This is a genomic window from Leifsonia sp. 22587, from assembly GCF_052044215.1.
Lineage (GTDB): Bacteria > Actinomycetota > Actinomycetes > Actinomycetales > Microbacteriaceae > Leifsonia > Leifsonia shinshuensis_C.
The window spans coordinates 85442-139442 of record NZ_JBQENB010000002.1; the positions used below are offsets into that span (position 1 = coordinate 85442).

59 protein-coding genes and 1 tRNA gene (2 of these 60 cut by a window edge) are annotated in these 54001 nt (G+C 70.4%); 13 read left to right on the top strand and 47 right to left on the bottom strand.

Annotated features, from left to right (window positions below; translation table 11 throughout):
- The 9 genes from ACTJI1_RS08380 to ACTJI1_RS08420 all read right to left on the bottom strand — a co-directional run.
- Positions 1-67, bottom strand: partial view of a hypothetical protein gene (locus tag ACTJI1_RS08380; protein WP_440742269.1) — the 5' end (the start) only. The gene continues 260 nt to the left of window position 1, outside the view; the window shows 67 of its 327 coding nt (coding positions 1-67); it begins with the start codon at positions 65-67; the stop codon falls past the left edge of the window.
- 8 nt (positions 68-75) lie between these two features.
- A complete protein-coding gene (locus tag ACTJI1_RS08385) occupies positions 76-510 on the bottom strand; it encodes a hypothetical protein (RefSeq protein ID WP_440742270.1) in 435 nt (144 codons plus the stop codon).
- Positions 503-1297, bottom strand: a complete 795-nt coding sequence (locus ACTJI1_RS08390; protein WP_440742271.1) for a hypothetical protein — start codon at positions 1295-1297, stop codon at positions 503-505. Before ACTJI1_RS08390 ends, ACTJI1_RS08385 begins: the two co-directional genes overlap by 8 nt.
- The gene (locus tag ACTJI1_RS08395; RefSeq protein ID WP_440742272.1) at positions 1266-1730 is read right to left on the bottom strand and encodes a helix-turn-helix domain-containing protein; all 465 of its coding nucleotides are present in this window, start codon (positions 1728-1730) and stop codon (positions 1266-1268) included. Before ACTJI1_RS08395 ends, ACTJI1_RS08390 begins: the two co-directional genes overlap by 32 nt.
- 28 nt (positions 1731-1758) lie before the next feature.
- Entirely contained in the window at positions 1759-2121 is a 363-nt protein-coding gene (locus ACTJI1_RS08400; protein ID WP_440742273.1) for a hypothetical protein, read from the bottom strand.
- Between the two features lie 931 nt (positions 2122-3052).
- Positions 3053-4264 carry an AAA family ATPase gene (locus tag ACTJI1_RS08405; protein ID WP_440742274.1) on the bottom strand — a complete coding sequence of 404 codons (1212 nt, stop codon included), beginning with the start codon at positions 4262-4264 and terminating at the stop codon, positions 3053-3055.
- Positions 4261-4575 (bottom strand): hypothetical protein, encoded by a 315-nt coding sequence (locus ACTJI1_RS08410; RefSeq protein ID WP_440742275.1) that lies wholly within the window; start codon positions 4573-4575, stop codon positions 4261-4263. The genes ACTJI1_RS08405 and ACTJI1_RS08410 overlap by 4 nt, the downstream gene beginning before the upstream one ends.
- Positions 4575-4985: a hypothetical protein gene (locus ACTJI1_RS08415; protein ID WP_440742276.1), complete on the bottom strand. Its 411-nt coding sequence runs from the start codon at positions 4983-4985 to the stop codon at positions 4575-4577. The genes ACTJI1_RS08410 and ACTJI1_RS08415 overlap by 1 nt, the downstream gene beginning before the upstream one ends.
- Positions 4986-5326: 341 nt before the next feature.
- Positions 5327-5602, bottom strand: a complete 276-nt coding sequence (locus tag ACTJI1_RS08420; protein WP_440742277.1) for a helix-turn-helix domain-containing protein — start codon at positions 5600-5602, stop codon at positions 5327-5329.
- 122 nt (positions 5603-5724) lie between these two features.
- Between ACTJI1_RS08420 and ACTJI1_RS08425 the strand changes: the two genes are divergently transcribed.
- The 3 genes from ACTJI1_RS08425 to ACTJI1_RS08435 all read left to right on the top strand — a co-directional run bounded on the left by ACTJI1_RS08425 (position 5725) and on the right by ACTJI1_RS08435 (position 8020).
- The gene (locus ACTJI1_RS08425) at positions 5725-6375 is read left to right on the top strand and encodes a hypothetical protein (RefSeq protein WP_440742278.1); all 651 of its coding nucleotides are present in this window, start codon (positions 5725-5727) and stop codon (positions 6373-6375) included.
- Positions 6376-6456: 81 nt separating this feature from the next.
- A complete protein-coding gene (locus tag ACTJI1_RS08430) occupies positions 6457-6663 on the top strand; it encodes a hypothetical protein (RefSeq protein ID WP_440742279.1) in 207 nt (68 codons plus the stop codon).
- An 85-nt stretch (positions 6664-6748) separates the two neighbouring features.
- Positions 6749-8020, top strand: coding sequence for a tyrosine-type recombinase/integrase (locus tag ACTJI1_RS08435; RefSeq protein WP_440742280.1), 1272 nt, complete (start codon positions 6749-6751; stop codon positions 8018-8020).
- A 58-nt stretch (positions 8021-8078) separates the two neighbouring features.
- Here the strand turns inward: ACTJI1_RS08435 and ACTJI1_RS08440 are convergent.
- The 4 genes from ACTJI1_RS08440 to ACTJI1_RS08455 all read right to left on the bottom strand — a co-directional run bounded on the left by ACTJI1_RS08440 (position 8079) and on the right by ACTJI1_RS08455 (position 12953).
- Positions 8079-8155: transfer RNA gene (locus ACTJI1_RS08440), tRNA-Pro, on the bottom strand.
- Positions 8156-8236: 81 nt separating this feature from the next.
- Positions 8237-8668, bottom strand: coding sequence for a hypothetical protein (locus ACTJI1_RS08445; RefSeq protein ID WP_440742281.1), 432 nt, complete (start codon positions 8666-8668; stop codon positions 8237-8239).
- Positions 8669-8943: 275 nt separating this feature from the next.
- Positions 8944-10578, bottom strand: coding sequence for a chitinase (locus ACTJI1_RS08450; RefSeq protein WP_440742282.1), 1635 nt, complete (start codon positions 10576-10578; stop codon positions 8944-8946).
- Positions 10578-12953 carry a glycosyltransferase family 2 protein gene (locus tag ACTJI1_RS08455; RefSeq protein WP_440742283.1) on the bottom strand — a complete coding sequence of 792 codons (2376 nt, stop codon included), beginning with the start codon at positions 12951-12953 and terminating at the stop codon, positions 10578-10580. The genes ACTJI1_RS08450 and ACTJI1_RS08455 overlap by 1 nt, the downstream gene beginning before the upstream one ends.
- Positions 12954-13211: 258 nt before the next feature.
- Here ACTJI1_RS08455 and ACTJI1_RS08460 point away from each other — a divergent pair, with 258 nt between their 5' ends.
- Positions 13212-15164 (top strand): hypothetical protein, encoded by a 1953-nt coding sequence (locus ACTJI1_RS08460; protein WP_440742284.1) that lies wholly within the window; start codon positions 13212-13214, stop codon positions 15162-15164.
- Positions 15165-15188: 24 nt separating this feature from the next.
- Here ACTJI1_RS08460 and der read toward each other — a convergent pair whose 3' ends face one another.
- From der to ACTJI1_RS08495, 7 genes are all read right to left on the bottom strand, one after another.
- The gene (der, locus tag ACTJI1_RS08465) at positions 15189-16694 is read right to left on the bottom strand and encodes a ribosome biogenesis GTPase Der (RefSeq protein ID WP_310128024.1); all 1506 of its coding nucleotides are present in this window, start codon (positions 16692-16694) and stop codon (positions 15189-15191) included.
- Complete coding sequence (cmk, locus tag ACTJI1_RS08470; protein WP_440742285.1) at positions 16687-17358, bottom strand: (d)CMP kinase; 672 nt, start codon at positions 17356-17358, stop codon at positions 16687-16689. The genes der and cmk overlap by 8 nt, the downstream gene beginning before the upstream one ends.
- Positions 17355-18443: a prephenate dehydrogenase gene (locus tag ACTJI1_RS08475; protein WP_440742286.1), complete on the bottom strand. Its 1089-nt coding sequence runs from the start codon at positions 18441-18443 to the stop codon at positions 17355-17357. Before ACTJI1_RS08475 ends, cmk begins: the two co-directional genes overlap by 4 nt.
- A gap of 120 nt (positions 18444-18563) precedes the next feature.
- Positions 18564-19316, bottom strand: a complete 753-nt coding sequence (locus ACTJI1_RS08480) for a pseudouridine synthase (RefSeq protein ID WP_440742287.1) — start codon at positions 19314-19316, stop codon at positions 18564-18566.
- The gene (gene scpB, locus ACTJI1_RS08485) at positions 19306-19938 is read right to left on the bottom strand and encodes an SMC-Scp complex subunit ScpB (RefSeq protein WP_440742288.1); all 633 of its coding nucleotides are present in this window, start codon (positions 19936-19938) and stop codon (positions 19306-19308) included. The genes ACTJI1_RS08480 and scpB overlap by 11 nt, the downstream gene beginning before the upstream one ends.
- Positions 19928-20803 (bottom strand): segregation and condensation protein A, encoded by an 876-nt coding sequence (locus ACTJI1_RS08490; RefSeq protein ID WP_440742289.1) that lies wholly within the window; start codon positions 20801-20803, stop codon positions 19928-19930. The genes scpB and ACTJI1_RS08490 overlap by 11 nt, the downstream gene beginning before the upstream one ends.
- Entirely contained in the window at positions 20787-21686 is a 900-nt protein-coding gene (locus tag ACTJI1_RS08495) for a ParA family protein (protein ID WP_440742290.1), read from the bottom strand. The genes ACTJI1_RS08490 and ACTJI1_RS08495 overlap by 17 nt, the downstream gene beginning before the upstream one ends.
- 115 nt (positions 21687-21801) lie before the next feature.
- Here ACTJI1_RS08495 and ACTJI1_RS08500 point away from each other — a divergent pair, with 115 nt between their 5' ends.
- Positions 21802-22326, top strand: coding sequence for a GNAT family N-acetyltransferase (locus tag ACTJI1_RS08500; protein ID WP_440742832.1), 525 nt, complete (start codon positions 21802-21804; stop codon positions 22324-22326).
- 64 nt (positions 22327-22390) lie between these two features.
- On the opposite strand, the gene xerD is transcribed toward ACTJI1_RS08500, so the two are convergent.
- The 8 genes from xerD to tyrS all read right to left on the bottom strand — a co-directional run bounded on the left by xerD (position 22391) and on the right by tyrS (position 30752).
- Positions 22391-23296: a site-specific tyrosine recombinase XerD gene (gene xerD / locus ACTJI1_RS08505; protein WP_440742291.1), complete on the bottom strand. Its 906-nt coding sequence runs from the start codon at positions 23294-23296 to the stop codon at positions 22391-22393.
- A complete protein-coding gene (locus ACTJI1_RS08510; protein ID WP_440742292.1) occupies positions 23293-23931 on the bottom strand; it encodes an NUDIX domain-containing protein in 639 nt (212 codons plus the stop codon). Before ACTJI1_RS08510 ends, xerD begins: the two co-directional genes overlap by 4 nt.
- On the bottom strand, positions 23931-25676 hold the full coding sequence (locus ACTJI1_RS08515) for a CTP synthase (protein WP_396427043.1): 1746 nt from the start codon (positions 25674-25676) through the stop codon (positions 23931-23933). Before ACTJI1_RS08515 ends, ACTJI1_RS08510 begins: the two co-directional genes overlap by 1 nt.
- Before the next feature lie 50 nt (positions 25677-25726).
- Positions 25727-27469 carry a DNA repair protein RecN gene (gene recN / locus ACTJI1_RS08520; protein ID WP_310128014.1) on the bottom strand — a complete coding sequence of 581 codons (1743 nt, stop codon included), beginning with the start codon at positions 27467-27469 and terminating at the stop codon, positions 25727-25729.
- Entirely contained in the window at positions 27462-28379 is a 918-nt protein-coding gene (locus ACTJI1_RS08525) for an NAD kinase (RefSeq protein WP_440742833.1), read from the bottom strand. The genes recN and ACTJI1_RS08525 overlap by 8 nt, the downstream gene beginning before the upstream one ends.
- Positions 28380-28476: 97 nt before the next feature.
- The gene (locus ACTJI1_RS08530; protein WP_440742293.1) at positions 28477-29274 is read right to left on the bottom strand and encodes a TlyA family RNA methyltransferase; all 798 of its coding nucleotides are present in this window, start codon (positions 29272-29274) and stop codon (positions 28477-28479) included.
- A complete protein-coding gene (locus ACTJI1_RS08535; protein WP_310128011.1) occupies positions 29264-29419 on the bottom strand; it encodes a hypothetical protein in 156 nt (51 codons plus the stop codon). The genes ACTJI1_RS08530 and ACTJI1_RS08535 overlap by 11 nt, the downstream gene beginning before the upstream one ends.
- Positions 29420-29441: 22 nt before the next feature.
- Positions 29442-30752 carry a tyrosine--tRNA ligase gene (tyrS, locus tag ACTJI1_RS08540; RefSeq protein ID WP_440742294.1) on the bottom strand — a complete coding sequence of 437 codons (1311 nt, stop codon included), beginning with the start codon at positions 30750-30752 and terminating at the stop codon, positions 29442-29444.
- A 143-nt stretch (positions 30753-30895) separates the two neighbouring features.
- Between tyrS and ACTJI1_RS08545 the strand changes: the two genes are divergently transcribed.
- Positions 30896-31537 carry a DNA-binding protein gene (locus ACTJI1_RS08545; protein WP_440742295.1) on the top strand — a complete coding sequence of 214 codons (642 nt, stop codon included), beginning with the start codon at positions 30896-30898 and terminating at the stop codon, positions 31535-31537.
- Complete coding sequence (locus ACTJI1_RS08550) at positions 31534-32142, top strand: hypothetical protein (protein WP_440742296.1); 609 nt, start codon at positions 31534-31536, stop codon at positions 32140-32142. The genes ACTJI1_RS08545 and ACTJI1_RS08550 overlap by 4 nt, the downstream gene beginning before the upstream one ends.
- A 19-nt stretch (positions 32143-32161) precedes the next feature.
- Here ACTJI1_RS08550 and ACTJI1_RS08555 read toward each other — a convergent pair whose 3' ends face one another.
- The 8 genes from ACTJI1_RS08555 to ACTJI1_RS08590 form a co-directional block, all read right to left on the bottom strand.
- A complete protein-coding gene (locus ACTJI1_RS08555; RefSeq protein WP_440742297.1) occupies positions 32162-32791 on the bottom strand; it encodes a DNA-3-methyladenine glycosylase in 630 nt (209 codons plus the stop codon).
- Position 32792: 1 nt separating this feature from the next.
- The gene (locus ACTJI1_RS08560) at positions 32793-32915 is read right to left on the bottom strand and encodes a hypothetical protein (RefSeq protein ID WP_440742298.1); all 123 of its coding nucleotides are present in this window, start codon (positions 32913-32915) and stop codon (positions 32793-32795) included.
- Positions 32915-34381, bottom strand: a complete 1467-nt coding sequence (argH, locus tag ACTJI1_RS08565) for an argininosuccinate lyase (RefSeq protein WP_440742299.1) — start codon at positions 34379-34381, stop codon at positions 32915-32917. The genes ACTJI1_RS08560 and argH overlap by 1 nt, the downstream gene beginning before the upstream one ends.
- A complete protein-coding gene (argF, locus tag ACTJI1_RS08570; protein WP_440742300.1) occupies positions 34378-35316 on the bottom strand; it encodes an ornithine carbamoyltransferase in 939 nt (312 codons plus the stop codon). The genes argH and argF overlap by 4 nt, the downstream gene beginning before the upstream one ends.
- A gap of 40 nt (positions 35317-35356) precedes the next feature.
- Positions 35357-36502: an acetylornithine transaminase gene (locus tag ACTJI1_RS08575; protein WP_440742834.1), complete on the bottom strand. Its 1146-nt coding sequence runs from the start codon at positions 36500-36502 to the stop codon at positions 35357-35359.
- 83 nt (positions 36503-36585) lie between these two features.
- On the bottom strand, positions 36586-37509 hold the full coding sequence (gene argB / locus ACTJI1_RS08580; RefSeq protein ID WP_310128001.1) for an acetylglutamate kinase: 924 nt from the start codon (positions 37507-37509) through the stop codon (positions 36586-36588).
- Between the two features lie 5 nt (positions 37510-37514).
- Positions 37515-38669: a bifunctional glutamate N-acetyltransferase/amino-acid acetyltransferase ArgJ gene (argJ, locus tag ACTJI1_RS08585; protein WP_440742301.1), complete on the bottom strand. Its 1155-nt coding sequence runs from the start codon at positions 38667-38669 to the stop codon at positions 37515-37517.
- Entirely contained in the window at positions 38666-39775 is a 1110-nt protein-coding gene (locus tag ACTJI1_RS08590) for an N-acetyl-gamma-glutamyl-phosphate reductase (protein WP_440742302.1), read from the bottom strand. Before ACTJI1_RS08590 ends, argJ begins: the two co-directional genes overlap by 4 nt.
- Before the next feature lie 320 nt (positions 39776-40095).
- Between ACTJI1_RS08590 and ACTJI1_RS08595 the strand changes: the two genes are divergently transcribed.
- Positions 40096-40323, top strand: coding sequence for a hypothetical protein (locus ACTJI1_RS08595; protein ID WP_440742303.1), 228 nt, complete (start codon positions 40096-40098; stop codon positions 40321-40323).
- Positions 40320-40640 carry a hypothetical protein gene (locus ACTJI1_RS08600; RefSeq protein ID WP_440742304.1) on the top strand — a complete coding sequence of 107 codons (321 nt, stop codon included), beginning with the start codon at positions 40320-40322 and terminating at the stop codon, positions 40638-40640. The genes ACTJI1_RS08595 and ACTJI1_RS08600 overlap by 4 nt, the downstream gene beginning before the upstream one ends.
- 108 nt (positions 40641-40748) lie before the next feature.
- Here ACTJI1_RS08600 and pheT read toward each other — a convergent pair whose 3' ends face one another.
- The 3 genes from pheT to ACTJI1_RS08615 all read right to left on the bottom strand — a co-directional run bounded on the left by pheT (position 40749) and on the right by ACTJI1_RS08615 (position 45230).
- The gene (gene pheT / locus ACTJI1_RS08605; RefSeq protein ID WP_440742305.1) at positions 40749-43295 is read right to left on the bottom strand and encodes a phenylalanine--tRNA ligase subunit beta; all 2547 of its coding nucleotides are present in this window, start codon (positions 43293-43295) and stop codon (positions 40749-40751) included.
- Positions 43295-44335: a phenylalanine--tRNA ligase subunit alpha gene (gene pheS, locus ACTJI1_RS08610; protein ID WP_440742306.1), complete on the bottom strand. Its 1041-nt coding sequence runs from the start codon at positions 44333-44335 to the stop codon at positions 43295-43297. The genes pheT and pheS overlap by 1 nt, the downstream gene beginning before the upstream one ends.
- Before the next feature lie 94 nt (positions 44336-44429).
- Positions 44430-45230: a TrmH family RNA methyltransferase gene (locus ACTJI1_RS08615; protein ID WP_440742307.1), complete on the bottom strand. Its 801-nt coding sequence runs from the start codon at positions 45228-45230 to the stop codon at positions 44430-44432.
- Positions 45231-45305: 75 nt separating this feature from the next.
- Between ACTJI1_RS08615 and ACTJI1_RS08620 the strand changes: the two genes are divergently transcribed.
- Positions 45306-45641 (top strand): hypothetical protein, encoded by a 336-nt coding sequence (locus ACTJI1_RS08620; protein ID WP_440742308.1) that lies wholly within the window; start codon positions 45306-45308, stop codon positions 45639-45641.
- Between the two features lie 64 nt (positions 45642-45705).
- Here the strand turns inward: ACTJI1_RS08620 and rplT are convergent, their stop codons facing one another.
- Genes rplT through infC form a run of 3 tightly spaced genes read right to left on the bottom strand, consistent with a single transcriptional unit; the run spans position 45706 to position 46986 of the window.
- Positions 45706-46098 (bottom strand): 50S ribosomal protein L20, encoded by a 393-nt coding sequence (rplT, locus tag ACTJI1_RS08625; protein ID WP_309857432.1) that lies wholly within the window; start codon positions 46096-46098, stop codon positions 45706-45708.
- Between the two features lie 37 nt (positions 46099-46135).
- A complete protein-coding gene (rpmI, locus tag ACTJI1_RS08630; RefSeq protein ID WP_310127992.1) occupies positions 46136-46330 on the bottom strand; it encodes a 50S ribosomal protein L35 in 195 nt (64 codons plus the stop codon).
- The gene (gene infC, locus ACTJI1_RS08635; protein WP_440742835.1) at positions 46330-46986 is read right to left on the bottom strand and encodes a translation initiation factor IF-3; all 657 of its coding nucleotides are present in this window, start codon (positions 46984-46986) and stop codon (positions 46330-46332) included. The genes rpmI and infC overlap by 1 nt, the downstream gene beginning before the upstream one ends.
- Positions 46987-47264: 278 nt before the next feature.
- On the opposite strand from infC, the gene ACTJI1_RS08640 reads away from it, so the two are divergent.
- Both ACTJI1_RS08640 and ACTJI1_RS08645 read left to right on the top strand, forming a co-directional pair.
- Positions 47265-47639 (top strand): DUF1844 domain-containing protein, encoded by a 375-nt coding sequence (locus ACTJI1_RS08640; RefSeq protein WP_440742309.1) that lies wholly within the window; start codon positions 47265-47267, stop codon positions 47637-47639.
- A gap of 2 nt (positions 47640-47641) precedes the next feature.
- Positions 47642-49438 carry a gamma-glutamyltransferase family protein gene (locus tag ACTJI1_RS08645; protein WP_440742310.1) on the top strand — a complete coding sequence of 599 codons (1797 nt, stop codon included), beginning with the start codon at positions 47642-47644 and terminating at the stop codon, positions 49436-49438.
- Between the two features lie 10 nt (positions 49439-49448).
- On the opposite strand, the gene ACTJI1_RS08650 is transcribed toward ACTJI1_RS08645, so the two are convergent.
- Together ACTJI1_RS08650 and ACTJI1_RS08655 are read right to left on the bottom strand one after the other, a co-directional pair.
- A complete protein-coding gene (locus ACTJI1_RS08650; RefSeq protein ID WP_440742311.1) occupies positions 49449-50828 on the bottom strand; it encodes a pyridoxal phosphate-dependent decarboxylase family protein in 1380 nt (459 codons plus the stop codon).
- A 43-nt stretch (positions 50829-50871) separates the two neighbouring features.
- On the bottom strand, positions 50872-52302 hold the full coding sequence (locus ACTJI1_RS08655) for an amidase (protein ID WP_440742312.1): 1431 nt from the start codon (positions 52300-52302) through the stop codon (positions 50872-50874).
- A gap of 235 nt (positions 52303-52537) precedes the next feature.
- Here ACTJI1_RS08655 and ACTJI1_RS08660 point away from each other — a divergent pair, with 235 nt between their 5' ends.
- On the top strand, positions 52538-52873 hold the full coding sequence (locus ACTJI1_RS08660) for a DMT family transporter (protein WP_440742313.1): 336 nt from the start codon (positions 52538-52540) through the stop codon (positions 52871-52873).
- 19 nt (positions 52874-52892) lie between these two features.
- Here the strand turns inward: ACTJI1_RS08660 and ACTJI1_RS08665 are convergent, their stop codons facing one another.
- The 3 genes in view from ACTJI1_RS08665 to ACTJI1_RS08675 are tightly spaced (at most 19 nt apart) and all read right to left on the bottom strand, a layout consistent with a single transcriptional unit that may run on beyond the window.
- The gene (locus ACTJI1_RS08665; protein WP_310127981.1) at positions 52893-53123 is read right to left on the bottom strand and encodes a hypothetical protein; all 231 of its coding nucleotides are present in this window, start codon (positions 53121-53123) and stop codon (positions 52893-52895) included.
- The gene (locus tag ACTJI1_RS08670; protein ID WP_440742314.1) at positions 53123-53674 is read right to left on the bottom strand and encodes a DUF2781 domain-containing protein; all 552 of its coding nucleotides are present in this window, start codon (positions 53672-53674) and stop codon (positions 53123-53125) included. Before ACTJI1_RS08670 ends, ACTJI1_RS08665 begins: the two co-directional genes overlap by 1 nt.
- A gap of 19 nt (positions 53675-53693) precedes the next feature.
- On the bottom strand, positions 53694-54001 hold the 3' portion of the coding sequence (locus tag ACTJI1_RS08675) for a hypothetical protein (RefSeq protein WP_440742315.1). It continues 760 nt past the right edge of the window; only the last 308 of its 1068 coding nucleotides appear in the window; the start codon falls outside the window, past its right edge — the gene reads right to left on this strand; it ends in the stop codon at positions 53694-53696.

Consider the following 54001-nt stretch of genomic DNA (forward strand, 5'->3'; position numbering starts at 1 on the left):
TCGCGGCGGGCACTAGGGCGGTCTGCAAATTCGCCGCAATGTCGTCCAAGCGCAGATCGAAGTGCATGCTGATGCTCACGGACGGCGACCGCCAGACACGGCCTCAGTTACCTGCGCCCGGATGCTTTCGAGGCGCGCTGCCTCATTGGTCACATCCCTCCCGAGCGCCTGATCCAGATCCCCCGCCGCCTCCGCGGCATGCACCTCGGCAGGTGAGGCCGTCTCCAACCACTCGAGCTTTTCGAGCTGCGCCAGGGTCATGTCCCGCCGCTTGCTCTCAAAGAGGGTCGAACCGTAAGCGCTCCCCATAGAGGTCATCTGCTGATACGACGAAAACCCGTACAGCTCAGCCAGAAGACGGTTCGGGCTGCCCTCTACGCGAGCATCGTGTGCCTTCTCGTCCTCGCTCTTGCCGCCCATGTAGTGCGCGAGCTCGCCCGCATCCACCGCCGCAGCGATCTGGTCGGGGCTAGCGGCCTTCACCCACGATTCGTCGCGCTGTTCAACCATTCAGCGCTTCCTCGCGGCTGATCGGCTGGATGTGATCGCGACGCTGCACCTCTTGCGTGAACGCGTGCTCCTCGTCGGTCCAAATCAGACCACCGGAAGCGGTGCGGAAAAAGACCGCGTCGTCGGGAATTCCTGGCACCTCGTGGTCAACTTTCGCCACCTGGTCATGCAGGACACCAATATCCGTGATGTTCGCACCGCTGCTGTCGAAGTAGTATTCCGGGGCGTTCCGCTCAGCACCCAATGCGACCAGCAAGCTCGTCAAGAAGCGACCCGAATGCAGGCGGCGGAACTTCCGTTCACCGGCCTGCAAGTCCACGTCACCATAGGCTTCGCCCCAACCCAGGCCGACCTCAGAAGCCGGCGGCACGAGACGAGTAGGACCGAGCGGAGGAACCCCAAGTTCCTTCATCTTCGCGGCCCAGCCGTTCAACTTTTCATTGCGAGTCTGAAACGCTGTGGCAAAAGCGACGATGGCAGATTCGGCCTGATCGAGCAGCTTCGAGAACTCGTCGCCGGACGACAAAGAAAAGGCGTCGATTTCTCGACGCAGCTCCGCAAGCTGACCCTGCCGCACTTCCTCGTCATACTTGACCTTGCTGCGTTCGAGGCGCACAAGAGCCGCCTCCGCGCGCCTGATCGTGGCCTCAAGATCCTCGACGGTCTGCCAGTCGCCACGTTCGTCAAAGTACGCTTCGCGCGCTTCCTCAAGCGCCTTCCGGCCGGCGTCGAGTGCCGCGCTAGCCTCAGCAATGTCATCGTCCGTGACCTTGGCCAATTTTGGCATCGCGGATCTCCTTGTCCCTTGTGTAGTTGTCGAGCGCTTCGCGCGTAATAAGCCATGTGCGGCTATGTTCTGACCGCCCGGCCTTCAATCGGCCCTCACCAATGAGCCGAACTACCGTGCGCTGAGACACTCCAAGCGCATCAGCGCATTGCCGGGCGGTCAGAACCCCGAAAGAGGTAGCCTCGGGCGGTCCCACCACGAATCCGCCCGTTTCCTCTGTCCCAATTTTAATTTCTGTGACCGCGTTATCGATAACAGGTTGGCTGACATCGGACAGCAGTGCATCCATCAGCTCCAAGAGGTCTTGGGCACGCTTCGACTCGTAACGTTCGCGCCGCTTCGTAGCAACATCCTTGAGCAGCACATCCGCCGCCCACTCACGCAGACTCCACGGAATCACCACAGACCCATCCGGGCGCACCAACGCGTTCATCCGACGCTGATCGGCCTCCATACCCGACTCAGGCATCGCGCCCCATCAACTGCTCCGCCTCCCAATCAGGACGCAGACGCCGATACGTCATCACGAATTTATTGATCCGGGAGAACACCGCTGGGAACTCAAGAAACGTGATCTGCAACAGCAGATGAGCGCTGATCCGCTCCATGACAGCCAGCGCCACCAACCGCATATAGGCCGGCGACGTAGCCAGATAGAGCGCGTCCAACGCCTCCCCCGCGAGGTTGTGGTGGTCCGCGAACCCACCCGTGATGAGCAGTGCAGTGAGGTTGTCAACATCCGCCGACGCCTGCACCGGATCGACCAGCGCGAAGTCACCCGCGTCGTCGCCCTCCTGCCACACCAATTCGTAATCGTCAGTCACTTGTCCCACCTCTCGCCGGCCCAGATGCCACCCTTCGGTTTCGCAACACGGGCGTAATTCAAACAAAGCCCAAACAGCGGGCACATCAAACACAGCTCCCGAACATGGGCCGGATCCGTAGTGTCATCCGTGAACTCCACCCGGTCACGACACAACGGCCGCACCCGATCCATGCCGTCCACCAACGCCGCATAAGCGTCCTCGGCCGCGCTCACGCGTCCCCACCCACCAACCGCAACTCAGCCTCCAAACACCGCACCCGAATGCGCCGTCGCGCAGCCTCATCCCGCAAATCCGCCGCATACGCCTCCACAACCTCTGCCGCCGCAGGATCAACCACCCACAACCGCTCCAGCTGCGTCGCAAACGCCGACCGAACCCGATCCCGCCGCGACACGCTGTGGCTCACAGCAAACCCCCAGCAAAACCGGATCCTAGAAAGTTCTCAGTTGGGTACGCGGTTGTGGCCCGGGCCTCGCGTTCTGGAAAGTCCGGGGTGGGGCGGGGGGTGTCGGCAGCTCTCGCCGGCACTCCTCCCACCGCCGTGCGTCCACCTACCGCACGATGCGCCCTTGACACACGCACAACACGCACGCCGTACATCCCAGTGAACACGCGGGCAGTGGTGGCCCTGTGTGCAGCCTGTGTGCAATGCCGGCCACCCTCGCGCGGGGTGTTTGAGAGAACGGCCACCGCAGCGCACACGGGCCGCTCACCACTCCCCCAGCTCTCGCGCGCGGGGTTTCGCCACATCACCCCGATGGTGCGGACAGACCGGTTACGACTCCGTTGGTGGGTCATGTTGTGGTCCTCCTGTCGCATGTGGGGTGGGTGCCGTAGGGCAGGTTGGTGGGGTGCATGGGCATTCCGCACGCTTGGCAGTGGTGGCCTGTGATGGGCCAGTTGTGGCCTTGGTTGTCGGTTAGGCGTTTCATGCGGTGGCTGCCGTTTCGCATCGTCCGCAGGTGCCTTGCCATGTGGGGGTGCCGTGCACGGGGCAAAGAGTGACGCCGTCTTTGGGCTGTAATTCTGTATTTCCAGTAACACTTGTCACTCTGGAGGGGTTAAGAGTTACAGGAGGCACAGCAGTTACAGTTTCGGAGACCGTTACGGGCTGTTTCGCTTTGGGGTGGTAGACGCCGTAGGTGTGGTTGACGATGAGCCCGCGCTGTTCCGCGCGCCGAAGGTAGCTGCGTGTGTGGTCCGGCTTGATCCCGGTCTCAACTGCGACTTCCGCGGGACGGATGCCCTCGGGGTGGGCGTTCACGCAGTCAACGACGGCGCGAATCTCCTCCCCCAGCGCCTTTTCCGGTTCGCGGTTGATGATCTCGGACACACTGATGCTCGACGCGCCGAGGTCGTGAATGCGCGCGACGGATGCCATTTCGTCGCCGGCCGGAACCTCGGTGGTGATGAGCTCGAACGCGAACGAGTCGCCCCGAGCTTGGCTGTAGTTGGACTTGTCAATCGTCGCAACCCGCTGCCCCGATTCGTCGTCGGTGGCGAAGATAATCACAGACCGGGCAATGTCGCGGAAGGCGTGCGAACCACTGAGTAGGTCGCGGGTGTCACCGCCACCCTTCCTGACGTGCATGATGGCGATCACGCAGAGGTCCAGCTCCATCGCTAGGGCCATGAACGGTGTCAGTGCCCGGCGTATCTCAACATCCTTGTCAGTGTTCGAACCGCTGATAGTGGAAATCAGCGGATCTACGATGATGAGCTTCGCCCCGGTTTCTTCCACTGCCTGTCGGATGCGCCCCATGTCTTCGGCGAGATCGGGGACCATCGTGATTGCCAGGCCTGAACTTTCGTCTTTGTACTGAATGTTGAGGCTGTAGACGAGATCCCGATTGGCGTTAGCCGCGATAAGACGAGGGGCCACAGTCGTGCCCAGGTCGTCCTCGTGGCCGATCAGCAGGACGGCCTGCGGGTGCCCGTAGAACTCGCCCTCAAGCTCTCCCCGAGTTAGCTGTGCGGCGATGTGGAGGGAGTAAGTGGACTTCCCCTCTCCCCCACGGCCAGCGAAAATCGTGCACGTCCCCATCGGGGCGCGGTTAGCCCACAGGAAGTGCTGGCGTCTGGGTTCAATCATGCTCAGCGGCGTCAGCAGCGTCGTCCGCTCGGTCTTGTCTGCGGTCACTGAACGCCCTTCCGAGTAATGCCGAACGTGGCTTCGAGCGTTTCGACGCTCTCCCCGCGGGCCGCAAGCGCGTTGCACACGGTTCTCTTTTCAGGCACCGTGAGGGTGTCCGGGTCGAAGTGTCGGGGTTTGAGGCGCACGTTGTAGCGGCGCTCCACGTACTCAAGGTCGAAGGCCTGTGCGACCAGGGCGGCGGCGAGCGCGCGGCGCTGCTCTTTGGGGAGCGCGCACGGGTCGAATTCGCACGAGTTGTGGGGGGCGTTGCCGTGGCGGGCCAGGGTGCGACGGTCGAGCCTGCGGTGGTGGATCATCAGTCGTCCCTTCCCACGACGGCGGACACGTCGGTTGTTGTGCATGCGGCTACGTCGATGTGGCCCAGCTTCTGAGCGGTGAACACCAGCAGGACCGCCTTGCGGGAGAGCGTCATAGCCCCGTCAGCGCAGGAGATTGAGAAGACGAGATCCTCGACGGGCATGCTTGCGTAGCGGCGGTAGATCGGGCCGCGATAGCCGGGCAGCCGCAGCTTGCGGCCCTGATTGGCGAGCACCTGGGCAAAGACTGGATCGGCATAGGTGCCTCGGTCCATGGTGAAGTTGGCGCGAGCGCGAAGCTTGTTGATGAACTCGATGTGATCTTCGGTGATCGTGTCGAGCCGGACATTCGGGTCCAGGTTGTTGGCTTCATAGAAGTCGTCGGAAAGTTCGATGCTGTAAGAGGTCAAGAGACGGGTCCACCATCTGTGTATGAAGTTGTCGCAATGTGGGGGCCTGGGTTCGGCACATAACCGTTTGCGGGGCGGGTGTCACTCAGCGTCGGAAGACGGTTCTCCGAGTGAGACCAAAAGAGGGCGGGTTTTGACCAACTTCCGCCGTCCGGCAGCGAACACGTCAATGTCTCCGCGCTGGATCATTTCGTAGAGGGTCTTGGTGGATACCTGCATGAATCGGGCTGTGTCGGCCACCGTGTTGACAGGCCGTGCGCGGAAGGCTGCGAGGAAAGCCACCTCATCCTCGGGAAGAGGATCGCTCCAGTGGGCGCGGCGGCCAGATGCTGTCACCAATGTCACATCGCACCCCCCTCACTCGCGACCGTGGCTCCATGAACGGGGTGCCGCGTGACTTTCTCAAGCGCGCGAAGCGCCTTCGCGTAGTTCAGGGCGTGTTCGCCACGGGGCGATACCTCGCCCAGCTCCCACCGCCTGACGGTATTTCCGGATACGCCCACAGTGGAGGCCACGTCCGCGACGCTCATCCGTAGGCTTTCGCGGATTTCGCGGGCGCGACCCGACAGGATCGCCTGTCGAACCTCCGCGATCATCGCTAGCTCAGAGTCTCTCATTTGTCAATAGTAACATAACCACACCGTGGCATGACCGATAACGGACACAGGTCCATATCGGTAACACACCATTAGGAGGACAAAGAGTAGACACCGGAGGCACATCGTGGTGTAATGGGGACATGGCGAAGCCCCTTGACATTGGCGAACTCGGAAACCCCGACGGGTACGTGCTGAGCGTTCACCCCGGATGGTCCCTCTACGTCCCTCCGACTGAGGCAGAGAAAGCGCACGCGCTCCGCAAGGTTCCCGTGGGCGCAGTCGCTGTGCCCCACATCTTCGAGACTTACGTGCGCTCCGACGACGGCGAATTCATGGTTGTGCTCATGTTTCTCGCAGACCCTGAAACGAACACGATTCGCCTTGCCGCCGGGCTGTCGCCCCAGGCACACACAGATGACGCGCTGGCACGGATCTTTGACGCACGCCCGCGCGAATGGTGGATCCGGCACGCCTACCTCAACCTCGCCCTTTTTGATGAGGACGAGGCGACTGACGACAACCTGCCGCGTTGGCGTCCCGGGACAGATGCCGCCGAAGAGGTACAGCCAGTGCGTCAACGGCGGCGCATGTCCAACGCGTTCTTGTCCGAGGTCGCTGAGGTATATCGCCAGGCGTTCCTGGCGGGCGACAACCCGACGCGCGCCGTGGCGAGCCACTACGACAAGCCGTATTCGACCGCCGGCCGATGGGTCGGAGAGGCCCGCAGCCGCAACGTTCTAGAACCCGCGTCGTTCTTCGAGCGATCCGACATCCCCTCAACCGGGGATTAACAAAAAAGGCCCCCGTGCCTGGGCGAACAGGACACGAGGGCTATCCACCCTGATGCAACAACTGGAAGGAAGCGCATCAAAATGAACACCTCCAAGGCTACTGCGAAGATCAACGGCGGCATCCGTGCTACCTCCGAACTGCCCGCGGGCGCTCGGTACAAGGTTGCCGTGGCGGACGTGCTGTCGCACCCGGACTGCTCCGTCTCCGACGTGTTCCACGCCGCGGTCAAGTTCCACGTTGACCCAGGCAAACTGCTCACGCGAACACTCGAAGCGCTGCCCGCCTAAGCCGCCCAGCAGGTGGGGCGGGCGCTGATGCCCGCCCCACCTGTTCCCTACCCAGATCGCCTCCTAGAGCCGGAGAACACCCGAAATGCCTACTGCTGACTACTACCTCTACCGTCGTTGCGGATGCGAGATCGACGGACGCCAATACTCGGTGTTGCGCGAGAACGCCACACCCGAGCAGACCGCCGCCGCATGCCCCAGGATGTCCGACCCTAAGCACGGCAAGTGGGGGTACTACATTGCCGCCGGCCGTGACCCGAAAACGAACCGCCGCCGCCAGATCCGCAAAGCGACGTTCACCACACGCAACGACGCCGCTAAAGCGGCACGTGCCATCCGCGGCAAGGTCGACGGCGGCACGCTGGTCACGCCGTCGCAACAGACGTACGCCGAATACCTCGACGCCTGGCTAACGCAGCGGCTCACCACCGGCGAAGGTCTGCGCCCCACAACAGCCACCATCTATCGGACCTACATCGCAAACGACATTCAGCCGTCCGCCCTTGGCCGCATGAAGCTCACCGATATTCGCCGCCACCACGTCAACGCGTTCGTCTCCAATCTGACGGCAGACGGCCGCGGAGCGACCACCGTGCGCCGTATCGCCGCCGTCGTGCAAGGATCGCTCAAGCATGCATGGCAGGACGAACTACTCGACCACAATCCCGGCGCGGGTATACGCCTCCCCAGCACCACGGCTCACGAATTCACCCCGTGGGAACCTGAACAGGTCGGAGCGTTTCTGGACGTGGCCGCCGCGCACCGGTTGGGGGCACTGTTCGAGCTGGCCGTGCAGACCGGGATGCGGCGCGGCGAAATCATCGGCCTGCGCTGGTCTGACGTGAACATGGACAAAAGCACGATCACCATCCGCAACAACCGCACCACCGCCGGCACAACAATTGTCGAGAACGCCCCCAAAACCTCCGCTGGCCGTCGCACCATCACATACGACCCGATGACCGGCGGCGTTCTCCTGACATGGGGAGCACAACAGCGCGCGGAGGCTGACACTCTCGGGAGCGCGTGGGAGGACACGGGTTACGTGTTCACCTATGTGGACGGCCAACCCCTGAAACCGCAGTACGTCACGCGACTGTTCGACAAGCTCCGTGTTCAGGCGGGACTCCCCCGAATGACCTTCCACGGCCTGCGCCACGAACGCGCCTCCCTGCTGCTCGCCAGCGGTGCAGAGCTGGGGCTGGTGTCCAAGATGCTGGGGCACTCGTCGGTGTCCGTCACCGCCGATATCTACGCCCACCTCATCGCCCATGCGGCGCGCGAAGCCTCCGAAAAGGCGAACGAGTCCATCCCCCGAGCGGCTAGTGCACACAGAGTGCACACAGGGCAGCAGTAAACGCGCTTAACGAAAGAAATCCCGGTCAGACAATTTCTCGTCTGACCGGGATTTTCGTTGGTCGGGCTGACAGGATTTGAACCTGCGACCCCTTGACCCCCAGTCAAGTGCGCTACCAAACTGCGCCACAGCCCGTTACCGTCGTTCGCGGCCGGAGCCGCGCGAGGCAACTCGACCATCCTACCGTGTCGCGGGGAGGGCTCGCGCACGCTCCGGTCAGATGTCCTTGGTCGACCAGTGGACGAGGGTGGGAGCGCCCTTCGTGCCGCCGATGTCGCAGATGACCACGACGCTGGCGGCCCCCTCCGGCGGCGGGTCGAGCGGGAAGCCGACGATCGCCCGCCAGGTTCCGTCGGCGTTCTTCGTCGGCGGAGTCTTCGGGCTGTACGGCGCCATCTTCGCGTTCGGCGCTTGCGAGACGTAGACCTCCTGCGCCAGCACGACGCACGCCGTCCAGGCGGTCAGCGCATCCATCGGGTCGTCCGGTGAGGCGGACGCCGGCGCGGGCGTCGCCGTCACAGTCGACGTGACGGTCACGGTCGGCGTCGGTGCGGCTGCGGCGCCGGTACCGGCGGCGCAACCCGCCAGTGCGAGCACCGACACGATGGCGGTCGCCCCGACGAGGGCGGCCTTCGACGATCGATTCATGTTCCCCCCAGTGTTCTGTTGTGCTGCTCCCCGCAGCAGCATCAGCTTAGAGTCGGTGTCGCCGCCCCGGGGTCACGAAGCGATAACGCGGGTTCTAGCGTGCCGGCAGGGACGACGCGCACCACCCGAAGGCACGCGCATCCCCGCCGGCACTGCGCCGGGCACGCCTAGGGCGCGCGCGGGCGCCTGGGTGCTCCCGCCCCGCAGCGGGAGTCCAGGTCGAGTCGGCGACGGGACACGATGGGGGGAGTCAGCGTCCCGCCGCCGATCCTGGTTCAGCGGCCGGAGCCGCCGATGATCTGGTCGATCTCGTCCTGCGTGAGCGGAGCCCACGGCGACGAGTCGGGGTCGGCGCTGGCGGCCTCGGGGCTGTCGCCCTGCGTCCACCACTTGGCCTCGAAGGGCACGCCGTCGAAGAGGATGCGCTGGCCCTTGTCGTACGCCGCCGTCCCGCTCCAGGCCGGGTACGTGCCGGCGGGCAGCGTCGGCTGCGGGATGGGCGTCTCACCCGGCAGCACCGGGCCCACCAGCTCCCACGGCGTCTCCCACGCGTTCAGCACAGGGTTGTCCGGAACGTCGCCCTTCGTCCACCACTTCGCCTGGTACACGTTGTGGTGCCAGACCACCTTCGCGCCCTTCAGGTACGAGTTCTTGGTGGCCCAGATCGGGTAGGGCGAGGTCGCCGGGTCGTCCGCGGCCGCCGTCGAGGTCGGCTCGGCGGTGGTGACCGCCGACTCCCCGAGCGAGATGTGGCCGTCGAAGCCCTTCGCCAGCACGCCCGCGAACGTCTTCTTGCCCTGCGAGACGCCGCTGCACGCATCCGACACCGCGGTCAGGTCGACGTAGTTGGAACCGCACGTCTTGTCGCGGTTCGCCGACCACATCGACATCCGGCCGAGACCGTTCGACACGGCCCAGCTGTTGAAGGATGCGGCGTCGGCGAGCGAGAAGACCTCGCCCGGTGTGTCGTTCTGGCCGATCATCGGGGTGGCGCCGAGCTTCGCCCACAGGCTGGGGTCGCTCTGGTGCAGCTTCGCCCGGTCGTACAGCACGCCGAGCTGGCGCTGGGCGGCGGAGACGGCGGACTCGGCGGCCTTCGCCATCGACGTCTTCGCGTCCTTGGCGTCGCCGAAGTCCATGGTCATCACGTTGACGCCCGCGATGTCGACCTTCGCCTTGAGCATGGCGGCGATGGCGTCCGTCCCGTCCGAGGTCATGCCGGACGGCGCGACGGGCAGCGTCAGCCACACGGCGAGGCCCTTCCCTGCGGCGCGGCGCTCCTGCTGCAGGGCGGCGATGGCCTCGGCGCGGCGCTCGGACGCGTCCCGGTCGGTGAGGCCGGCGCCCTCCAGGTCGAGGTCGATCGTCCCGATCTTGTAGCGGTCGACGACCGACGCGTATGCCTTCGTCAGCGCCGACGGGTCGTCGCAGCCGACCGCGAGCTCATCGTTCAGCAGGCCGCCGAACGAGACGGCGACCGTCCCGCCCTGCTGCTGCAGCCGGGCGATGCGGCGGTCCAGGTCGAGCGAACCGCGGGCCTCGTCGAGCGAGTAGGCGGCGCCCCAGCTGGGTGCGCACGGGTCCGTCTTCGACGACACGACGAACGAGAGCACAGCATCCTTGGTGGAGGTGCCGCCCAGGTTCTCGAACGCGAACCGCGGTGTCGCGGTCACGTCCACGTAGGAGGCGAACCACGGCTTCGCGTCGACGGCGGCGCGGGCGCTCCACCACTGGAAGCCGACGGCTCCGACCGACACCACGACGATGGCGACGAGGGCCGCGCCGATCACGCGCCAGGGCGACAGGCGCCGACCGCCCGAGGATTCCGGGGCCTGTGCGCGATCGACGGCGTCCGCGGAAGATGGGGCGGTGGATGCGGCGTCCGGCGACGCGTTCTTCTGCCGGGCCATCAGGCGGCCTGCTTCTCACCGGAGACGGACGAGGACGACGAAGACGACGTTGCCTCGGGCGTGGAGCCCGACTCGGCGACCGCGTCGGACACGTCGCTCTCGGCGACAACGGCGCCGACACCGGCCAGGTGCGGAACCTCCCCGCCCGCGTGACCGTGGTAGAGCACCGAGCGCCAGTTGAGCGACGCCGTAGCGGGAGCGGCCTCCTCGGCCACCCGCTTGCGCGACTTGTCCACGTAGAGCGGCTTCGTCATCCCGAGCCAGATGTCGACGATCGTGTTGCCGATGCCGATGTAGGCGACGATCGCCCAGATGGCCAGGGTGGCGTTGAACGCGGCGAACGCGGCGTTGCCCCAGTTGTGCGCGTTGACGTCGCGCCACAAGGTGAACAGCGAGAACGCGACGATCGCAAGCGGCGCGATCACGTAGAGCAGCGGCGACGCGGTGCGGTTCTTCACCTTCGGCGTGCGGGCGAACGGGATCTTCTTGCCGGTCAGCGACTGCTGGATCGACTTGAGCACGCCGGCCAGATTCACGGGCAGCAGGATGAGGTTGAAGCCGTAGATCCGGAAGATGTCGGTGGCCTTGTACCCGCTGTAGCGGAGGTCCGCCGCCTGGCTGATGAAGTACGGCAGCGCGGCGAGCAGCACCATCGGGCTGAGCAGACGGCCGTCGTACGGGTACGCCAGCAGGAAGATCAGGCCGAAGCTGGCCCAGCTGATCGACGCCATGTAGTTGACGCGCAGCAGCAGCTCGATGCGGGACACGGTCTCACCCCGGCGCTTGCGCTCCTTCACCTGACGCCACAGCTTCGGCAGGATGAGCAGTCCGCCGTTCGCCCAGCGGCGGCGCTGGACGATCAGCGAGCCGAAGTCCGGCGGGGTGGCCGAGTAGCTGAGGCGCTCCGGGTAGTTGGACAGCGTCCAGCCGTGCGTGCCCAGGTCGATGCTCGACTCGGTGTCCTCGATGACCGTGCGGTCCTGGATGTAGCGGCGCACCTCGAAACCGCCGACGAACTCGGTCTCGACGATGTCGTCCAGCGCGCGCTTGCGGATGACCGCGTTCGCGCCCACCCAGAACGTGGCGCCGTAGTACGACTTGCCCTGGTGCAGGATGTGCTGGATGTCGGTGGTCGCCCCCGCCAGGCGCTCGATGCGGGTGCCCGCACCGCGGAACGACGAGTACGGGGTCTGGGTCACGGCGACGCGCGCGTTGTCCGGCTGCTGCAGGAAGTAGGTGAGCCGGAGGCAGTACTCGCGCAGCAGGATGGAGTCGGCATCCAGGGTGAGGAGGAAGTCGCTGTCCGGGATCTCGATGTCGCCCGGGCGGCGCTGGCCGGCCGGGACCGGGGTGAGGATGTGACCCTCCGGCGTCTCCTCGACCCGGTACGTGCCGCCCATCAGGCCGATGTAGGCGTTCAGGTTCATCGCCTTGTTGGCCTCGTGCGAGAGCGACGCCCACTGCTTGCGCTCGAACACGGCGAGGTCGGCGTCGAACGTCCAGGCGAGGCGGCGGTAGAGCTGCGCGACGCGCTTGGCGGTGAGGGTCGCACCCTCGGCGATGGCGGCGGCGACCGCCTCGCCGGTGAGGGCGAGGTCGTCGCCGAGGGCGCGGAGCACCTGGTCGGCGAAGAAGACGTCGACGTGGTCGTCGATGCTGTGCGCATCCGCCTGCTCGTAGAGCCACTGGGCCGCCCAGCGGTAGTGGTCGGCCAGCTCGAGCGCGGCGTCGTCGGTGGCGTAGACCCCGGCGTCGCCGAGCTCGTAGCGCATGAGCGCGTCGGAGAAGCGGAAGCGCGGCTCGGCGAGCATGGCGCTGATGTCGTGCGCCAGGTCGCGGGTGGCGTCGAGGCGCTCGCGGACCGCGGGATCGGTGGGGTTCGGGTTGTCGTCGAGGAGGAGGACGACGCGCTTCGAGGGGAACTCCTGCAGCGCGGCGGAGAGCAGGGTCATCCGCACGACGGCCGGCTCCTCCGCGTACGACGGCACCAGCACGGTGATGCTGGGCTGGTTCTCGGCGAAGTGGCGGTCGAGCTCGGCCCGCGGCACGCGCACGTGCTTCTGGAACCGCTGCAAGGCGCCTTGCCGGGCGACCAGGTACATCAGCGCCGAGAAGGTGAGGAAAGTGACGACGACCGTGTAGCCGATGGCCTCCATCGTGAAGCGGAAGTTCTGGCTGCCGCTGTCGATGAACTGACGGATGATCGTGGTGACCACGTAGATCGCCCAGAAGAGGACGGTCAGCACGATAGCGACGCGGCTCCAGGTGATCTTCCGGTCGGAGGGCTTCGGGTGGACCGTCGGGAGCGGTTCGGTGCGCTTCTCGGAGCCGAGCTGGCGCTTTCGGGCAGGGGTGTAGGAGGTGTGAGAACTCATGATCGGGTATGCGTCCTTGAAGTCAGGAGCCCGGCCCTCGGGTGGGCACGGTCGGGTGGCTCCTGGTTGTCCACACTAGTGAGGACAAACCGGGGTACAAATACCCCTCTTGTGGTCGCCCCTTCTTTGGGGGTGCCTTCCTGCGAAGTTGCACACGCCGCGCTGGTGTGTCGCTCTTGCATGGCGACGTTTCCATACATACGCATCGAGCCGCGTGTGACCCGGGGAGTGTCGGAGGCCCGGGGCTAGGCTGGCGGCATGCCGTCGCAGCCGTCCCCGCAGCTGTGGCCGCCGGAACTGTGGCGCCCGGAACTGTGGCGGGGCCGGACTGCGCTGGGCCGCACCGCGCTCGTGCTCGGACTGGTCGTCGGCGTCCCGGTCGCGATCGCACTGGGCCTCGTGCTCGCGGCCCTCGGAATCGTCGGGGCCGTGCTCGCGGTCGTCGGCTGGCTGATCGGCGCGGCGGCCGCCTGGGTCTGGTTCGCGCTGCAGCGGCGAGCGCGCACCCCGTACCCGTTCGCGACTCCCCCGCCGTCGAGCCGCCGCGCCCGGCGTATTGCGCTCAGCGCGCTGTATCTGTCGCTGGTGCCGCGGGCGATCGGCGGCACGGCCCGGGTCTCGGGCGTGCTGTTCGCGCCGCTCGCGCTGCTGGTGTCGCTCGTCGGGGTGTTCCGGCCGAAGTGGCGCGCGCGGCCGTACGTCGCGGTGTTCACGCTGCCCGCCATCCTGCGCAAGGTCGTCCGCCTGGGCCGCCGGCGCGGCCTGCTGCGTGACGGCCAGGATGCGCTGCTGCTCGGCTACGACGACTTCCTGGCGCGCGCGTTCCCGCAGATCCGCGACGTGCTCGACTGGTGGAACGACCCGTCGCGCGGCGACGACTACGTGCCGACGCCCGGTCTCCCCGACATCCCCGCCGGACTGCTCGGGCTGCCGCTCGGCCCCTCCCCCGACCCGCTCGGTCAGCCCGGGATCGCCGCGGGCGCGATGCGCCGTCGCTCGGTGCGATCGCTGCGCGAAGTGCTGCTCAGCCAGCGCGAGATCGACGACCTCTGCGACCCGGACCTCGACGACCGGGCGGATGTGGGACTCGTGCGGATCATCGAGATCGGAGCGCCGGGCTCACGGCGGTGGATGGTGCAGTTCGCGAGCACGAAGTCGTGGCACCCCCGCGCGGGCGCGGCGCCGAACGACCTGACCGCCGACCTGCTCATCGGCGGCGGCGAGGAGCCGACCGTCACCCGGGCGGCGCTCGACACGATGCGGGAGGCGGGCATCCTGCCGGGCGAACCGGTGCTGCTCGCGGGCTTCAGCCTCGGCGGGATGGTCGCCGCCCAGCTGGCGACGACGGCCACCGCGGCCGGCTTCAACGTCACTCAACTGCTGGTCGCGGGGTCGCCGCTCGGCCGCATCCCGGTGCCGGATGCGGTGAGCGTGCTCGCGCTGGAGCACGTGCTCGACCCGGTGCCGCGCATCGAAGGTCGCGAGAACCCGCTCCGGGAGGGCGCGGGCGCGCCGTTCCTGACTGTGAAGGGACGCCCGCCGCTGTCGCACGGGTTCCGGATCGGCGAGCTGCACCAGTCGACGGCCTACGCGGACACGGCGGCCGCCGTCGAGGCGGATCCGCCCGACGAGCGGGTGCGCGCGCTCCTGGCGGACGTGGCGGCGGCGTTCTTCACGGGAGCGCAGCGCATCCACGACCACGCCACGGCGCGCGCGGGCGGGCTGCCGCCGCGGCCGTCGGTGCCGCTCTACCTGCACAGCACGGTCGAGGAGGGCATCACCCGCGGCACGCTCAAGCGCACGGTCCGGCGCCTGCACGGTGTGGTGGCCGTGGATGTGTACCAGTCGCGCAGCGGGTTCGCCACGACGATCCTGTGGAACGCCGACCTGCTCGTGCGCGAACTCGACCCGTGGCTGATCGTCGCGGGACGGACCGCGGTCTACCGGGGACTGCTGTCGCTGCTGGCGCGGCAGCGCGCTGTGGGCATCCACCTCCGGCTGCAGGCCCGCGCGACGCCCGGCATCACCTGGGAGGCGACGGTGCAGCGGCTGACCGACGGGCGCTGGCAGGAGACGGTGGATGTGACCGTCGACGACCGCGCCGACCCGGCCGACGTGGCGCGGCTGTTCCCCGAGGGCACGACGACCGTGGTGGTCATCCACCCGCCGGACGCGTTCACCCCCGTCCTCGACGTCGCCCGCCAGCGCTGAGCGGGGGTGCCGGCGCCACGCCGGTCAGCGCTTGCGCTTCTCGCGCACCCGCATGTTGAGCACGATGGGCGTGCCCTCGAAGCCGTACACCTCGCGCAGCCGGCGGATGATGTACCGCCGGTAGCCCGGGTCGAGGAACCCGGTCGTGAAGACCACGAATGTCGGCGGACGGCTCGACGCCTGCGTCCCGAACAGGATGCGCGGCTGCTTGCCGCCGCGGACGGGGTGCGGGTGCGCCGCGGTCAGCTCGGCGAGGAACGCGTTGAATTTGCCGGTCGGGATGCGCGTGTCCCACGACTCGAGCGCCAGCTCCAGCGCGGGAACCAGCTTCTCCAGGTGCCGGCCGGTGCGGGCCGAGATGTTGACGCGGGGCGCCCACGAGACGTGCGCGAGGTCCTGCTCGATCTCGCGCTCCAGGTAGCGGCGGCGCTCGTCGTCGAGGAGGTCCCACTTGTTGAACGCGAGCACGAGCGCGCGGCCGGACTCGAGGACCAGGTCGATGATGCGCACGTCCTGCTCGCTGATCGGCTCGCTGACGTCGAGGACGACGACGGCAACCTCGGCCTTCTCCAGCGCGGTGGAGGTGCGGAGCGAGGCGTAGAAGTCGGCGCCCTGCTGCAGGTGCACGCGGCGGCGGATGCCCGCAGTGTCGACGAAGCGCCAGACGCGCCCGCCCAGCTCGACCTGCTCGTCCACCGGGTCGCGCGTGGTGCCGGCGAGGTCGTTGACGACGACACGCTCCTCCCCCGCGGTCTTGTTGAGCAGGGACGACTTGCCGACGTTGGGGCGCCCGATGATCGCGACGCGGCGCGGGCCGCCGATCTCGCGCTTGGCGAAGGCGGACTCCTCGGGGAGCACCTTCAGCACCTCGTCCAGCAGGTCGGCCACGCCACGGCCGTGCAGTGCCGACACCGGATGCGGCTCGCCGAGACCCAGCGACCACAGCTCGGTCGCGAACGGCTCCTGGCGGGCGTCGTCCACCTTGTTGGCGGCGAGGAAGACCGGCTTGTCGGTCTTGCGCAGCAGGCGGACCACGCGCTCGTCGGTGGCGGTCGCGCCGACCGTCGCATCCACCACGAACAGCACGGCGTCGGCGAGGTCGATCGCGACCTCGGCCTGCGCGGCCACGCTGGCGTCGATGCCGCGGGCGTCCGGCTCCCAGCCGCCGGTGTCGACGATCGTGAACCGACGGCCGTTCCATTCCGCCTGGTACGAGACGCGGTCGCGGGTCACGCCGGGCGTGTCCTCCACGACGGCCTCGCGGCGGCCCAGGATGCGGTTGACGAGCGCAGACTTGCCGACGTTCGGGCGTCCGACGATCGCCAGGACGGGAAGCGCGGGCAGGTAGGTGATGCCCTCGACGTCCTCGCCGGCGATGTCGAGCAGGTCGAGGTCGCTCTCGTCGAGCTCGTACTCCTCGAGGCCGCTGCGGAGCGCGTTCGCGCGCTGGACCGCGAGGTCCTCGTCGAGCGTGGAGAGCCGGGCGACGAGGTCGTCGTCGCCGACGGGCTCGTTTTCGATGTCAGACATGGGCTGCTTTCTGTACGACCTGGATGACCGCGTGGACGGTCTGGTCGAAGTCGAGGTCGGTGGAGTCGACGGTGGTCACACCGTCCGCGGCGTTCATGAAGTCGACGACGCGGGCATCGGCCGCGTCGCGCCTCCGCAGTGCCTCGCCGACGTGGGCGGCGGAATGGTCGGCCAGCTCCGCGGAACGCCTGGCCATTCTAACGGCTTCGTCGGCGGTGAGCAGGATCCGCACGGGCGCATCCGGGCAGACCACGGTCGTGATGTCGCGGCCCTCCACCACGATGCCGTCGCGATCGGTGCCACGGATGATGTCCCGGAACAGCTCCGTCAGGAACGTCCGCACCTCGGGGACGCGCGCGATGGCGCTCACCACCGCCGTCACCTCGGGCGTGCGGATGGCCTCCGTGACGTCGTGGTCGCCCACGAACACGTGATAACTCGCCGGGTCGGTGCCGATCCGGTAGTCGAAGTCGGGAAGGGCGTCGATCACCGCGGCGGCGTCGGTCGCGTCGATCCCGCGCTCCACGACGTACCAGCTGAGGGCGCGGTACGCCGCGCCGGTGTCGAGGTACGCCCAGCCGAGACGGCCGGCGGCCGCCTTGCTCACGCTCGACTTGCCGCTCCCGGCCGGTCCGTCGACGGCGACGACGATCGTGTCGGTCATCCGGTGATCCTCCATCCTCGTTCGGTCAGGTCGGAGACCGTGCGGTGCGCCACCTCGGGCAGCACCGCGATGTCGGCGAGGCCGAACGGTGCGCCGGGCGAGTGCTCCAGCCGCAGGTCCTCCATGTTCACGCCGAGCTCGCCGAGCTCGCGCAGCAGCCGCGCGAGCTCACCGGGCCGGTCCTCCACCATCACGACGAAGCGCGAATATCTCCGGTCCTGGCCGTGTTTGCCCGGCAGGCGCGAGACGCCGATGTTGCCGCCGGCGATCTCCTCGGCGATCGTCCGCCGCGCCCCGGAGGCGTCGACGTCGCCGAGGGCGACGAGCACCCGGTCGAGGTCGTCGCGGTAGGCGCGCAGGATCTCCACGATCGCGGGCGCGTTGGCGCCGAGGATCTGCACCCACAGCTCGGGCTCGCTCGCGGCGATACGGGTGACGTCGCGGACGCCCTGACCGGCGAGCGCGAGGGCGGCGTCCGGCGAGTCGGCCAGCCGCTTCGCCATGAGCGACGAGACGATCTGGGGCGCGTGCGAGACGAGCGCGACGGCGGCGTCGTGCTGGTCCGCATCCATCTCGATGGGGGTCGCGCCGAGGTCGAGGATGAGCGCCTCCACGAGGCTGACCGCCGAGCGCGGGTTCTCCGGGCGCGCGGCCACGACCCACGGCCGGCCGATGAACAGGTCGGCGCGGCCGGCCGAGGGGCCGCCGCGCTCGCGCCCGGCGAGCGGGTGGCCGCCGACGTAGCGCGCGAGGTCGAGACCGGACGCCTCGAGCTCGGCGAGCGGCGCGACCTTCACGCTGGCCACATCCGTGACGATCGCCTCGGGATGCTTCGCCAGCTCCTCCGCGATCACCCGGCCGGTGAGGTCGGGCGGGACCGCGACGACGATCAGGGCGGGCTCCACTCCCCCGTCGTCGATCTGGCCCGCGCCGTAGTCCGCCGCCAGCCGCAGGTGGGCGGGCGAGGCGTCGGCGAGCAGCACGTCGACGCCCCGGGCGCGCAGCCCGAGTCCGACGGAGGCGCCGAGCAGCCCCGCGCCGACGACGCGGACGGGACCGGCGAGGCGGGCGGTGGAGTCAGTCACCCGTCCACCTTAGAGGCTGCCCCGGACGTCCGTCGGCCGACGGCCTCGAGGGGACGCGACACGCCGTTATCCATGTCGGATAGCGGCGCGTTGCGACCCCTCGATCACGGAGGAAGCGCGTCAGCCCTGGCGCGAGATGGTCAGGAGCTGGCCGAGCTCGGCCTTTGTCAGGTCGCGCAGCTGGCCCGCCTTCAGCGTCCCGAGGTGGAGCGGGCCGAACTGCCGCCGTACGAGTTCCAGCACGGGATGCCCGACCTCCGCGAGCATCCGCCGCACGATCCGGTTGCGGCCGGAGTGCAGCGTGATCTCGACCAGCGAGTCGTCGCCGCGCGGGTTCGCCTGCAGCAGCTTGGCGCGGTCGGCCGCGATCGGGCCGTCGTCGAGTTCGACGCCCTTCGTCAGCCGCCCGATGGTCTGCGGCGTGACGACGCCGCGCACGCGCGCGATGTACGTCTTGGTGACGCCGAAGCTGGGGTGCGCCAGCACGTGCGCGAGCTCGCCGTCGTTGGTGAGGATGAGCAGGCCCGAGGTCTCCGCATCCAATCGCCCGACGTTGAACAGGCGCTCCGGGTACCCGGCGGTGAAGCGCGAGAGGTCCGGACGCCCCTGCTCGTCGCGCATCGAGCTCACCACGCCGACCGGCTTGTTGAGCATGACGTAGCGGCGGGTGGTGTCGAGCTGCACGGCGGTGCCGTCGACGGCGACCTTGTCCGTGAGCGGGTCGACGCGCGTCCCGAGCTCCTGCACGACCACGCCGTTCACGGTCACCCGCCCGGCGACGATCATCTCCTCGGAGACGCGGCGCGACGCGACGCCGGCGGCCGCCATCACCTTCTGCAGGCGCTCGCCCTGCCCCGTGCCCTCAGCGGACATCGCCCTCGAACCCGTCTGCGCCGTCCGCCAGGAGCGGGGAGATCTTCGGCAGCTCGTCGACCGAGTTGATGCCCAGCTGGCTGAGCATCAACTCGGTCGTTCCGTAGTTGATGGCGCCGGTCTCGCTGTCCGTGAAGAGCTCGGTGATGAGGCCGCGGCCGAGCAGGGTGCGCACCACCGAATCCACGTTGACGGCACGGATGGACGCGATCGCGCCGCGGCTGATCGGCTGCTTGTACGCGATCACGGCCAGCGTCTCGAGCGCCGCCTGGGACAGCTTGGTCGGATTCTGCTGCAGCACGTACCCGGAGACGACCGCGTCGTACTCCTCGCGCACGTAGATGCGCCAGCCGCCGCCCACCTCGCGCAGCTCGAAGCCGCGGCGGACGCCTCCCGCCTCGCCGTCGAAGTCGGCGACCAGCGCCGCGATGGCGGCGCGCACGCGCTTGACCGGGGCTCCCACCGCGGTGGCGAGCGTGACGACGCTCATCGGCTCGTCCGCCACCATGAGGATGGCCTCCAGCGCGCGTTCGATTTGTGCGTCGTCGACGGGTGCAGGCGCCTCGGTGGTGTCCGTCACCTCCGTGCCCTCCGCGATCTCGGCCGTGTTCTCAACCGTCATAGTCGGCTCCCAGATTCGACAGGTTCTCCTCGGACCAGTGCTCCGCCGTCCACCGCAGCGTCAGCTCGCCGAGCGGCTCCAGCTGCTCGAACGCGAGCGCCGCGCGGCGGTACAGCTCCAGCACGGCGAGGAACCGCGCGACGACGACGCCCTTCTGCTCGGCGCCGGCCACCAGCTGGCGGAAGCTCATCGGCTCGCCGTGGCGCAGCATCCCGACCACGATCGCCGCCTGCTCCCGGATGCTGACCAGCGGCGCGTGCAGGTGGTCGAGCCCGACGACGGGCACCTCACGCGGGGTCATCGCCAGGGTGGCGAGGGCCGCGAAGTCGTCGAGGCTCAGCGTCCACACCAGCTCCGGCGTGCGCTGGCGGAACTTGTCCTCCAGCCGCACGAGCCGCGCGTGCCGTGCGCCCTCCGCTTCGAGCCGCTCCGCGAACCACGACGACGCCTCCTTGAAGGCCCGATACTGCAGCAGCCGGGCGAACAGGAGGTCGCGGGCCTCCAGCAGTGCGACATCCTCCGCATCCACCAGCTCGCCCTGCGGCAGCAGTCCGGCCACCTTGAGGTCGAGCAGGGTCGCGGCCACGAGGAGGAACTCGCTCGCCTCGTCGAGGCTCTCCTCCGTGTCGAGCGCGCGCAGGTAGGCGATGAACTCGTCGGTCACCCGGCTCAACGAGATCTCGGTGATGTCCAGCTCGTGCTTGGTGATCAGCGACAGGAGCAGGTCGAACGGGCCCTCGAACTCGCCGAGCGAGACGCGGAAGCCCGCGGACTCCGGCTCGGTCGTGCCGGAGCCGGTCGTGCCCGGTTCGGTCGTGCCCGGTTCGGTCGTGCCCGGTTCGGTCGTATCAGGCGACGGCGCCACGGAACACCAGTTCCCGCGCCAGCTGGCGGTACGCCTCCGCCGCCTGGTGCTCGGGCGCGAACTGCGTGATCGGGGTGGCCGCGACCGACGCGTCCGGGAACTTCACGGTGCGCGAGATCACGGTCTCCAGCACGCGGTCGCCGAAGGCGTCGACGACGCGCTCCAGCACCTCGCGCGAGTGCAGCGTGCGGGAGTCGTACATGGTGGCGAGGATGCCGTCCAGCTCGATCGCCGGGTTGAGGCGCTCGCGCACCTTGTCGATCGTCTCGATGAGCAGGGCGACGCCGCGCAGCGCGAAGTACTCGCACTCCAGCGGGATGAGGACGCCGTGGCTCGCGGTCAGCGCGTTGACGGTCAGGATGCCGAGCGACGGCTGGCAGTCGACCAGGATGACGTCGTAGTCGTTCGCGACCTTGCGCAGCACGCCGGCGAGGATCTGCTCGCGTGCGACCTCGTTGACGAGGTGCACTTCGGCCGCGGAGAGGTCGATGTTGGCCGGGATGATGTCGAGGCCGGGCGTCGACGTGGACTGGATGGCCTCCTGCACGTCCGCCTGGCGGTTCAGCAGCAGGTCGTAGATCGTCGTGGCGTCGTGCGTGCGCGCGCCGAGCCCGGCGGAGAGGGCGCCCTGGGGGTCGAAGTCGACCGCGAGGACGCGGCGGCCGTACTCGGCGAGCGACGCGCCGAGGTTGATGCTCGTCGTCGTCTTGCCGACGCCGCCCTTCTGGTTGCAGAGGGCGACGATCTTCGCCGGCCCGTGCTGCGCCAGCGGGGCGGGCACCGGGAACGCGCGCTGGGGGCGACCGGTGGGGCCGGGCTTCACGGCGATGGATGCGGCATCCATGCCCGGAAGCTGGGTCTCGACCTCGTCGTTGCGCGTCACCTGGGTGTTCCTCGTCCCTCTCGTGGGCGGTCTTTCAAGGGGACAGTCTATCCGCGCCGTGCCCCGCTTGCGGGGCGTGCGCCCGGCGGTTCGGTACGCTGGCCGCGTGCAGCCGATGCCGTCCGCCCTCGAGACCCCGCGCCTGCGTCTGCGCCCGCGCGACGGGCGCGACGCCGAATGGAACCTCGCGCTGCTCGCCGAGCATCCCCTCGGCCGCGAGCCGGGATCGGTCGAGGAGGAGCGGGAGCGGCTGGATGCGCAGCGCCGCCGCTTCGACGAGCAGGGCTTCGGGCTGTACACGATCGAGCTCCAGGAGACCGGCGAGGCCGTCGGGTACTGCGGGCTGGTCGTCGGCCGGGCCAGCGCCGCCCAGCCCGAGCTGGCTTACGAGCTGCTCCGCGCGCACGTCGACGGCGGCTACGCGACCGAGGCGGCGTCGGCGGTGGTGGATGCGGCGTTCGACGCCGGCTTCCCGATCCTCTGGGCGACCGTGGCCACCTGGAACGCCCCGTCGTTCGGCGTGCTGCGGAAGCTCGGCTTCACCGCCACGCGCCGCGCCGGCGGAGACGCGCGCTCGGTCTACGTCTGGCTGCGCCGCCGCGCGCCGCGGCGCACCCACCGCGCGCTGCCGAGCGACTGACTGCGGCGTTCCGTCACGTCTGCTGCCGCGCGAGCAGCCGCAGACGTGACGAACGGCAGCAGACTCACCGGGCGCGGGGGTGGGAGGTCGCGTAGACGTCGCGCAGGGTGTCGGCGGTGACCAGCGTGTAGATCTGCGTCGTCGCGACCGACGAGTGGCCCAGTAGCTCCTGCACCACGCGCACGTCTGCCCCGCCGGCCAGCAGGTGCGTGGCGAAGGAGTGCCGCAGCGTGTGCGGCGAGATCTCGACGTCGAGCTTCGCCCGCTCGGCGGCTGCGCGGATGATGAGCCAGACGTTCTGCCGGGAGAGTCGCGCGCCACGCATCCCGAGGAAGAGAGCAGGTGTGGCCTTCCCCTTCGCCGACAGCACCGGCCGTGCTCGCACGAGGTAGGCGGACACGGCCTCCTGCGCGTAGCTGCCGAGCGGGACGATCCGCTGCTTGCTGCCCTTGCCGGTGAGGCGAACGATGTCGGAGTCGATCACGTCGTCCACGTTGAGGTTGACGGCCTCGCTGACGCGAGCGCCGGTGGCGTACATCAGCTCGAGCAGCGCCTTGTCGCGCAGCGCGGCGACATCGTCGCCGTCCGTCGCCGCCAGCAGCGCCGAGACCTGCTCCACCGAGATCGCCTTGGGCAACCGGCTGGGGAGCTTCGGCGGCCGCAGGTCGCGGGACGCATCCACCTCGACCCGGCCCTCGTCGAGCAGGAACCGGTGGAAGCCCCGCACCGTCGACAGCATCCGGGCCAGAGAGGATGCGGTGAGCGGCGACTCCTCGCGCGTCCCGAGGTGCACGGCGAAAGCGGACAGGGTAGCGGGCGTCACCTGCCCCACGTCGCCGATGCCCTCCTGTTCCAGCCACGCCGCGTAGACCGCGAGGTCGCGGCGGTAGGCGGCGACGGTGTTCGCCGAGAGCCCGCGCTCGATGGCGACGTGCCGGAGGAACCCGTCGACATCGGCCGCGACGGTCATCTGCTCAGCTTGGGATGGCTCGGCCAGGGCTCGGTGGCGGCGCCGAGCGTGCTCCAGTCCTGCTCCCGCGCGGTGCGCGCCGCGAGCAGCGCGATGATGAGCGGCGCGTTGTGCACGCGCCGCTGCAGCACGGCCTCGACCGCCTCGTCGAGCGGGACCCAGCGCACCTCGATGTCGGCCTCCTCCGCCTCGCGGGCGAACGCGGAGCCGGTCGAGCGGATGCCGCGGGCGAGGTAGATCCGGATGGCCTCGTCGTTGCCGCCCGGACTGGTGAAGACGTCGGCGAGCACGTTCCACTCGTCGGCCTCGAGGTCGGCCTCCTCGCTCAGCTCGCGCTGGGCCGCCGTCAGCGGGTCCTCGGCGTGCTGGTCGAGCAGCCCGGCCGGGATCTCCCAGTCGCGGTGGCGCACCGGGTGCCGGTACTGCCGGATGAGCAGCACCTGACCGTCGTCGTCCATCGCGAGGATGCCGACGGCGCCGGTGTGGTCGACGTACTCGCGCGTGATCTCCTCGCCGTTGTAGCGGAAGACGTCGCGCCGCACGTTCCAGATCTTGCCCTCGAAGGCGGTCTCCGACCGCACGATCTCGGGACGGAACGGCTGGTCGTTCAGGTCGGCGCCGGGCGCGTCGGCCATCAGGCCTCCGCCACCATCTCGGCGTCCGCCTCGGCGACCTCGAACAGCAGGCTCGCCTTCTGGCGGTCGAGCGCCGCGCCGACCAGGCCCGCGAACAGCGGGTGCGCGCGGTTCGGGCGCGAGCGCAGCTCCGGGTGCGCCTGGGTGCCCACGTAGAACGGGTGCACGTCGCGCGGCAGCTCCACGTACTCGACCAGGTGGCCGTCGGGCGAGGTGCCCGAGAACCAGAGGCCGGCGTCGGCGATCTGCTCGCGGTAGTTGTTGTTCACCTCGTAGCGGTGGCGGTGGCGCTCGGACGCCTCGTCCGCGCCGTACAGCTCCGCGACCAGCGAGCCCTCGGCGAGGGTCGCGGGGTAGAGCCCGAGGCGCATGGTGCCGCCCAGGTCGCCGCCCGCGATGATGTCCACCTGCTCCGCCATGGTCGCGATCACCGGGAACTCGGTCTCCGGGTCGAACTCCGACGACGACGCGCCGGCGAGGCCGGCCTCGTGCCGCGCGTACTCGATGACCATGCACTGCAGGCCCAGGCACAGCCCGAGCGCCGGGATGCCGTTCTCACGCGCGAATCGGAGGGCGCCCACCTTGCCCTCGATGCCCCGCACGCCGAATCCGCCCGGGACGCAGATCGCGTCGACGTCGGACAGCTGCGCGGCGGCGCCTTCCGGCGTCTGGCACTCGTCCGACGGGATCCACTTGAGCTTCACCTTCGTGCGGTGCGCGAAGCCTCCCGCGCGCAGCGCCTCGGTGACGGAGAGGTACGCGTCGGGCAGGTCGATGTACTTGCCGACCAGGCCGATCGTCACCTCGTGCTTGGGGTCGTGCACCGACTCGAGGAGCCGCGCCCAGCCGTCCCAGTCGACGTCGTTCGCCTTGTCGAGGCCGAGCTGGTCGATGATGTAGGCGTCGAGGCCCTGCTCGTGCAGCATGGTCGGGATGTCGTAGATGCTCGGGACGTCGACCGCGTTCACGACGGCCTGCTCGTCCACGTCGCACATCAGCGCGATCTTGCGCTTGTTGCCCTCGGAGACCGGTCGGTCGCTGCGCAGCACCAGCGCGTCCGGCTGGATGCCGATGGAGCGGAGCGCGGCGACCGAGTGCTGCGTCGGCTTGGTCTTCTGCTCGCCCGAGGCGTTCATGAACGGCACGAGCGAGACGTGCACGAAGAAGCAGTTCTTGCGCCCCAGCTCGTGGCGCACCTGGCGAGCGGACTCGATGAACGGCTGCGACTCGATGTCGCCGACCGTGCCGCCGATCTCGGTGATGATCACGTCGGGTGCGGGCTCGCCGTCCGGACCGGGCTGCGCCTGCAGCCGCATCCGGCGCTTGATCTCGTCGGTGATGTGCGGGATGACCTGCACGGTGTCGCCCAGGTACTCGCCGCGGCGCTCCTTGGCGATGACGTTCGAGTAGATCTGGCCGGTGGTGACGTTGGCGGACTGACCGAGGTTGATGTCGAGGAAGCGCTCGTAGTGGCCGATGTCGAGGTCGGTTTCGGCCCCGTCGTCGGTCACGAAGACCTCGCCGTGCTGGAACGGGTTCATCGTCCCCGGGTCCACGTTGAGGTAGGGGTCGAGCTTCTGCATGACCACCCGCAGACCGCGGGCCGTCAGGAGGTTGCCGAGGGAGGCGGCTGTGAGACCCTTCCCCAACGAAGAAACGACACCACCCGTCACGAAGATGTGCTTGGTAGTGCCGTTAGTTGAACTTTTGCCGTTTGAAGGGCCCGCGTCTGAATAATCCACCACGGGCTCTCAGCTTATCACCTGTGGATGCGCGTCCCGCGCGCCACGGCCGGTCAGCGTCGCGCGGCGGATGCCATCTCGACCAGTTCGCGGGCGTGGGCGAGCCCGCTCTCGGAGTCGGGGAGGCCGGAGAGCAGCCGCGCCATCTCGGCGATCCGCTCGTCGCCGTCCAGGCGGCGGACGCTGGAGGCGGTGACCGCGCCGTCGCTGCCCTTGACGACCGTGAGGTGGTTGTTCGCGAAGGCGGCGACCTGGGCGAGGTGCGTCACGACGATCACCTGCGCCGACTCGGCGAGCCGGGCGAGCCGCCGCCCGATCTCGATGGCGGAGGCGCCGCCGACGCCCGCATCCACCTCGTCGAAGATGAACGTCGGCACCGGGTCGCTGCCGGCGATCACGACCTCGATCGCGAGCATCACCCGCGACAGCTCGCCGCCGGAGGCGCCCTTGCCGAGCGCGCGCGGCTCGGCCCCCGGATGCGGCTGCAGCAGGATGGCGACCTGGTCGCGTCCCGTCGCGCTGTACGTGCCGAGGTCCTCCGGATCGCGCTGCGACACCTCCACCACGATGCGCGCATCCGGCATCGCGAGGGCCGACAGCTCGTCGCTGACCGCCTCGGAGAGCCGGACCGCGGCCGCCGTCCGCTGAGCGCTCAGATCGGCCGCCAGCTCCGCCACCAGGGCGGCGTCGTCCTCGACCTCGCGGGTCAGCTCGCCGATCCGGTCGGCGTCGCCGTCGAGCTCGAGCAGACGGAGGCTCCCGGTCTCGAGCGTGCGGATCACGTCGTCGAGTGTCGGGCCGTACCTGCGCACCAGGCCGGCGAGCTCGGAGCGGCGCGCCTGCACGACGTCGAGCTCCTGCGCGCCGTCCGCGTCGAGCGCGGCCAGGTAGGTGGACAGCTGGGCGGCGATGTCCGAGATCAGGTAGTTCGCCTCGGCCACGGACTCCGCCAGCGGCTGCAGGGCGCTGTCGTGCGGCGCGACGCGCTCGAGCTGGCGACGCGCGTTGTCGAGCAGGCCCAGCGCATCCATCCCCTCCGACTCCTCGGCGCTCAGCAGCTCGCGGGCGGCGGAGGCGGCGAGCCGCAGCTCCTCCAGGTTGGTCAGTCGCTCGGCGCGGTCGGCCAGCTCGTCGTCCTCACCGGGCTGCGGGGCGACGGACTCGATCTCGGCCATCGCGGCGCGCAGGTCGTCGGCCTCACGGGCGCGGCGGTCCTGGTCGGCGATCAGCTCGTCGAGCTCCGCGCGGTTGTCGCGCCAGCGGTTCCAGACCTGCTCGTAGGCGGCGAGCGCCTCGGCGAACGCCGGGCCGGCGAACCGGTCGAGCGCGGCCCGCTGCGCGACGGCGGACCGCAGCCGGATCTGGTCGGACTGGCCGTGCACCACCACCAGCTGCTCACCGAGCTCGGTCAGCACGGCGACCGGCGCGCTGCGACCGCCGACGACCGCCCGGGAGCGGCCCTCGGCCGAGACCGACCGGCTGAGCACCAGCTCGGCCTCCGCGGCGTCGATCGCATCCACGTCTCCCCCGGCGTCGCGCACGCGCTCGACCACGTCGCCCGACGACGGCACGCGCCAGCGGCCCTCCACCCACGCCTGCGGGCTGCCGAGGCGGACGGCGCCCGAGTCTGCGCGCTCGCCCAGCAGCAGGCCGAGGGCGGACACCACCATGGTCTTGCCCGCGCCGGTCTCGCCGGTGATCGCGGTGAAACCGGACCCCAGCGGAAGGGAGGCGTCGGCGATGACGCCCAGGTCTTTGATCGAGATCTCCTCGATGCCTCCGCGCGCGTCAGTCACGGCCCGCCGGCCCCCTCCAACCGGTGACGGGGAGGTCGAACTTGTGCACCAGCCGGTCGGTGAACGGACCGGGGTGCAGCCGGGCGAGCCGCACCGGGATGGGCGAGCGCCGCACCACCACGCGGGCTCCGCGGGGCAGGTCGAAGGGACGGCGCCCGTCGCACCAGAGGATGCCCGCTCCCCCGGCGCGGTCGAGCAGTTCGACGGCGAGGGACGAGTCGGCATCCACGACGAGTGGACGCGAGAACAGGGCGTGCGCGCTCAGCGGCACCAGCAGCAGCGCGGCGACGCCCGGCCACACGACCGGGCCGCCGGCGGAGAAGGAGTACGCGGTCGAGCCGGTGGGCGTCGACATGACGACGCCGTCGCAGCCGAAGCTCGACATCGGACGGCCGTCGACCTCGATGACGACCTCGAGCATCCGCTCGCGGCTGGCCTTCTCGACCGTCGCCTCGTTGAGGGCCCAGCTCTCGTAGACGACCTCGCGGCCCACCTTGACCCGGGCGGAGAGCGTCATGCGCTCCTCCACCTCGTAGTCCTTGGCGAGCCCGCGGGCCACCGCGGTCTCCAGGTCGTCGCGCTCGCTCTCGGCCAGGAAGCCGACATGGCCGAGGTTCACGCCGAGAAGCGGCGCCGAGCATCCCCGCACCAGTTCGGCCGCGCGCAGGATGGTGCCGTCGCCGCCCAGCACGATCACCAGTTCGAGCTCGCTGGCCGGAACGTCGTCGCCCAGCACGAGCACCGCGTCGAGCGACGGGTCCGCCTCCAGGATGTCCCTGCGCTCGTCCGCGCTCAGCACCGGGACGACGCCCGCGTCGAGCAGCTGCCGGGACACCCGGACACCCGCCTCGAGGGAGTCCTGACGACCGGTGTGCGCGACGACGAGGATGTACCGCGTCGCTGCACCCATCAGTGTCACGTCCCCTCCTCTCGAAAGCCGTCCTCCCATTCTGTCTGTTTTCTCGCCGAGGACGAGGCCGCAGGCCGGGTTTGTGGAGAACGTTCACCTAGCGCGAAAGTCTTGCGATCTCCTCGCGGCGTTCCGACGGGTCGGGAGCGCCGCTGCGCAGCCAGGCCAGGAACTCCCTGTTCCCGTGCCCTCCGGCGATCGGCGAGGCGATGAGCCCGGCCGTCCCGAGGCCCGCGTCGTGGGCCGCCCAGAGCACGTCGGACACCGCGTCCGCCCGCAGGCCGGCGTCCTTCACGACGCCCTCGCGGATGCCCTGCCTGCCCACCTCGAACTGCGGCTTGATCAGCACGACGAAGTCCGCGCCGCGCGCGGCCGTCGCCACGAGCGCGGGAAGCACCTGGGTGAGCGAGATGAACGACAGGTCGGCCACGACCAGGTCCGGACGGGCGTCGTCGCCGGTGAGGGATGCGAGCGCGTCGGCGGTGAGCGACCGGACGTTCACGCCCTCGTACGACCGGAGCCGGTCCTCGCCGGCGAGGGCCGGCGAGAGCTGGCCGTGCCCCACATCCACCGCGATCACCCGGGCGGCGCCGCGCTCCAGGAGCACCTGGCTGAAGCCGCCGGTGGACGCTCCCGCGTCGAGCGCGACCCGGCCGGCCGGGTCGATGCCGAAGGCGTCGAGCGCGGCGATCAGCTTGTGGGCCCCGCGGCTCACGTAGTGGTCCGCGCCGGCGACCTCGATGCGCTGGTCGTCACCGACCTTGAGCGACGGCCGCACGGCGGGACGTCCATCCACCGTCACCAGGCCCTCGGCGATGACCGCCGCGGCGTGCGAGCGCGAGCGCGCCAGACCGCGTTCCGCGAGCGCCACGTCGAGGCGGCGCTCAGCGGCCATGGCCGTCGTCGCCCTCCAGGGTGCGGCGGAGCTGCTCGTGCAGCTGGGCGTAGGCGTCCGCGCGCGCGTCGAGCGGCTGGCCTTCGATCACCTCCAGGCGGTCGACGAGGCCGTCCTCGTCGTCGCCGTGCGGTTCGTCCGTCATGACCCCACCGTACGTCAGCCCGTCACGCGACGAAGACACCCGCGAGCGTCTTCTTCCCGCGTCGCAGCACGACCATGTCGCCCGGGAGCACGTCGGCGCCGATGGGCTGGTCCGCATCCTCGACCTTCGTGTTGTTGACGTACACGCCGCCCTGCGCGACCGCCCGGCGGGCCTCGCTGAGGCTCGACGTCAGCCCGGTGTCGACCAGCGTCTGCGCCACCGTTGCCGAGGGCTCGGTCGTCGTGGTGTTGGGCAGCTCCCGGAGGGCGGCCTCGAGCGTCACCGTGTCGAGGTCGGTCAGCTCGCCCTGCCCGAACAGCGCCTGCGAGGCCGCGATGGCCGCCTCGGTCGCCTCGACGCCGTGCACCAGCGCGGTCACCTCGAACGCCAGGCGGCGCTGCGCCTCGCGCTTGAACGGCTCGTCGGCGACCTTCTGCGCCAGCTCGTCGATCTCGGCGCGCGTCAGGAACGTGAACACCTTGAGCCGGTCGATCACGTCGGCGTCGTCGGTGTTGAGCCAGAACTGGTACATCGCGTACGGCGACGTCAGCGCCGGGTCGAGCCAGACCGCATTGCCCTCGCTCTTGCCGAACTTGGTGCCGTCGCTGTTCGTGATCAGCGGCGTGCCGATGGCGTGCACGTGGACGCCCTCGACCTTGCGGATGAGCTCGGTTCCGCTGGTCAGGTTGCCCCACTGGTCGCTGCCGCCGGTCTGCAGCACGCACCCGTACTGGCGGTACAGCTCCAGGAAGTCCATCCCCTGCAGGATCTGGTAGCTGAACTCGGTGTACGAGATGCCCTCGTCGGAGTTGAGACGCGCGGCGACCGCATCCTTCTTCAGCATGGTGCCGACGCGGAAGTGCTTGCCGATCTCGCGCAGGAAGTCGATCGCCGACATCGGCGCCGTCCAGTCGAGGTTGTTCACCAGGCGCACGGCGCTGTCACCCTCGTCGGAGAGGAAGCGCGTGACCTGCGCCTGCAGGTAGCCCACCCACTCGGCGACGGTCTCCTTCGTGTTCAGCGTGCGCTCGGCCGTCGGCCGCGGGTCGCCGATGAGCCCGGTGGAGCCGCCGACGAGGCCCAGCGGGCGGTGGCCGGCCAGCTGCAGGCGGCGCATGGTGAGCAGCTGCACCAGGTTCCCCAGGTGGAGGCTCGGTGCCGTCGGGTCGAAACCGCAGTAATAGGTGATCGGCTCCCCGGACAGGAGCTCTTTCAGCGCGGCCTCATCCGTCGACACGTGGATGAGCCCGCGCCAGACGAGCTCATCCCAGACGTCGTCGAAGGACGCGTCGTTGGACTGGGCGGTCAGGCCGGAGAGGGCGGTTTCGGACACCCGTCCAGGCTAGCAGCGGGCCCGGGCCGGAAAGCGGCAGGGTCGATCGGCTGATCAGGGCGCCAGACCTGATCTCCTGTACATCAGGCCTCTGGACCTGATACACTCGCCATCAGGCCAGCAGCCCTGATGAAGGAGACGCGATGTTCGTGATCACCGCCGACCAGGTCGACAGCAGACGACGTGCCGACATCGTCGCGCCGGAGATCGAGACCATCGACGCCCGCTACGCTGCGCGCCTGACCCTGCCGCCCGACAGGAACGCCGGCGACGAGCTGCAACTGCTCACGGCCGATGCCGGCGCCGCCCTCGATCTCGTCCTGCACCTCACCCGCGAGGGCGTCTGGAGCGTCGGACTCGGTGTCGGCGCCGTCCGCCTCCCCCTGCCGGAGAACACCCGTGAGGCGACGGGCGACGCGTTCATCGCCGCCCGCTCCGCCGTCTCCCGCGCCAAGCGGACGCTGGCCCGCTTCGCCGCCGCGGCCGTCGCGGACGAGGACGCCGCGGCCGACGTGGAGGCGCTCCTCACCCTGCTGCTGACGCTGCGCGAGGGCCGCACCCGCGCCGGGTGGGAGCTCTACGACCTGGTCTCGGCGGGCCTCACGCAGGCGGAAGCGGGTGCACGCCTGGGTATCACGCCCCAGTCGGCGAGCGATCGGGCCCGAGCGGCGGGGCTTCGCGCCGAACTGGCGGCGCTGCCTGCGCTCACTAGGCTGTTGGAACGAGCCGACGCGGCGCAGAGCGCTCCGCAGAAACCGGAGGAGGAGGAGGAGGAGGACGCATGACGATGGCCTGGCCGCCGCTCCCCGTGCTGTTCGCCCAGACGGCGCCGCAGGCGCTCTGGGTGCTCGCCCTCCTCCTGCTCCTCGCGTCGCTCGGCTGCATCGCGGCCACCCTCCGGACGCCGCGACGCCCCTTGGTGTACGCGGCGGCAGGCCTGCTCGCGGCGGCTTTCGTCGTGGTCCTGATCCCGGCGCAGCATGCGCCGCTCGCCGTGCGGCTGCTGATCGGCGTCGTGGCTCTCGCTCTGGCCGTCCTCGGCGGCTGGCCGGTGTCCCAGCTGGTGCTCGCTCTCGCGACCCGGAGCTCGGTCGAACCGAGCGCGCACGGCGGCATCCTGGTGCGGGCGATGACCGCGGAGGGCGGGACCACCACCCGCGAAGTCCTCCGCGGCGGCACGACGATCGGCCTGCTGGAGCGGCTCGCCGCCGCCGGGACGATCATGGCGGGCTTCCCGGAGGGGCTGGCCGTGCTGATCGCCATCAAGGGTGTCGGCCGGTTCACCGAGCTGGACGAGGCGGAGGCGCGGGAGCGTTTCATCATCGGCACCCTGACGAGCGTCATCTGGGCGTGCGCCTGCGCCGGTGTGTTCCGGATCGTGGCGGGCTGACCCGCTCCGCTCGACCGCGTCAGTCGTCCGACTTCGGATGCCGCTTGTACGGCGACACGGTCGGGTCACCCGGCAGCCAGTAGCGCCACGGGAACGCCAGCCCGCCTCCCGCGCCGGAGACTCCCGTGCGGGGGCCGGTCGCGTACTCCGCCTGCTCGGCCGGCAGCAGGAGTTCGAACGGCGGCCGGTACAGGTCGGCTCCGTCGTCCGCGAGGCTCATGCCCGCGGCGACGACCAGCCGTGCCGGCCCCCGGGCGAGATCGCGGTGCGGGATGAGGCGCCCGCTGGCCCCGACGCGGCGCCGCTCGGCGAGGTCCTCCCCCTCGACCACCTCACCGGCGCGGAGCAGCACAGCGGAGGCCTCCCCCTCCGGTGAGCAGACGATGTTCGCGCAGACGTGCATCCCGTAGGTGAAGTACGTGTAGATGTGCCCGGGCGCGCCGTACATGACGGCGTTGCGCTTGGTGCGACCGCGGAAGGCGTGCGAGCCGGGGTCCAGCCCGTCGCCGATGTACGCCTCCACCTCGGTGATGCGGATCGCGACGGCGCCCTCCGGCGACTCGTGGCGCAGCACGGCGCCGAGCAGCCGCGGCGCGACCTCCAGCGACGACGCCAGGAACTCGTCGCGCTCGGGCCGGTACAGCGTCACGTCAGAAGATCCGGCCGCCCGCGGCGACGGTCACGATCAGGCCGACCACGACCACGACGACCGCCACGACGACGATGGCCGGGATGATCCAGGGGCGCTTGCGCTCCGGGGCGAAGCGGGCCATCAGACGAGGTCCCGTCGCGAGGCGTGCAGGTGGAGGGCGGCCTTGCGCACGTGCTCGGTGAGGGCGGCGAGCTGCTCCGCGACCCGGTCGGGCGCGGTGCCCCCGACGCCGTCGCGGCTCGCGACGGAACCCTCGACGGAGAGCACCGAGCGCACCTCGGGGGTCAGCAGGGGCGAGACCGCCGCGAGCTGCTCGTCGGACACCTCGTGCAGCTCCAGCCCGTTCTCCTCCGCGACGCGCACCAGGCTGCCGCTCAGCTCGTGTGCGGTGCGGAACGGCACGTGGCGCTTCACCAGCCACTCGGCGACATCCGTGGCGAGCGAGAAGCCCTGCGGGGCGAGCTCCGCCATCCGGTCGGTGTGGAAGCGCAGTGTCGCGACCATCCCGGTGAAAGCGGGCAGCACCGTCTCGAGCGTGCGCACCGAGTCGAACACCGGCTCCTTGTCCTCCTGCAGGTCGCGGTTGTACGCGAGCGGGAGGCCCTTCAGCGTGGTGAGGAGGCCGGTGGCGTTGCCGATCAGCCGGCCCGCCTTGCCGCGGGCGAGTTCCGCGATGTCGGGGTTCTTCTTCTGCGGCATGATCGACGACCCGGTCGAGTAGCCGTCGTCGAGGGTGACGAAGCCGAACTCGCGCGTGTTCCAGAGGATGATCTCCTCGGCGAAGCGCGACAGGTCCACGCCGATCTGCGCGGCGACGAAGGCGAACTCGGCCACCACATCCCGAGCCGCGGTGCCGTCGATGGAGTTCTCGGAGCTGCGGGCGAAGCCGAGCTCGCGGGCGACGAGCAGCGGATCCAGCCCGAGCGTCGAGCCGGCCAGCGCTCCCGAGCCGTACGGCGAGACGTTCGCCCGCGCATCCCAGTCGGCGAGACGGTCGAGGTCGCGCACCAGCGGCCAGCAGTGCGCGAGCAGGTGGTGGGCGAGCAGCACGGGCTGCGCGTGCTGCAGGTGCGTCCGGCCCGGCATGACGGCGGCGGGATGCGCGCCCGCCTGGGATGCGATGGCATCCACCAGGGCGATCAGCTGCTCGGCGATGACGCCGGCGTGGTCGCGGAGGTAGAGGCGGATGAGCGTGGCGATCTGGTCGTTGCGGCTGCGGCCGGCCCGGAGCTTGCCGCCGAGGTCGGCGCCCGCACGCTCGATGAGCCCGCGCTCCAGGGCGCCGTGCACATCCTCGTCGGTCTCGAGCGCGGCGAACGCGCCGGAGGCGACGTCGCGGTCGAGGGCGTCGAGGGCGGACAGCATCCCGTCGAGCTCCTCCGGCGTCAGGTAGCCGGCGGCCGCCAGCGCCTTGGCGTGCGCCCGGGAGCCGGCGATGTCGTAGGCGGCCAGCTCCCAGTCGAAGTGGGTCGACTTGCTGAGGGCCGCCAGCTCGGGCGAGGGGCCGCCGGCGAAGCGGCCGCCCCAGAGGGAGCCCTCGCCGGTGCGGCCGACGCCCGACGGCGTCCGTTCGGTGCTGTCGGTCATGCGGCGGCCTCCGTGTTCTTCGCGAGCAGCCAGGCGAGCAGGGCCTTCTGGGCGTGCAGACGGTTCTCGGCCTCGTCCCAGATCACCGATTGCGGGCCGTCGAGCACCTCCGCGCTGACCTCGTAGCCGCGGTAGGCCGGGAGGCAGTGCAGGAAGATCGCGTCGGGATCCGCCAGCCCCATCAGGCGGGAGTCGACCGTGTAGTCGCCGAAGACGGCGACCCGCTCGGCCTTCTCGTCCTCCTTGCCCATCGACACCCAGGTGTCGGTGACGACGACGTCCGCGCCGGCCGCGGCCTCCGCCGGGTCGGTGAGCACGGTCACGGAGCCGCCGGTGCGCTCGGCGATCGCGCGGGCGTCCGCGACGACCGCGTCGGACGGCGCATACGCGGCGGGGGCGGCGATGCGGACGTGCATGCCCGCGGTGGCGCCGCCGAGCAGGTAGGAGTGCGCCATGTTGTTGGCGCCGTCGCCGAAGTAGCTCATCGTCAGGCCGCCGAGCTCGCCCTTGTGCTCCTGCACGGTCAGCAGGTCGGCCAGGATCTGGCAGGGGTGGAAGTCGTCCGACAGGGCGTTCACGACCGGGACGCGCGTCCCCGCGGCCATCTCCTCCAGCCCGGCCTGCGCGAAGGTGCGCCACACGATCGCCGCCACCTGGCGCTCCAGCACCCGGGCCGTGTCCGCGAGCGACTCCTTGCCGCCGAGCTGGCTCTCGCCGCTCTGGATGATCAGCGGGCTGCCGCCCAGGTCGGCGATGCCGACGGCGAACGACACACGGGTGCGGGTCGACGTCTTGTCGAAGATCACGGCGACCGTCTGCGGCCCGGCGAGCGGCTTCGCCGAGAAGCGGTCGCGCTTGAGGTCGGCCGCGAGGCGCAGCACCTCGGCCTGCTCGGCGGGCGAGAGATCGTCGTCGCGGAGGAAGTGCCGGGTCATGCTGGCGCCCTTTCGTCAGGGTTCGGGAAGGAGGGTGTGGTCAGAGGGAGGCGAGGGCGCGGCCGAACCGCTCGCGGAAGTCGGCGATCTCGGTGTCGCCGACGATCAGCGGAGGGGCCAGGCGGATGCTCGACTCGTTCGGTGCATTGATGATCAGCCCCTGGGAGAGTGCCGCGTCCGAGAGCCGGTGCGCCTCGCCGTCGGTCAGCCCGATGCCGATCAGCAGCCCGTGCCCGCGCACGTCGCCGATCAGCGGCGAGCCGAAGCCGCGGATGATCTGCTTGAGCTCCTCGCCGCGGCGCGCGGCGTTGCCGACCAGGTCGGACCGCTCGATCTCGGTCAGGACCGCGTTGCCGGCGGCCGTCGCCAGCGGGTTGCCGCCGAACGTCGAGCCGTGCTGGCCCTGCGAGAACAGATCGGAGGCCCAGCCGAACGTGACGAGCGCGCCGATCGGCACGCCGCCCGCAAGCCCCTTCGCCACCGTGACGGCGTCGGGGACGATTCCGGCGTGCTGGTAAGCGAACCACTCGCCGGTCCGTCCGATGCCGGTCTGGATCTCGTCGATGATCAGCAGCACGCCGTGCTGCTCGGTGAGCTCGCGAGCCCGGCGCAGGAAGCCGTCCGGGAGGTCGAGCACGCCCGCCTCGCCCTTGATCGGCTCCACGAAGAGGGCGGCGACATGGTCGTCGATGGCCGCCTCGAGCGCCGCGATGGTGGAGTCGATGTGCACGACCCCGCCCGGGAGCGGCTCGAAGGCCTCGCGCATCGGCGGCTTGCCGGTGAGGGCGAGCGAACCCATGGTGCGCCCGTGGAAGGCGTTGTGCAGCGCGACCACACGCGTGCGGCGGCCGTGCGGTCCGCGGTTCAGGCGCGCCAGCTTGAAGGCCGCCTCGTTCGCCTCGGCGCCCGAGTTGCCGAACAGCACCCGGCCCTGCGGGCCTGCGCCGGTGATGACGCGCAGGCGCTCGGCCAGCTGGAGCTGCGGCGGTGTCGAGAAGTAGTTGGAGACGTGGGCGAGCGTCCCGATCTGGCTGCTCACCGCATCCACCAGGGCAGGATGCGCGTGCCCGAGCGCGTTCACCGCGATGCCCGCGAGGAAGTCGAGGTACTCGGTGCCGTCGATGTCCCACACCCGGCAGCCCTCGCCGCGGACGAGCATCCGCTTCGGCGTCGCCAGTGTGCGCATGATGGCGTCGGTGAACGGGCCCTTCCAGGCCCCGTCGCGCCACTCTTCGGTGTTGATCGTCACGTTCTCCTCCAGTGCCTCGCTCACGCGGGCACCACCTCCGTCCCGATTCCGGACTGCGTGAAGACTTCGAGCAGGATCGAGTGCGGAACCCGTCCGTCGATGATCGCAGCCTTCGCGACCCCGCCGTCGACCGCATCCAGGCAGGCGGCCATCTTCGGGATCATCCCCGACTCGAGCGACGGCAGCAGCTCGCGCAGCTCATCCGCCGCGATCTTGGACAGCAGCGAGTCGCGGTCCGGCCAGTCGCTGTAGAGCCCGGCGACGTCGGTGAGGATCACCAGCTTCGCCGCCCCGAGCGCCACGGCCAGCGCGGCCGCGGCCGCGTCGGCGTTGACGTTGAGCGCCTGGCTCGCGTCGTCGATGTCCGGTGCGATCGACGACACGACCGGGATGCGGCCGGCCGCCAGCTGTGCGAGCACCGCCTCCGGGTCCACGGCCACGACGTCGCCGACCAGGCCGAGGTCGACCTCCTCGCCGTCGATCACCGCCGCGCGCCGGCGGCCCTGGAAGAGACCGGCGTCCTCGCCCGAGAGCCCGGCCGCGAGCGGCCCGTGCTTGTTGATGTTGCCGACGATGTCGCGGTTGATCCGGCCGGTCAGCACCATCCGGACCACCTCCATCGCCTCCGGCGTGGTCACGCGGTAGCCGCCGCGGAACTCGGAGGCGATGCCGAGCCGGTCGAGCATCGCGGAGATCTGCGGCCCACCCCCGTGCACGACCACCGGGCGGAGCCCGGCGTAGCGCAGATAGACCATGTCCTCGGCGAACGTACGCTGGAGCTCCTCGTTCACCATGGCATTGCCGCCGAACTTCACGACGATGATCCGGTCGTGGAAGGCCTTGAGCCAGGGCAGCGACTCGATCAGGGTCGCCGCCTTCTCCGCTGCGGCGGCGTGCTCCGTCGCCGCCCGTTCCGCGTCCTCGGTCGTCACGTTCTCCGCCATCGCCATCAGCTCGCGTACGCGCTGTTCTCGTGCACGTAGTCGTGCGTGAGGTCGTTGGTCAGGATGGTCGCGGTCTCGTCGCCCGCGTGCAGGTCGATGAGCACGTGCACCTTCCGCGGCGTCAGGTCGACGAGCTCCCGGGGCTGGTCCGGCTCACCGGCGGTGCACACCTGCACGCCGTTGATCGCGACGTCGATGCCGTACGGGTCGAACTCGGCATCCGTCGTACCGACCGCCGCCAGCACGCGGCCCCAGTTCGGGTCGTTGCCGAAGATGGCCGCCTTGAAGAGGTTGCTGCGCGAGACGGCGCGTCCGACGACCACCGCGTCGTCCTCGGAGCGAGCGTTGAGCACCTCGATGGAGATGTCGTGCGAGGCGCCCTCGGCGTCGGCCTGCAGCTGCTCGGCCAGGTCGCGGCAGACGGCGGTGAGGGCCGACGCGAAGTCGGACTCGTCGGGTTCCACGCCGCTCGCGCCAGAGCCGAGCAGCGCGACGGTGTCGTTGGTGGACATGCAGCCGTCGGAGTCGAGGCGGTCGAACGTCACCCGAGTCGCGGAGCGCAGCGCCCGGTCCAGCTGCTCGGAGGTGAGCACGGCGTCGGTGGTGATGACGACGAGCATCGTCGCGAGGCCGGGCGCGAGCATCCCGGCGCCCTTCGCCATGCCGCCGACGGTCCAGCCGTCCGGCGAGCGGTACTCGGACTGCTTGGGGCGCGTGTCGGTGGTCATGATGGCCTCCGCAGCGCCGAGACCGGCGTCGGGGGCCAGCGCTGCGGCGGCGGACGAGACACCGCCGAGCAGTGCGTCGAGGGGCAGCTGCTCCCCGATCAGGCCGGTGGAGCAGACCAGCACGTCGCCGGCGGAGACGCCGAGTTCGCTGGCGACGGCCTCCGCGGTGGCGTGGGTCGTCTGGAAGCCCTGCGCTCCGGTGTAGCAGTTCGCGCCTCCGGAGTTGAGGACGATCGCGGACACCACGCCGTCCTGGATCACCTGCTCGCTCCACAGCACCGGGTTCGCCTTGCACCGGTTCGTGGTGAACACGGCCGCGGCGGCGTTGAGCGGGCCGCGATTCTGCACCAGCGCGAGATCGCGGGCACCGCTCGACTTCAGGCCGGCGACGACACCGGCCGCGGCGAATCCGGATGCTGCGGTGACGCTCACGGCGCGACTCCGTTCACGGTCAGGCCCGTCGTCTCGTCGAGGCCGAGGGCGATGTTGACGGACTGGATGGCCGCGCCGGCCGTCCCCTTGTACAGGTTGTCGAGGGCGAGCACGGTGACGACGCGACCCGCGGCCGCGTCGAGCGCGACGCCGATCAGCACCGTGTTGGCGCCGAGCACGTCCGCGGTGCGCGGCAGCGTCCCCGCGGGGAGCACGTGCACGAACGGCTCGTCCGCGTACGCCTCCTCCCAGACGGCCTGCACCTGCTCGGCGGTGACGCCCGGCCGGACACGCGCGGTGGAGGTCGCCAGGATGCCGCGCGACATCGGGACGAGCACCGGGGTGAAGCTGACGGTCGGAGCCTCTGCCCCGGCCTTGCGGAGGTTCTGCTGGATCTCCGGGATGTGGCGGTGCGTGCCGCCGACGCCGTACGGGTTGGCGGACCCGAGGATCTCGCTCGCCAGGTACATGGTCTTCAGCGACTTGCCCGCGCCGGACGGGCCGACCGCGAGCACCGCGACGATGTCCTCGTCGTCGATGACTCCGGCGCGGATGCCGGGGGCGAGCGCGAGGGAGACCGCGCTGGCGTTGCAGCCCGGGGCCGCGATGCGGCGGGCGCCGAGGAGGGCGTCGCGCTGCTTGCCGGTGGGGGCGGTGCTGGCGGCGTGCGTGCCTGCCGCGGGCGCGTCGACGCTGCCTGCTGCTGCGTCCGTGGCGAGCGGCAGCTCGGGCACGCCGTACGCCCAGGCGCCGAAGTGCTCGCCGCTGTAGAACGCCGCCCAGTCGGCCGGGTCTTCGAGCCGGTGGTCGGCGCCGCAGTCCACGACGACGGTGTCGTCGGGCAGCTGCGCGGCGATCTCACCGGACGCGCCGTGCGGCAGCGCCAGGAACACGACGTCGTGACCGGCGAGGTTCTCCGCCGTGGTCTCGAGCAGCGTCAGGTGCGCGAGCGAGCGCAGGTGCGGCTGGTGGGCGATCAGCGGGTGACCGGCGTTCTGGTGCGCGGTGACCGTGCGGATCTCGAAGTCGGGGTGCCCGGCGAGGATGCGCAGCAGCTCACCGCCCGCGTATCCGGATGCGCCTGCGACAGCGACCGAGAAAGTCATGCTTCTTCCTTTTCGAGTGGACGACAGGTGTCTCGGCGACGGCGGCGCCCACGTCGATCCACAACTCGAGGACCGCCCGGAACGCCGCCTAGCTTCGGCGGTCGCGCAGGCGTCGGCGCAGGGCGCGGGCGGCGAATGCCGCACGCGTCGAAGCGGTGCGCCGGACGGAAAGCATGGGACAACCCTAGCGCTCCCTCCCCGGCCCCCGCCAAATCCGGGCGCCGCGCGGTCGCGCGTGCCGCCGGCGATCCCGCATGCGACGACACCGGCGTCGTCAAGCGGGCCTAGCCATCTCCGTATGTGTATGACACAATCGATGCGTGCTGATTCGCGTGACCCGGTCCGCGCGGAAGCACCGAATCGGAAATGCACACATTTTGGCGGCGATGATGGATGCGGGAGAGCCGACCGCAGAGGGCGACGCTCTCCGGTACGTCGGTCGCGACGATCGCGGTGTCGAGCTGGAGATCATCGCCGTGCCCAACGACCGCGGCGATGGTCTCGCCGTGATCCACGCGATGCCGACAGAGTGGAGGAGGACCTCATGACGACGGATCCACGCGACTTCGTGGTCGGGCCGGACGCCCGCATCTCCGACATCGACCTCGACACCGAGGAGTTCCTCGCGCCCGACGGCGAGCGACTGACCGAGGAGCGTGCCGAAGCGCTTGCTCGGCGTGCCGCCAACCTCGTTCCCGGCCGTAAGTCGCTGGGCGGCGACGGCAGCGTCTCCCCCGTGCTGCAATTCCGCACCCCGCGGAAGCGGGAGGCGGAGCAGCTGGCTCACGAGCTCGGAATCAGGACGTCCGAGCTGGCACGCCGCGCACTCGACGAGTACCTCGACAATCACGCTCGCGGCGCCTGACCAGCGCCGGCGCCGCGACTGCTGCCTCCCGTAACGTCTGCGGCTGCTCGCGCAGGCGCAGACGTTCCGAACGGCAGCAGTCGCCGCCCGCGGCGGCGCCGCGGGCGGCTACTCGCGGATGGTGGCGCCGAAGAGGTCGCCCGCGCGGGCGGAGCCGGCCAGCTTGGCCTCGCTCGCCTCCGCCGCCGTGAGGGTGCGGTCGTCGGCGCGGAAGCGGAGGGCGAAGGTCAGGCTCTTGCGTCCCTCGGGCAGGCCGGGGCCGCGGTAGTCGTCGACCAGGCGGATGTCCTCGAGCAGGGGTCCTGCGCCCTCGCGGACCGCACGGAGCACGTCCCCGGCCGGGACATCGAGCGGCACGACGAGCGACAGGTCCTGCGTCGCCGCCGGGAAGCCGGCGATGACGCCCGCCACGACCTCCGGCGGAGCGACGGAGATCAGCGCATCCAAGTCGAGCTCGAACACGGCGACGACGCGCGGCAGGTCGAGCTCGTGCGCGAGCACGGGAAGGAGCTCTCCGGCGTAGCCGACGGGCGTGGACGAGCCGTCCGCGCCGAGTGCCAGCAGCCGGGCGGTGCGCCCGGGGTGCAGCGCCTGGTGGGACGACTGCTCGAGGTCGACGGTGACGCCGACGGCGGCGGCGGTCTGGCGGACCATGTCGAGCGCATCCACGAGGCCGGCGGGCACCGGAGGCGTCCCCGGCTGCTTCTCGACCGCGTCGCCGACGACCAGTCCGGCGAGGTGCCGCGGCTGGGCCGGGATGCCGGCGTTCAGGCCGGCGAGGATGTCCGGTCCGGGCAGCGCGGCGCCCGGCGGGAGCGTCTCGCTGCCGATCGAGCCGTCGGAGGGGCGGAACACCGTGCCCAGCTCGTACACGCGGAGGTCGACCAGGCCGCGGGCCAGGTTCCGCTTCGCGACGTCGAGCAGCCCCGGGAGGAGCGAGGTGCGCAGGTACGGCGCGGTCGCGTCGAGGGCGTTGGCCAGGCGGACGGCGGGCACGTGGCCCGACACCTCGGGCAGGCCGAAGCGGTCGTTCTGCGCCTCGCTGACGAACGGGAACGACAGCACCTCGGTGGCGCCGTTGTCCGCGAGCGTCTGCGCGACGGCGCGGCGCAGCCGCTGCTCGCGCGTGAGGCCACGGCCGGGAGGAGCCACCGGCAGGACGGACGGGATGCGGTCGTAGCCCAGGATGCGGGCGACCTCCTCCGCCAGGTCGGACTTGTCGCGCAGGTCCGGACGCCACGTGGGCGGGACCACGAGCAGGCCGCCCTCGGTCTCGGTGACCGTACCGCCGATCTCGGCGAGCGCACCGCGCACCTCGTCGTCGGAGAAGTCGACGCCGATCAGCGAGGAGATGTAGCCCTCCGGAAGCCGGATGGGGTCCGCCTCCTCCGAGGCGTCGAGGAGCGAGCCGAGCTCGTCGGCGTGGCCGCCCGCGAGCTGCTCGAGCAGCTGCACGACGCGGGCAGCCGCGGCGACGGCCACCTGCGGGTCGACGCCGCGCTCGAACCGCTTGGACGCCTCGCTCGGGAGCTTGTGACGGCGGGCCGTGCGTGCGATGGACACCGGGTCGAAGTTCGCCGCCTCGATCAGCACGTTGCGCGTGCCCTCGCGGATCTCCGTCGAGGCTCCGCCCATGACGCCGGCGAGGCCGATCGCACCGGAGTCGTCGGCGATCACCAGGTCTTCCGGGTCGAGCTTCCTCGTCTGGTCGTCGAGCGTGACCAGGGTCTCGCCGGGGGCGGCCCGGCGCACGACGATGCCGCCCGACAGCCTGTCCAGGTCGTAGCCGTGGATCGGCTGGCCGAGCTCGAGCATCACGTAGTTGGTGATGTCGACGATCAGCGAGATCGAGCGGATGCCGGCGAGCTTGAGGCGCGCGATCATCCACGCGGGGGTGCGGCGGGAGCCGTCGACGTCGCGGACGACGCGGGTGACGAACACGCTCGCCCCCACCCGGCCGCGGATCGGTGCGGTGTCCTCGATCGTCACGCTGAAGCCGCTCGCGTGCGCATCCCCCGTGCTCACCGGCACGGCCTCCGCGGGGTCGCGGAACGCCGCACCCGTCGCGTGCGAGTACTCGCGTGCAATGCCGCGGATGGAGAACGCGTAGCCGCGATCGGGCGTGACGTTCACCTCGACAGCCGCGTCGTCGAGCCCCAGCAGCGACACCGCGTCGGCGCCGACCTCCGGGTCGAGTCCGAGCGTCGCGAGCCGCAGGATGCCGTCGTGCTCCTCGCCCAGACCGAGCTCGCGCGCCGACGCGATCATGCCGTCGGAGATGTGACCGTAGGTCTTGCGGGCGGCGATCGGGAACGGACCGGGCAGCACCGCACCCGGGAGCGTCACGACGACCTTGTCGCCCTCGAAGAAGTTGCGAGCGCCGCAGACGATGCCGCGCACGTCGGCGCCGCCGTCGGCCGCGGTCTCGCCCTCGGGCGCGACGCGGACCTGGCACCAGCGGATGGTCTTGCCGTTGCTCTGCGGTTCCTCGACGAACTCGAGCACCTGGCCGACGACGATCGGCCCGCTGAGCTCGAAGGTGTGGATGTCCTCCTCCTCGAGCCCGACGGACACGAGGGCGGCATGCACCTCCTCCGGGGTCGTTCCGGGCTCCAGGTCGACGAACTCGCCGAGCCAACTCAGGGGGACGCGCATCAGACCACCATTCCGAACTGCTGGGAGAACCGGACATCGCCCTCGGCCATGTCGCGCATGTCCTTGACGTCGTTCCGGAACATCAGGGCGCGCTCGACGCCCATGCCGAACGCGAAGCCCGAGTACACGTCGGGGTCGATGCCCGCGGAGCGCAGCACGTTCGGGTTGACCATGCCGCAGCCGCCCCACTCGATCCACCGGGCGCCGCCCTTGAACGAGGGATGCCACAGGTCGAGTTCGGCGCTGGGCTCAGTGAACGGGAAGTAGTTGGGGCGCAGGCGCACGCGCGCCTCGTCGCCGAACAGCGACTTCACGAAGTGGTCGAGGGTGCCGCGCAGGTGCGCCATCGTGAGGCCCTTGTCGACCGCGATGCCCTCCGTCTGGTGGAACACGGGCAGGTGGGTCGCGTCGAACTCGTCGGTGCGGAATACGCGGCCCGGCGCGATCCGGTACACCGGCAGCTCGTCGCCCAGCAGGGCGCGCAGCTGCACCGGCGAGGTGTGCGTGCGCATCACCAGGTGCGCATCCGTCGGCTCGACGAAGAAGGTGTCCTGCATCGCGCGCGCCGGGTGGTCGGCGTCGAAGTTGAGCGCGTCGAAGTTGTACCACTCGCTCTCGAGCTCGGGGCCTTCCGCGACCTCCCAGCCCATGCCGACGAAGACGTCGGCGATGCGCTCCTGCAGCAGGCTCAGCGGGTGGCGTGCGCCGGGCGTCCAGCGCGAGGGCAGCGCCGTGACGTCGACCGTCTCGGCAGCGAGCTGCGCGGCCTCCTCGGCGGAGGCGATCTCGGCCTCCTTGGCGGCGAACGCCTGGTTGACGCGAGCGCGGGCGCTGCCGACCAGCTTGCCCGCCGCGGCCTTCTGGTCGCCGGGGAGCGAGCGGATGCCCGCGTTCAGGCGGGCGAGCGGCGAGCCTTCCGCCGTGTGGTCGTGGCGCACCGTCTTCAGGGCCGCCGAGTCGCTGGCGGCGTCGATGGCGGCGAGGGCCGCATCCACCGCTGCCGCGACGGCGGATTCGGTGATCTCCGTGGTATCTGACACGGTCACCCAGTCTAGTCGGCGCTCGAACCGCGTCCCGGCCCGGAGCAGAACGGTGGATAAGCCGTCTGAGGCCGTCTGCTGTGGAGGGATGCGGTCAGGCGCGCTGTGCGAACGCGGACTCGTAGAGGCAGACCGACGCCGCCGTCGCGAGGTTCATCGACTCGGCGCGGCCGTAGATCGGAACGGTCACGACGCGGTCCACGAGAGCGAGCAGCTCGTCCTCCAGACCGTGCGCCTCGTTGCCGAACACCCAGGCGGTCGGCCGGGCGAGCTCGCCGTCACGGCGGGCGGCGAGGAGGTCCTCCCCCTTGATGTCGGCGGCGAGCACCTGCAGCCCGGCCGAGTGCGCACGGCCGATCACGTCGGCGAGATCGGCGCCCACCGCGACGGGGACGTGGAACAGCGACCCGGTGGTCGAGCGGACCACCTTCGGGTTGTACAGGTCGACGGTGCGACCGGTCAGCACGACGGCGTCCGCACCGGCAGAGTCGGCGGCGCGGATGATGGTCCCGGCGTTGCCCGGGTCCCTGACCTCCTCCAGCACGGCCACCAGCTTGGAGGAGTCGGAGAAGATGTCGCGGATGGACGTCGGGAACTGACGCGCGACGGCGACGAAGCCCTGCGGCGTGACGGTGTCGGCCATGGCATCCAGCACGTGCTCGGAGACGAACTCGACCTCCACGTCGGCGTCCTCGGCCGCGCGCGCGATCTCCGGGTACCGCTCCAGCGCCGTCGGCGTCGCGAACAGGTCGACCATGAGCTCCGGCCGGAAGGTCAGCGCCTCGGACACGGCCTGCGGCCCTTCGAGCAGGAACAGCCCCGTCTCGGAACGGGCGGAGCGCTTGGCGAGCTTGGCGACGGCCCTGACGCGCGGTGAGCGCGGGTTGTCCAGCATGGCACCAGCATATGGGGCCGGTGATCCGAACGGCGCTGCGTCTCGTGTTAAGGGAAAGCGGATGGAGGCTGAACGATGAGAACACTCGGACGAGCGGCACTGATCGCGGGCGGCGCGGCCCTCGCCCTCGGGCTCGGCACAGCGGCGGCGTTCGCGGCGACCGGCGACGGAGGGGGCGACGACGTACGGGTCGTGCAGCCGACGGGGACGCCGAGTCCCACGGTGGAGGACCGCATCGTGCGGCCAACCCCCAGCGACCCGCCGAGTGCGGTCCCGCTCCTCGGCGACGACCACGGCGGCGCCGACGACCCGGCCACGCACGACGTCGGCGACGACCACGGCGCTGACGACCCCGCCACACACGACATCGGCGACGACCACGGCTCCGGCGGCCACGGCGCCGACGACTGAGCCCCGGACACACGGAACGGCCCGGTCGACTGCTGTCGACCGGGCCGTTCTGCGTGGCTGGGTGTTACGCCGCGGCGTCCGCCTTCGGGGCCGACGTGTCGGCCGGCAGCGCCTTCTTGGCGGTCTCGACGAGCGCCGCGAAGGTCGCGGGCTCGGTCACGGCCAGGTCGGCGAGGATGCGACGGTCCACCTCGACGCCCGCCAGGCCCAGGCCCTGGATGAAGCGGTTGTAGGTGAGGCCGTTGGCACGGGAGGCCGCGTTGATCCGCTGGATCCACAGACGACGGAAGTCGCCCTTGCGCTTGCGGCGGTCGTTGTACGAGTAGACCAGGGAGTGGGTGACCTGCTCCTTGGCCTTGCGGTAGAGGCGCGACCGCTGCCCGCGGTAGCCCTCGGCGCGCTCGAGGATGACCCGACGCTTCTTGTGGGCGTTGACGGCCCTCTTCACTCTTGCCATTAGTCGATTTCCTTCTTAAAAAGTGCGTGTCGAGTCGTTACTTGCCGAGCATCCGGCGGATGACCTTGGCGTCCACCTCGGGGACGACCTGGTCCTGGTTCAGCCGGCGGGTGCGACGGCTGGACTTGAGCTCCAGGTTGTGGCGCATACCGGACTGCTGCTTCATGACCTTGCCGCTGCCGGTGATCTTGAAGCGCTTCTTGGCGCCGGAGTGGGTCTTCTGCTTGGGCATTACTTCTCCTCGTTCGTCGCCTGGGCGGGCGAACTCTCATCGGACTGAGCAGCATCGGCTGCGTCAGCAACCGCATCCTGGTCGCGCCCCTGGGCGCGGGCCTTCGTTGCGGCACGTTGTGCGTTTGCCTCGGCCTTGGCCTCGGACTTGTTCTTCAGCGGGCTGATGATCATCACCATGTTGCGCCCGTCGATCGTGGGGTTCGACTCCACGGTCCCGAGCTCGGCGACGTCTTCCGCGAAGCGCTGGAGGAGGCGGACGCCCTGCTCCGGACGCGACTGCTCGCGGCCGCGGAAGAGGATCATCGCCTTCACCTTGTCGCCGGACTTCAGGAAGCCCTCGGCGCGCTTGCGCTTGGTCTCGTAGTCGTGCTTGTCGATCTTGAGGCGGAACCGCACCTCTTTGAGGATCGTGTTCGCCTGGTTGCGCCGGGCCTCCTTGGCCTTCTGCGCAGCCTCGTACTTGAACTTGCCGTAGTCCATGATCTTGGCGACCGGCGGCTTGGAGTTGGGCGCGACTTCGACCAGGTCGAGGTCGGCCTCCTGCGCGAGTCGCAGCGCGACCTCGATCTTGACGACACCGACCTGCTCTCCGCTGGGGCCGACGAGTCGAACTTCGGGGACGCGGATACGGTCATTCGTACGGGGATCGCTGATGTCTGTCTCCTCTGATCAAGCGATGGTTCTCGGCCACGGCCCGTCGGTGACGGTCCGGCGAAAGAGGAGGTTCCACGCACCAGCACGCCCGCGATCCGGATCTCGTGAGATCGCATCGCAGGCTGGTACAGCACCCTGACTACCCCCGCGTTCACACGCGATGGCGGAGTGCAACGACCCGGTAACCTGTAAAACGGTCAAGCGCGGGTGGGAGGAATCTCCACTTTCGTACCGGGACAGATGTCCCGGAGCCCGAACGATTCTAACAGAGGAAAGCAGTGAGCGACACATCCTTCACCTTCGACGAGTCCGGCAGCGACCAGGACGACGTCGCCGAGGCCACCCGCGACATCGCGGAGGTGCCCGCCGTCGAGGTGATCACCACCACCGCCGTGCACCTGATGAGCGCGGCCGCCGTGAAGTGCGGCCTGGCCGACGACCCGGAGCACCAGACCGACCTGGATGAGGCGCGCAAGCTCATCGACGCCCTCGCCGGCCTCGTCACCGCGAGCGCGCAGCACGTCGGCGACCAGCACGCGCGCAGCCTGCGCGACGGCCTTCGGTCGCTGCAACTGGCCTTCCGCGAGGCATCCGCCATCGCCGACGAGATCGGCAAGGGCCCGGGCGAGAAGTACACGGGTCCCGTCAGCTGACCATGGCCTTCACCGCGCCTCCCACCTTCACCACCCGCCCCACCCTGCAGGGCCGGTTCGGGATGTCCGCCTCGACGCATTGGCTGGCGACCGCGGCCGCCCAGGCGGTGCTGGAGCGCGGCGGGAACGCGTTCGACGCGGCGACGGCCGGCGCGTTCGTGCTGCACGTCGTCGAACCGCACCTCAACGGCCCCGGCGGCGACCTGGTCGCGCTGTTCGCCACGGCGGACGACCCGACGCCGGTCGTGCTCTCCGGCCAGGGACCGGCGCCCGCCGGTGCCACGCGGGAGCACTACCTGGCCGAGGGCCTGGAGCTGGTCCCCGGGTCCGGCGCCCTCGCGGCGGCGGTGCCCGGCGCGGTGGATGCGTGGCTGCTGCTGCTGAAGGACCACGGCACCTGGGAGCTGGCGGACGTGCTGGCGTTCGCCATCGACTACGCCGAGCAGGGCCATCCGGTGCTGGAGCGCGTGTGCGCGACCATCCGGACCGTCGCCCCGCTGTTCACCGAGCACTGGCCGACCTCCGCCGAGCGGTGGATGCCGGGCGGCCGCATCCCGGAGCCCGGCGAGCTGGTCGTCGACCCGGCGTACGCGCGGGTGCTGCGCGGGCTGATCGCCGCGGGCTCCGCGGACGGTAGCCGCGAGGACCGCATCGAGGCGGCGCGCACCGAGTGGGCGACCGGGACCGTCGCCCGGGCGGCGGCCGCCTTCGCCCGGACGCCGCACCCGCACTCCGACGGGGCCGACCACGCCGGCGTCATCGCCGAGCCGGACTTCGCCGCGTACCGGGCGCACTACGAGGACGCGGTCACGCTCGACTTCCGCGGCGCGACCATCGCCAAGACGGGCGCCTGGGGTCAGGGGCCGGCGCTGCTGGCGACGCTGGCCATCCTGGACGGCTTCGACGACGAGCGGCTCGACCCGTCCACGGAGCTCGGCGCGCACACCGTCCTGGAAGCCCAGAAACTCGCCTACGCGGATCGCGACGCCTACTTCGGCGACGACCGGGTGCCGGTCGAGACGCTGCTCTCCCCCGGCTACGCCGCCGAGCGACGCGCGCTGATCGGCGAGACAGCGTCGGCCGAGTTCCGGCCGGGTCGTGTCCCGGGCGTCGAGCCGTTCCGGCCGCCGCTGCGCACCGAGTACACGCCTCCGAGCGGTGTCGCGAGCGAGGGCGTCGGCGAGCCGACGGTCTCGCGCTCCGGCGAGACGCGCGGCGACACCTGCCACATCGACGTGGTGGACCGGTGGGGCAACGTCGTCTCGGCCACGCCGTCCGGAGGCTGGCTGCAGTCCTCGCCGACCATCCCGGAGCTCGGCTTCTGCCTGGGCACGCGCCTGCAGATGACCTGGCTCGAGGAGGGCTCCGCCGCAACGCTCGAGCCCGGCAAGCGGCCGCGTACGACGCTGACGCCCACGCTGGTGCTGCGCGACGGCATCCCCGTGACGGCGCTCGGCTCGCCGGGCGGCGACCAGCAGGACCAGTGGCAGCTGCTCTACCTGCTGCGCACGCTGGTCGGCGGCTACACACCGCAGCAGGCGATCGACGCGCCGGCGCTGCACACCACCTCCATCGCCGAGTCGTTCTGGCCGCGCACCTGGGAGCCCGCGGGAGCGGTCGTGGAGGGCCGCCTCGGCGACGAGGTGATCGCGGGGCTGGAGGCGCGCGGCCACCGCGTCACGCGCGCCGGCGACTGGACCCTGGGGCGGCTGAGCTCGGTCGGACGCGACCCGGAGACCGGACTGCTCTCCGCCGCGGCGAACCCGCGGGGGATGCAGGGGTACGCGGCAGGGCGCTGATCCGCCCCGGTCAGCCGGCGGCGTCGACCGCGCGGCGGACGGCGGCGACGGTCCGGCCCGCCTCCTCCGCGTCGGTCAGCCAGTTGCTCACCGAGAACCGCAGGACGGCCCGTCCGTGCCACACCGACGGCGAGGCCAGCGCCTGCCCGTGGGCGAGCAGCGCGGCGCCGACCGCGCGGGTGCGCTCGTCGGCTCCGAACGCCGCGCAGACCTGCGTGTACACGACGTCGTTGAGCACCTCGGCCCCCGGGACCCCCCGGATGCCCTCGGCGATCACCTGCGCCGAGTCGGCCAGCTGCTGCACGAGGCCCGCCACGCCGTCGCGCCCGAGCTGGGCGAGCGTCGCATAGACGGGCACACCGCGCGCGCGGCGGGAGAGCTCCAGCACGCGGTCCGCCGGGTCGGCGACGTCGTCCGATGACGCCAGGTACGCGGCGTGCTGCGCGACCGCGCGGTGCAGCGCTTCGGGATCGGCCACGGCTGCGATCCCGCAGTCGTACGGCACGTTCAGCGTCTTGTGCGCATCCGTCGCCCACGAGTCGGCGCGCTCGAGCCCGGCGGTCAGATGGCGCAGGCCCGGCGCGGCCTCGGCCCACAGCCCGAAGGCGCCGTCGACATGCACCCACGCGCCCGCCTCGTGCGCGATGTCGGTGAGCTCGCCGAGCGGGTCGAAGGCGCCCGAGTGGATGTTCCCCGCCTGCAGGCAGACGATCGCCGGACCGCTCCCTTCGGCGAGCGCCGCGCGCAGGGCGTCCGCCCGCATCCTGCCCTGGTCGTCCGCCTCAACGACCTGCCCTCGGCCCAGACCGGCCACCAGGCCCGAGCTGTCGACGGACCCGTGCCGCTCCGCGCCGACGAGGAAACGGATGCGCGGGCCGCCGGCGAGGCCGCGCTCGGCCGCGTCCCAGCCCGCACGCCGCAGCACCTCATCCCTCGCCGCCACCAGACCGACCAGGCTGGCGACGGTGGCGCCCGTCACGAAGCCGACCTCAGCGGACGACGGCAACCCGAGCAGGTCCGTCAGCCAGGCCGCCGCCAGTTCCTCCGCGGCGACGACCCCCGGAGTCACGGTGCGGAGCCCGGTGTTCTGGTCCCACGCCGAGACGAGCCAGTCGGCCCCGAGCGACACCGGCTGCGCGCCGCCCATCACCCAGCCATGGAAGCGCGGCGACCCGATCCGCATCAGCCCCGGCTCGATCGCCTCGGCCATGCGCTGCAGCACCTCCGGCGCCGAGGGGCCGCGGTCGGGCAGCTCGCGCCCCAACGCATCCTTCACCGCATCGATGTCGGCGGTCGGCGGGATGCGCCCGTCGCGGGTGCCGCCGAGCCACCGCCCGGCGAGCGCGACGGCCTCGTCGAGCGCGGGACCGAACGTCGCCGGATCGCTCACACGGGCATGCTAGCGGCCCGCTGCGGGATGGTGGATGCGGGATTCACCAGACCGGCGGACGGCGCTCCTGCCACCGCACCCGGCGCTCCAGCTGGGTCGCCAGCGACAGCAGCGTCCGCTCGCCGCCCGGCCGTCCGATCAGCTGCACGCCCATCGGCAGACCGTCCGCCGTCTGCGAGATCGGCAGCACGATGGCGGGCAGCCCGGTCACGTTCAGCATCGACGTGAACGGGGTGTACTGCACCTGCTGGGCGAAATTGTGCTCCCCGTCCTCCTGGTCGTACCAGCCGACCGGCCGCGGGGTCATCGCCATCGCGGGCGTCAGCACGGCATCGAACGACGACAACTGCCGGATGAACGAGCGCTCGTAGGCGGTCAGCGCCGCCAGCGCCTCGCTGAGCTCCCGGGCGCTGAGGGCGCGGCCGCGTTCGACCAGCCACGCGGTCAGCGGTTCGAGCAGGTCGAGCACCTCGCCCTCTGCCGGGATGCGCGCGGCGCCCGCCTGCCAGATCGTGCGGAACGCCGGGGCGTAGGTGTCGTCCGGCTCGAGCTCCGCGTCCTCCAGGCCGTGACCCATCGAGTCGAACGCCTCGGCCGCCGTGACCAGCGCATCCATCGCCTCGGGCGCGATCGTGATGTCGTAGGCGCCGTCCCAGGCGGAGGACGTCATCACGCCCAGCTGGAACCGGCCCTCGCCGCGCACGGCCGTGCCGAGGAACGGCCCGTCGTCGTCGTACGGCGCGCGGAGCGTGTAGTGGTGGTCGATGGCGCCGTCGGACCGTCTCGCGATCATCCCGTCGAGCAGCAGGGCGGCGTCCGTCGTCGTCCGTGCGATCGGACCGTCGACCACGAGGCCGGCCAGCGAGGCGATGCCGCTCCCGGCGGGGACCAGCCCGCGCGACGGCTTCAGCCCGACCAGACCGCACGCGGCGGCCGGGATGCGGACGGAACCGCCGCCGTCGGATCCGGGGGCGAACGGGAGCATGCCGGACGCGACGGCGGCCGCCGCTCCCCCGCTGGAGCCTCCGGCGCCGAGTTCCGGGTTCCAGGGGTTCCGCGCGGGCGGCGCCGCGAGCGACTCCGTGTACGCCGGCAGCCCGAACTCCGGGGCGTTCGTCTTGCCGAGGCTGACGGCGCCCGCCGCATCCAGCGTCTCGACGATCTCGTCGCTGGTCTCCGGCACGAAGTCGGCCATCGCCCGCGACCCGAACCCGGTGGGCACGCCCGCGCGCATCCACAGGTCCTTGTCGCCCGAGGGCAGCCCCCACAGCGGAGCGGTCCGCGGCACGCGCTCGGCCACCTCGTCCGCGCGCCGCAGCGCCGCGTCGCGCGTGACCGTGACGAAGGCGCCCAGCTGCGGGTTCAGGCGTTCGATGCGGTCCAGGTAGTGGGAGGCGAGCTCGCGGGGCGACACGCGTCCCGTCTGGAGTTCCTGCCAGAGTTCGAGGGCGGTCAGCTCGTGGAGGTCGGCCATGCGCTCAGGCTATCCGAGGCGGTGGCCGGCTTCGGAGATGTCGATGGGCCACCTGGGCATGGACGTGGCCGGGNGGGAGCTGTGCGCTCCCGGCCACGGTTTGATGCCATCGGCCTCACTCGCCCGGAGCGGTGTCCGCTCCGTTCGACGATGTCGGTGCCCTCACGCTACGACGCTCCGGCCTCCCGGAACGGAACGCCCGGTGAACTCATAGCGGACCGCTAGCGTGTGTCAGGTGCTGGGCTATGTCTTTCTTGCGGTCGCCATCGCGACCGAGGTCGTCGCGACCACGTTCCTCAAGTTCACCGCGGGCGAGAACGCCAAGTGGTGGGCGTTCGTCATCGTCGTCGTGGGTTACGTGGCGTCGTTCTTCGCGCTGTCGCTCGCCCTGGGGCGCGGTGTGCCGCTCGGGATCGCCTACGCGATCTGGTCCGCCGTCGGCGTCGCGGCGATCGCGATCATCTCCTGGGTGTTCTTCAAGGAGTCGCTCACCTGGGTGCAGATCGCCGGCCTCGTCCTGGTGATCGGCGGCGTCGGGCTGCTCGAGCTGGGCGCCAAGCACTCGGCCTAGCGGACGGTGGGTCGGCCGTTCAGGCGGATCCGACGAACGCGGCGAGCGCCTCGTCCAGCGTGCGCGCCGGCGCGATGTACTCGTACACCGCCCCGTCACCAGTCGGCACGTACTCCCCCTCGGTGGTCACCGTGACCGCGCCGAGCAGGCGGCCGCGGCCGAGCTCCGCATCCTCGTCCGGGTACGAGTGGTCGTACACGTCGTAGCGGTCGCCGTCCTCGTAGACGGTCAGGTCTTCCAGCAGCGGCATCAGAACCTCCTCGTGAACGGCAACGGCTTCCGCATCCGGATGAGCAGCAGGAGCGGGACGAGCACGTACGGCCCGTTGTACAGCAGGAACACGACCGGGTTGGGCGTGCGATCGCCGACCGGGCCGAAGAACTCCACCCCGAAGATCGGGATGGCGGTGAGGCTGATGATCATGGTGGCGTAGATCACGGCGAACAGCTGGATCCAGTTGTAGCCCTTCACCAGGCAGACGATCAGCAGCACGTAGAACGGCAGGTAGACGAACGCGCTCGTCCCGGTGATGAAGCGCAGCCAGAGCGGCTCGTGCATGTACAGCGGGTCGTACTGGGACGAGTACGTGTAGTTCCACTGCGCCAGGATGTTCGTCGTCGTGGCCGTCTGCGGGATGCCGAGCGTCGGGATGGCGTCGCTGATGATGCACGTCACGATGAACAGCGAGAACATGACGATGAAGAAGATGTCGACCGGCCGCTTGCGCAGCGGCAGGTTCGCAGGGGCGGCCGGCGCGGCGGCGACCCGGCCCGCCGCGGTCCCGGGGTTCACGGTGCTCACGCGGCGAGCCTAGCGCTCGTCAGCCGGTGAAGCCGACGTTCGCGAGCACCCGTTTCGCGATCGTCACCTGCTCCTCGTCGTTCGCACCGTCGCCCTCCACCTGAACCCAGCCGCCCGCCGCGATCACATCCAGCGTGGTCCCGGAGCGGTAGGCCGAGTCGCCGACGCCTGTCACGTCGACCGCACCGGCGGGTCGCGTCTTCTGCGCGTAGACCGCTCCGCCCGGGAGGACCGCGACGGAGAGTCCGGAGGAATCCTGCGTCGTCCAGGCGCACCAGTACGAATGGACGACGCTGTTGATCCCCAGGGTCGACAGCGCATCCTCAC

What these genes read in the sequence shown, in the direction of transcription:
- ACTJI1_RS08385 (WP_440742270.1), bottom strand. Translation starts at nt 510, where the DNA reads ATGGTTGAACAGCGCGACGAATCGTGGGTGAAGGCCGCTAGCCCCGAC.
- ACTJI1_RS08390 (WP_440742271.1), bottom strand. Translation starts at nt 1,297, where the DNA reads ATGCCAAAATTGGCCAAGGTCACGGACGATGACATTGCTGAGGCTAGC.
- ACTJI1_RS08395 (WP_440742272.1), bottom strand. Translation starts at nt 1,730, where the DNA reads ATGAACGCGTTGGTGCGCCCGGATGGGTCTGTGGTGATTCCGTGGAGT.
- ACTJI1_RS08410 (WP_440742275.1), bottom strand. Translation starts at nt 4,575, where the DNA reads ATGATCCACCACCGCAGGCTCGACCGTCGCACCCTGGCCCGCCACGGC.
- ACTJI1_RS08420 (WP_440742277.1), bottom strand. Translation starts at nt 5,602, where the DNA reads ATGAGAGACTCTGAGCTAGCGATGATCGCGGAGGTTCGACAGGCGATC.
- ACTJI1_RS08425 (WP_440742278.1), top strand. Translation starts at nt 5,725, where the DNA reads ATGGCGAAGCCCCTTGACATTGGCGAACTCGGAAACCCCGACGGGTAC.
- ACTJI1_RS08430 (WP_440742279.1), top strand. Translation starts at nt 6,457, where the DNA reads ATGAACACCTCCAAGGCTACTGCGAAGATCAACGGCGGCATCCGTGCT.
- ACTJI1_RS08435 (WP_440742280.1), top strand. Translation starts at nt 6,749, where the DNA reads ATGCCTACTGCTGACTACTACCTCTACCGTCGTTGCGGATGCGAGATC.
- ACTJI1_RS08445 (WP_440742281.1), bottom strand. Translation starts at nt 8,668, where the DNA reads ATGAATCGATCGTCGAAGGCCGCCCTCGTCGGGGCGACCGCCATCGTG.
- ACTJI1_RS08450 (WP_440742282.1), bottom strand. Translation starts at nt 10,578, where the DNA reads ATGGCCCGGCAGAAGAACGCGTCGCCGGACGCCGCATCCACCGCCCCA.
- ACTJI1_RS08455 (WP_440742283.1), bottom strand. Translation starts at nt 12,953, where the DNA reads ATGAGTTCTCACACCTCCTACACCCCTGCCCGAAAGCGCCAGCTCGGC.
- ACTJI1_RS08460 (WP_440742284.1), top strand. Translation starts at nt 13,212, where the DNA reads ATGCCGTCGCAGCCGTCCCCGCAGCTGTGGCCGCCGGAACTGTGGCGC.
- der (WP_310128024.1), bottom strand. Translation starts at nt 16,694, where the DNA reads ATGTCTGACATCGAAAACGAGCCCGTCGGCGACGACGACCTCGTCGCC.
- cmk (WP_440742285.1), bottom strand. Translation starts at nt 17,358, where the DNA reads ATGACCGACACGATCGTCGTCGCCGTCGACGGACCGGCCGGGAGCGGC.
- ACTJI1_RS08480 (WP_440742287.1), bottom strand. Translation starts at nt 19,316, where the DNA reads ATGTCCGCTGAGGGCACGGGGCAGGGCGAGCGCCTGCAGAAGGTGATG.
- scpB (WP_440742288.1), bottom strand. Translation starts at nt 19,938, where the DNA reads ATGACGGTTGAGAACACGGCCGAGATCGCGGAGGGCACGGAGGTGACG.
- ACTJI1_RS08500 (WP_440742832.1), top strand. Translation starts at nt 21,802, where the DNA reads ATGCCGTCCGCCCTCGAGACCCCGCGCCTGCGTCTGCGCCCGCGCGAC.
- xerD (WP_440742291.1), bottom strand. Translation starts at nt 23,296, where the DNA reads ATGACCGTCGCGGCCGATGTCGACGGGTTCCTCCGGCACGTCGCCATC.
- ACTJI1_RS08510 (WP_440742292.1), bottom strand. Translation starts at nt 23,931, where the DNA reads ATGGCCGACGCGCCCGGCGCCGACCTGAACGACCAGCCGTTCCGTCCC.
- ACTJI1_RS08525 (WP_440742833.1), bottom strand. Translation starts at nt 28,379, where the DNA reads ATGGGTGCAGCGACGCGGTACATCCTCGTCGTCGCGCACACCGGTCGT.
- ACTJI1_RS08530 (WP_440742293.1), bottom strand. Translation starts at nt 29,274, where the DNA reads ATGGCCGCTGAGCGCCGCCTCGACGTGGCGCTCGCGGAACGCGGTCTG.
- ACTJI1_RS08535 (WP_310128011.1), bottom strand. Translation starts at nt 29,419, where the DNA reads ATGACGGACGAACCGCACGGCGACGACGAGGACGGCCTCGTCGACCGC.
- ACTJI1_RS08545 (WP_440742295.1), top strand. Translation starts at nt 30,896, where the DNA reads ATGTTCGTGATCACCGCCGACCAGGTCGACAGCAGACGACGTGCCGAC.
- ACTJI1_RS08550 (WP_440742296.1), top strand. Translation starts at nt 31,534, where the DNA reads ATGACGATGGCCTGGCCGCCGCTCCCCGTGCTGTTCGCCCAGACGGCG.
- ACTJI1_RS08560 (WP_440742298.1), bottom strand. Translation starts at nt 32,915, where the DNA reads ATGGCCCGCTTCGCCCCGGAGCGCAAGCGCCCCTGGATCATCCCGGCC.
- argH (WP_440742299.1), bottom strand. Translation starts at nt 34,381, where the DNA reads ATGACCGACAGCACCGAACGGACGCCGTCGGGCGTCGGCCGCACCGGC.
- argF (WP_440742300.1), bottom strand. Translation starts at nt 35,316, where the DNA reads ATGACCCGGCACTTCCTCCGCGACGACGATCTCTCGCCCGCCGAGCAG.
- ACTJI1_RS08575 (WP_440742834.1), bottom strand. Translation starts at nt 36,502, where the DNA reads ATGCGCACACTGGCGACGCCGAAGCGGATGCTCGTCCGCGGCGAGGGC.
- argB (WP_310128001.1), bottom strand. Translation starts at nt 37,509, where the DNA reads ATGGCGGAGAACGTGACGACCGAGGACGCGGAACGGGCGGCGACGGAG.
- ACTJI1_RS08590 (WP_440742302.1), bottom strand. Translation starts at nt 39,775, where the DNA reads ATGACTTTCTCGGTCGCTGTCGCAGGCGCATCCGGATACGCGGGCGGT.
- ACTJI1_RS08600 (WP_440742304.1), top strand. Translation starts at nt 40,320, where the DNA reads ATGACGACGGATCCACGCGACTTCGTGGTCGGGCCGGACGCCCGCATC.
- pheT (WP_440742305.1), bottom strand. Translation starts at nt 43,295, where the DNA reads ATGCGCGTCCCCCTGAGTTGGCTCGGCGAGTTCGTCGACCTGGAGCCC.
- ACTJI1_RS08615 (WP_440742307.1), bottom strand. Translation starts at nt 45,230, where the DNA reads ATGCTGGACAACCCGCGCTCACCGCGCGTCAGGGCCGTCGCCAAGCTC.
- ACTJI1_RS08620 (WP_440742308.1), top strand. Translation starts at nt 45,306, where the DNA reads ATGAGAACACTCGGACGAGCGGCACTGATCGCGGGCGGCGCGGCCCTC.
- rplT (WP_309857432.1), bottom strand. Translation starts at nt 46,098, where the DNA reads ATGGCAAGAGTGAAGAGGGCCGTCAACGCCCACAAGAAGCGTCGGGTC.
- rpmI (WP_310127992.1), bottom strand. Translation starts at nt 46,330, where the DNA reads ATGCCCAAGCAGAAGACCCACTCCGGCGCCAAGAAGCGCTTCAAGATC.
- ACTJI1_RS08645 (WP_440742310.1), top strand. Translation starts at nt 47,642, where the DNA reads ATGGCCTTCACCGCGCCTCCCACCTTCACCACCCGCCCCACCCTGCAG.
- ACTJI1_RS08655 (WP_440742312.1), bottom strand. Translation starts at nt 52,302, where the DNA reads ATGGCCGACCTCCACGAGCTGACCGCCCTCGAACTCTGGCAGGAACTC.
- ACTJI1_RS08665 (WP_310127981.1), bottom strand. Translation starts at nt 53,123, where the DNA reads ATGCCGCTGCTGGAAGACCTGACCGTCTACGAGGACGGCGACCGCTAC.